Consider the following 52,073-nt stretch of genomic DNA (forward strand, 5'->3'; position numbering starts at 1 on the left):
CGCGCTGACTAAGACCTTGATATTGCCCGACCTGGATCGTGGCGCGTTCTTCGACGCTGAGTTCTGTATAGGACATGGCGGCACCTTACCGGAGGGTGAGGTGTTGCACTCAGTTTTTGCGGCCGCCAAGTCTATTGAAAGATTGGCTAAGGAAGCGGGGCTCCTTGAGAAGCTAGTGACTGATGCCGCAGGGGACGTGTCCGGACCATTGACCCTGATATTCGCGATTCAACTCAAGCTTGCACCTCTGATCGGAGCAAAGATCGGGGTGGCCTGCACGAAGGGACATCTGGGACGGTGGGAGTTCGTGGATATGCCCAACTTAAACGAGCAGTTTTCGACCGTGCGCGAGATCGCCGTAGGGGCGATCGGAACCCTTGATCGGGACTCAATGGAGCGTTTCGGGTACCGAGTGACGGACGTATTCAAGCAGGTTGTCGCCACCGGCGAAGACCAGCACCAAGCAAATGCCCGGGTTTATGCTGAGAAGGTAGGCTTGCATCAAGCTGGTGAGGCTCCTGAACGAGAACAACCTGCAGCTCCGAGCGCCCCGACAGCTATCGACCTGACGGAGGCCTGCGCAGTCCTTCAAGCCGATTTTGCTCGTGACGGGCTCGATGTCCATAGCCAAGATCTCATGAAGATCTTCTTGGATGAAGTGCGGGCCCTTAACTTGGGCAGTCAGGTTGCAACCCTTCCAGATGGCCACATCTACTGCGACCTGTCACTGCTGTATCTCGCGCATGCCAAATGGGTAGGAATAATTGCACAGACTTTGGAACTGGCATTGTCCGAGGACCTTGAGTCAATCACGGTCGCACCAGCTGCGACGCAGACCCTAAAAAGCCTCAAGGGCCTTGGGTATTTGCGAATCCGGGTGATGGAGGCTGAGACCTCAAATAAACGAGGCTTTGGCGTACTGGAGCCTATATTTGAGTCAGCTCGAACAGGTGAGTCGATGGAGCAGGCGAGGGTCAGGCTGCACCACCAGAGCCTGGGTCTTCGTCCGGTGAAGTAGCACCGCTCAGACCCAGGGCAAAAAAAGTGAAGTTTTTGTTAGGCCAGTTTGAGGTGCATGAATCAGGTTTGAAACATAAGCTCGGCGTTCAATTTCCCTTTGCGTGCCGGCTAATGACTACCGCAGCGGTCGGGCTCCTCGCCCAAACTACCAAATCGCGACGCACATGCCTGTGGCTTGTGCTCGCAACGCTGGGCACAACTGTTGCCAGCTCACTGATCAGCGATTTCGAAGACAGCATCATGCTCGGGATAGCTGCAACCGTCCTGCTGTTGGTCGTGAACTGTCTACCCTGGAGCTTCAAAATCCACGGAGACACACCCGTTGAACTTCTGTACCTGTCCGACTATTTCAAGCCCGTGTTGATAGCACTTACCGTAGTGGTAGCTCTTGCATCTATGGGGGGAGGTAGTGACACCTGGAGCGCCATCTCATCGCTTCTGATGGTGAGCACCGCACTGTTACCTTTGCGCAAAAAGCTTCTACGAGCCTGAACGCTAACCCTGGGCCGGCATTCAGCTGAGTTTTGAGCGCCAGGCCGGCCCCGCTTCGGCAAGTTTGGCCGCCTCATCAAGGCTCCCGCTGCAACCCCACCAGGTAGATCTGTCCCACGCTCCGCCATCAAGGCATCTGACGTCATAACGAACACCATCCGGGAATTCAGCAAACCAGCGAAGTTTTTCCGCCTGGATCTTGGCCTCAAGCTCATCATCGGAAATAACGTAGTCGTTTGCCTGCTCGCGATGCTGGGCCTGAATGGATTTGATGATCTCAACGCAGGATTCCCAGTCACGGGAGATGATGAAGGGCAGGTCCCACCAATGCTCCGTCTCAAGCGACTCGCGGTCCTCATTTGGAGTTTGGTCAAAGCACCGACGCAATGTGGGATTTAGGGGAAACCGCCCTGCGACCAGTTCTTGTTTTTCGGGCCAATGTACTGGCTGGTATGTGTCGACCTCGACAAATTCATCTAGGAAGAGGATTTTCCGGGTACGTTCGGCCGGCTTGGTCATTGTAGGGCCTCTGATTGGGGATGCGTTGAGGATAGCTATCCTAATGATAACCCCGCGGTGTGCCACCAGAACGAGCTCACCGCCTGGCAGTTTCTTGGCGAATGGTTAGCTCGGTCTGAATTTCGACCCCACACTATGGGGTGCACCGTCACAAATCCGTCGGTAGGATCTCGTTAGTTGCCTTACTTCGGCTTGGCTTCTGCTTTGAGCTTATCGCCTGGATACAAGCGCATGAACTCCATGGACTGCTCTGGGGTGGCGCGTAGCCAGTCGTTGATCAGCCCGTTAGGAAGGATGACAACGCTTCGTTTCTCATCGTCGGGTTTGTGGTACTGGTTCATGAAGTGATTTTGTGCGTTCACCGTCAGCATTGTGAAGCTGAGTAGCCGGCCTTCAGGGCTGTGCCATTCATCCCATAAGCCGGCGATCGCCATGACCCCTTCATCTGAGCGGGTAATTCGGGTGGGCACTGCTTTGCCGCTTCTCCAATCGGGTTCGTAGATCCCCGAGGCAAGGATCACGCAGTGTTGCCCTTTCTTCCAGGCATCACGGAAGGAAGGTTTGCTGCTGACCGTTTCAGATCTGGCGTTGTAAGTTCGTCGTCCAAGATTCCGGTCTTTAGACCAAAAGGGGAGGAGACCAAACTGGCCAACTTGGGCTTCGAGTTCGGACTGATCATCATCGGTTGCTTCGCTGCCACGAAGTCGGATGAAGGGACCAAGGTAAGTAGGCCATAGGTCATGTTGGTATGGTTCTGTAGGGGCGACCCCGAAGCCTGCAAGAAGGCGGTCTTCAGTTGGGGCTTCGTAGTGTGAGCACATAGTCAGTCTCCAAAGAGTTGCGTCACAGGATAGACCGCAAGCGACATGTTCTGTCGCGGAGTGTTGGTAGGGCCACACAGGGATCGGCCAACTGAACACCGGAAATGGGACTTGAATTTCCCGGCCGGATACATAGTTCATCTGATAGCCGCTCGTCCAAAAGGTGTGACCCACCCACTCTGGATAGGGTCAGCAGATGTAGATCCGATTTTTGCAAGGAGTACAGATGACCGCGCCAATGACCATTCTGGCCGCCGCGTTGGACAAGGTTCAACACGATCCAGCTGCATGTTCGCTGCCGGCACGCGCACAGGCAGAACGCGCGGCGATTCTGGTAATAGCCCAGTCTATTGAGGTGGCGGGGGAGCCAGCACATCACGCCTCGAGTGGCTTGCTTCCCTACGTTGGGGAAGTTACAAAAGCCAAAGAAGGTTTGCGGGTCGCGCTAGAGGAACTCGACGTCGACGCGCCGCCTGACAGGCGAGCAGTGCTTGTTGCCAATTTCGAGCGGGCACAGGACGTGTATTACCAGGCAACTGCAAGTGTTGCGGAGATCATCGGCCGAATCGTCAATGCTCCACCAGAACGAAGGGGAGAGTGTGTTGACTCTGATTGGTCTGCGGGATATGTTTGAAGCCAGGCCGCGAGAGACGGCCTTTATGGGCCCTGCCCCGCGACCCTTTGGGTGGCACCGTAGGAACTAGCCAAGAAGCCTCTGCTTCTCTCACCCATACCAAAAGCCCGCATTCAATGCGGGCTTTTTGGTTCTTGGCTTCCGCAGTCAAGCCTTCCGGACGTCCAGATCCCCCGGCATGGACGCCCCAAGATCAATTCCAAGTAACAGAGCGCCGCGAAGAATCGCTTGCTCAGCATGGCAAGCATCAGACATATGGACTGGTCGCTCATCACCTTCAAGGGGAAATCCTGCAGCCTTCCGAATCATTTTTATGGCGAAACGAAAGGCCTCGGCACTTGGCTCAAGATTCTCCAAGGGGACAGTTAGTTGCTTTGTTGGTGCGTGGTATCTCATGAGTGCTTGTCCTGGGCCTAATCGAATTTTCGACAACTGCGGTGTTTTATCCTTTGGAGGCCCAGGTCTGAGCGAGGCTGAACAGAGCAAGTATGGGGCCGATACCAATCGCTGCTCCGATTCCTGCGCCCAGGCTGGTCAGCTGCTCACTCGTCGTCAACTGCTTCAAGTTTTCCGAAAAGCGCGATTTCGCCCAGATGCGTCTGATCGGGCAGCATGTGTTCTAGCTCGCGTAGGATTTTTTGAGCCAGGCCCAGCGCTTCGTCTCTCGGGATAATCAAACGAACAAGGTCCGGGTAATGGGACTTCTCGTCCAATACTTCTTGGCCCTTCCCGATTGTGAATTCTTGATCGTTGCAGCGCATAGTGCGGATTCCTTTAATGCCTGTTGAACATGTCTGCTTGGGTATTGGCCGTATCTGCCTTTGGTGCGTTCAGCGGGTGGCCCAGCTGACGGCGAATCTCACCAAGCCAGGCCTTGTAGGGGGTGTTTGCTCGCTCCCCCCAGGGGTAGGCATCAGTTAAAGCCCTTCGTAGCGCTTTCATATCACTGCGGCCTACATTGCGAATTACTGCCGCTACCACCGGCGCAGCTGCATCTGCCCACGACATTGTATTTAGCTCCTGGTGATCAACTTCAACGGCGGTACCAGTTTAGCTTGAAGCATCTGGCATCCGCGGGGATCTGGTCCGGCACCCAGCGTAGGCAGTCTAAGTACATACGTTCAGGCTTGCTTGGACTCGGCCGAGTTGCTTGAACCAGATAGGCCGATCCACCAGAAGTCACAATGTAGTCGCCGGCGCTCAAACCTTCCGCACCGTCAATGTACAAATTGCAAGGGGTAAATGGCTGACGGCGGCTCGCCATAGTTGGATTACCTATTGATCTCAATGCTTTTTTGAGTTGGGAATGCTTATGCGCTCGATCGAGACCCTTCCAAGCTCGGCTTTGAATTGAAGGTCGTTATCAGCTTCGTGCGCAAGGCAGATCAAGGCCCGCGCCATGCAGCTTGCAGCACCTTCGGCCCCGAGAAGCTGAACTGCTGCGGCTATTTGCTCTGAGAACAGTCGATTATCCATCGTGGGCCATTCCTTGCTGTTGCGGACAGTGCCCGCGCGGTCATATCCATAGTCGAGCATAGCAATGAGTGCCACAAGCCATAACAACGCTGCAAAAATCACCGCCTGCCTTGCCACCCTTTTGGCACTCCTGTTTTGGCTAGATCCTTTGATGAGCGGCGGTAAGATATAGGCATTCATTTCGCGAAAGGATGCTTAGCGTGATCAACGCCATTTCCCCAGGTTACCCGCCCATCGATCAAGCTCGTTACTCATGGTGGCGGCGTTGTTTGATTGGTATCACGGCTCTATTTCTTGCCCTGGCAATACAGACCTGGATATTCACGGTCGTCGGGAAGGAAGAATGGAATTCTCTTTGGCTGATGCTTGCACATGGCGCAACAGCCGTAGCACTTCTGTTTCTGGCCGCGGTACAACTCAGAGACTCAGGTGGGCTCCGAGCGCTTTTAGGCCATGGCCTTGGGCGAACCTTAAAGGTCTATCTTCCGATCGTAATCGTTATCTATGTTGTCTGCACAAGCCTGGACGTGGGGCTAGGTTACGGCCGCGAGACTTTCATGATTTCGTTCTTGGGTGGCCTCTCAGCCTTGGAAAAGTTGCTTTGTCTGGTGATGCTGCTGGCGCTCCCCCCTATCAGTGAAGAGCTTTTATACCGCCACTTTTTGATGAGATTGTTCCCTATGAACAGTCGTTTCTGGCAGTGGACTGCAATCCTGATCACCAGCACGTTGTTCATGTTGATGCATAGCCAATACGCGCATTGGCCGTCTTTTGCCTTGATTGGGTCTTTGGCTGTGCTTTTTGCCTACGCACGCGTGCGCACTGGTGGCATTTTGGTTCCGGTTCTCTTACATAGTTTTGCAGAGATATGCGGCATGCTGAGCGACACAGTTCTGAGCCAGTTGGTATAGGGAAGACATTAAGTGGAAGCCGTCATTTTCGATGCCTTTGGCACAATCCTTCGCATCTGCGAAGGCAAGCACCCATACCGTCAGCTCATGAAGGCCGGGATCAAGCAGGGACGCAGGCCCAGGCCGGAGGATGCGTCCCTACTCATGTCAGGTGGCTATGGCTTGGCAGAGGCGGCAGAGCTGCTCGGGATTGAAGTAAGGCCTCAGGAAATGGCTCGCCTTGAGGCGGTGCTGAGGGCAGAGGTGGCAAGCATTGAGCCATATGCAGATGCAGTGCTGTGCATCAAGGCCATCAAGGCGGCAGGGATCAAGGTTGGGATCTGCTCTAACCTGGCGATGCCCTACGGTGCTGCGGTGACCCGGCACTTTCCCGACCTGGATGCTTACGGGTTCAGCTTTGATGTAGGGGTTCTAAAGCCCGATCGACGCATTTATGAGGCTGTACTGCGAGATATGGGCGTTGCTGCGGAAGATACCTGGATGGTGGGTGATTCCCAGCGGTGCGATAAGTACGGCCCCGAAGCGCTTGGAATTAAAGGGCACTTTCTGCAGCGGGCCGGCGGTGAGCTGCCTGACCTGTTGGAGTTTCGCAACATCGTCATCCGTGCACCCGATCTGTGATTACTTGTTCAGCATACGCTCCTGCTCAGCCACCAAAATGGCCCGACCGTAGAGGTTTGTGGAGATGTGGGACAACACCAAGCTCCCGATACTGCAGCCGATAAGATTTTGGAATGGAACCCAAGCGTCAGTGCCATACAAGCGAGACAAGATTGAGGTTATTTCCAGAGCATTCAGCCCCCACGTGAAGAAACTAAGCAGGGCCCCGAGGGACATGACGAATGACATGAACCAAAAGAATCGAGCTGCAAATTTACCGACAGTGCTTGCAACCATAGCTATCTCCAGATGGGTTAGTGATTTGAATGCATTGTGCCCTTGCCCTCAAACGAGTGGAAGCCAAAGGCCGTCTAGCAAATTCTCGATGTCTGGTCGCAGGAATTAACAATCAGTCACCTTCAGCCAACCCGCGGTAAAGCATGGATCTTTTTGGATTTGGCAATCTGAACGGTCACGTTAATCTGTCTAAAGGCTAGTAAATTCGGGAGGGCAGAGCTTTGAGGTTTTGGACAACAGCTGAAGAGAAGGTACTCAAGGAACTCTACGGGGACACTCCGATGGCGGAGTTGACGTCCATCCTAAATCGAGAAGTAGGGTCGATTCATGGTAAGGCTAGGACCTTAGGCATTAAACGCAGCGACACTTTCCGAAATGGCCAGCACGGCGGCCGTTTCAGCTCAGGAAGCAATTCCGGAGAGTCCACCCGTTTCAAGAAAGGGAGGAACCCCCACGCGAATACGCGGGGAAGGGATTCTGGGCAGTCGCTTGAGTAGGGATCCCTCTTTAGGGCAGGGATCACACCAGCCGAACAAATGTGCTAATCATTCTGAGCTTTGAGCATTTCCAGATGTGCTTCTTCTTCAACTGTCGATTTTCCGTTCGCACTCCGCCAGGCAATTCTCAGTTCGTAGAGCGAAATCAGCCCCGCGTGAGTCGGTCGGAAATACACACCTGAGTCATCAGAACGGATTTTCTCTAGCAGCCCGCGTTCATGAAGGTCGTTCACGATCTCATCGAGGTCGCTGAACCGGTCAGCTTCCTTCGGCGAAACGTGCAAACCCTCAGGCTTGTTGGCCAGCCAAAGCACCTTTTCAGGATTGAAAAGGTTTTTCGTGCCGGGTCTTCCTGATTGCTGGGTTACAGGCCTTGTTGTGGGAAGAGTTGCCTGAATCACTGGCTGCGATGGTTGTGGAGCTTTGATCATCAGTCCTTGGCTACGAGCCCAACCAATGACCTCTTCCTCAAGCCAGTCTGGCATCACCAGTTCGTCGGCGATCTTGCCCCACTCAGCGTGCGTCGCTCGAGCCAAAAATGCAGAGCAGGAAAACGCCTGCGGCATCCGTGGAAAATGGAACTGTTCATCGCAATGGGTGGCTAGAAACGCCGCCAGCCCATCACCACCCTCTGGAATCTCTACATTGGCAACGAGCACGCGGGCGTGTGATACGGCAACTGACATGAACGCTCCGTAGATGTCGTGTACCTCAACGCCAGCCTCCCAATGAAGATGTGGTTCGAACATGTACCACTGTGACAATGAGCGATTCAGATACTGGGAGATATTACGGATTAATCGTGGCCCGGCCGGCCGCGTAGTGTTATCAGCGTCGTTCATTATTCGATTTCCAGCGTTCCGTTGGCGGCTACTTCTTTACCCTTGGCCGTGATGCGAGCCAAGCCATTACCGATCACTTCGAAGAGCCCTAGCTTGAAGCCTTTAGCGATTGCGTCAGCGGTCAGTGAGGGTACTGCGTACTCAACCATGCCGGAAGTGGTTCTGGCTGCGCGCGCAAGCGTTTCTGGAAGATGGTCGGTTGGTTTAGCATCTGGGTCATACTCGCAATCGAAAGCGACCTCAGAGAGCAGAACGCGTCCGACAAACTCCCCCACCGGGTTGGCCCGGGCAAAGGAAGTGCCATCCAGTATCAAGGTGTCCTCGCCCTCAATGCGCTTCCACCAGATCCCAGCTGATGTTTTCTGAAAACCGTAGTAGTCCGGCGTCATGTCGAAGCGGCCGCACTCAGACATTGTGGGGTCCTGGATGTCATCACCCTCAAATTCGAAGCGAACCTGATCGCAGTTGAAGCTCGCAATGTTAAGGGCACTGATGTCAATAATGGACGGTTTGTTCGATAGCAGCGGGGCTTGGGTATTCCACAGATCCTCGCTGAGCTCCTGTGCGTTTCCGATATCTATCACCCCATTCTGGAACAGCCCAAGGTGCAGAGTGCGATCACGTAAGAACACTACAGAGACGGGCGAGACGATAATGGCCAGATCTGTCCGACCTGCCAGTTTGTTGTCGTAGGCTTCTGCAGCGGTCTGGAACGCTGGGAGGTTAGTCAATTGCATTCGGGCTCTGCCTGTAGTGATGTTCGATGAGGGTAATGATCAGGCCGATCTAGACGTGCCAGAACCTCTTACTGTGATTACCCAGTAGAAAGCCCATGCTCTACACAGCAGTTTCAAGAGTCGAATAGGACTCCAAGGAGAACTAGGTGAGCCCCAGCATCTTGAGTTCCCGCCCCAGGTGCTGAACCGATTGGACTGGGATAGTGCTCGGGCTATGGCAGCGGGGCGTTTGAGCCGGGCACTTGACCCAGAATCCAAGTGAGGATTTCATCTGCCCCATCGATCAGTCCGATTGAAGCCTCTGGCCATGTGTGAGCGTCAGCGGGCGTCTCACCGTCGTCGTTATCGCAGACCACCAGCATGAGGCCATCGGGCAAGTACAGGTGCCATGCGACCCCCGTACCACCTGTGCCGTCGAGCGAGAACCCGTAGTAGGTTGGTTCGCACGGCGTCACGCCGTCCGGCATCCGAAACGGGTTTCGAATTTCAAAACCTTCATGGTGGAATGCCAAGAGGGTTGGATCGTAGACACGTGGAGGGATCTCATCTGCCAATGCTTTCGGTGCTTGGCTTGAAGGTTGGGGTTCCAGGGCCTGCGCGCGGCGTGCAAGGAGGATGCTCAGGTATTGCGCGTCATTGCTCACGTCGGTTGGCTCGCAGCTCAGCGCGGTCTTGAGGGCGCTTTTAAGCCATTCGCTAGCCGTTGGTGATTTCAAGACTTCGGTGATGTGCTGTTCGATGGTCATGGCACTGCCCATAGCTGGGATTGAAGGAGAGTGGTCGAGTAGGGCAGAGGGGAGTTGTCCAGCCCCTTTTTGATCGCTATGCCGTTTGTGGGTGATTGAGGTGGATCCGACGGGCATAAGAGCCATTCACGTCTTTCTCCAATGCTTCGACGTAGAGGGTCACAGCATCAGTCAGGCTTTCATCAGTCATGGCTGGATCGAAGCGCTTCATGTTGGCGCTAAGGATGTTGCGACCCTCGCTGTCATAATTGCTGACCAGCATCAGGCTTTCCGACCATGGCTCGAGAGAAATTGTCGCGGTCTTATCGCCAACCACAGTCTCATAGTCCATTCGGGCAATCAGGCAGCTAATTTCCATGTCTCGGGCAGGGGCGACCTTCCAACCAAGGGTGGTAAGTACCGCCGCGATGCGGGATTTAACAGCGGTGTATTCGGTAGTGAAAGTGGTCATTGTTATGGGCCTGATCAAAGAGTGTGTTGTTTCGATGGGCTTATGATCAGGGCGTTTAGCCTGTGCCAGAACCACCAACTCACAAACTTTCTCAGGCCCTGTCGCAGACATCTCTAGGGCTGTAGTTTCCTAGGCTTGGGCTTGAATCGTCGTTGGCGGTGTGAAACTCACAACCTCCCATTCTTCCAAGGAACCGTGATCGACCAGTTCCTCGATGACCGTTGGACCCGGGACATCAATCCATTCTGCCGCCCTCAGCCAGGCAAGGAATTCAATCTCGGTTTGGTTGGATCGAGCCTGCAGGCTCGCCAAGCCATCCTCCAGTTCAACCACCAGATCAACGCCCCAGTATTCGGGGTCACGATATTCCCGGGCCTGATTCCTGATGACCTGCGAAAGATGGCCACCGTAATAGCTCAAATCGCTTGTTTCGCGCCAGCCAGGTTGGAGCAGCAATGCTCGCGCCATACTGGTCGAAATTGAAAAGTAGTCAGGGCCGCCCACGCTTCTCTCTGACACGAATTCCCAGTACAGGGGGCCAAGCGTTGGATGGGCGGCAGAAACAACCACTCCAGTGCGGGTTCGGCGTTCGTCGTCGCGTTCGATGTGCACGGTTTACAGCTCCTGAAATTGTTCAATGAACCAATGTTATGGTGATTATTTCGTGCCAGAAGCCGGCAGCAAAATGCCCCCGGCTTTCCTTTGATGATACTTAGGTCAGGTTGGCAGCCCACTCTGGGATTTCATGAGATGTGATAAGTCCAAAACCCACTGGGTCATTGAACAAGTCGGCGTTTGCATCAAGGAGCGACTCCTCCAGGTCGGCCATCTCGTGGCGGCAGGCTTCGGAATAGGAGGAGTCCATAGAGCGCATGCGTTGAATCTGAGCAAATACAAGCTTCTGGCTTTCGGCATCGATAACGATCCGAGTCATCCGTTCGTGCTCGTCTGCTTCGAAGATGTGGCCCCAGGTGCCGCTGATGAACTTTGACATGGATATTCCCTTGAATCGTCGCTGTTGATTGTTGCGAGATGGCGTCCGCCTTTGAGATTTATGCCTGTAAGCGCTGCCAGATCGGAAAGTCCTGCAATTGAGGGGAAACAAAGGACTGAGGAAAGTCGAGTGCTGCTCCGGGGGCTTCTACATCCAGCCATGCGGCCGAGGTTAGCCAGGCGGTGAATGCGTCGACATCCTGCCCACTACGTCGCTGCAGCGACTTGAGAACGCCTCCAAGGGTAGTGGTGGTCGACCAAGTGCAGGCTTTGGTTTCGTCGATGTCGTGCTCTTGCTGAAACTGCTCACTGTCGAGCATCAGCTTTGTCATGTGGTCGCGATGACTCCACGCCATGATTCCTTCTCGCCAGCCTTTGCGCAGCGTCATTGCGTCCTCAAGGTTGGTCGTTAGCGTGTAGCAGTCAGGGGCGTTATGGTCCGAGCCATCGACAAAGCACCAGTAGACTGGGCCCAAGGTTGGATGGCTGGCGCTGATCACGACGGTTGCCTGCACACACTGGGCAACAACAGTCAGTGAAGGGAATGCATTGATCGACATGGGTGACTCCTCAAGATTTGATGATTCATCTTGTGGCCGATATCGGTGTGCCAGAAGCCCATCATGAAGGTTCTGTCAGGCATAAAAAAGGCACCGCGAAAAGAGGTGCCTTGGTGTGTTTGGAGTGGCGATCAGCTTGGATCGCGGCACTCTTTAAGCACCTTGTCGGCTGTCTCACGGGAATTCAGACCTTTACCCCACGCCTGCTGGACGTAGAAAGGCTGACCCTCAACGATGCCCGCGGCGTCGGAGTGCGAGATATCCAGGTCATCGGCAACGAACTGGGTTACCTCACCCTCCCACACGCTGTAGGTCTGAGTGTTGCTCTGATCGGGAATAGTCATGGCTGTGTTCCAAGTGGCTTCAAGATGGAACCATGTTCAAGCCATATTAGGAGTGCCAGAAGCACCTAACGTTGCGGTGGGGTGCAAAAAGCTAACCGGTCACCTGCCAGGGTGTACAGAGACTTGCCGTCCGTAACAGCCTCGGTTCTGTGAAGCTTCATGTATTTCTGCAGGCGCCTTTGCTCGATCTCGTTCAGCTCCGCCCCGGGAACATGAATACCCACAAAGCTAAGCCACTCAACCGGATCAGCAGAGGGGATGCGATCCATAGGGATTGGGCGCAGCTCAAGCTTTTGACCCGCAGTCGCATTGATAATCAAAGGCTCGATTAATGTCCGATGTACGGGAATGGACAGGCACTGGCCGATCGCCGCCTCTGAATAGATTAGTTTCCCGTCCTTGAGTTGCACGACGAAGTTGACGCCATCTTGGTCGACCATGCCCAAAGGCGAGCCAAGCTCGATAAGTGCTGCCAGCCGCCGTTGGCCAGTGAGTACGCTGATTCCGTGTGCGCGGAGGAGAAGGGATACGTTCACAGTCATTTCTTGTTTCACCTTAAATTTCGGATACTTCAGCCTTGAACCACCAGATCCAATGCAACCCAAGCCTGAACCGTCGCTCTGTCCGTGCTCAGCAGATTACCGGAGAAGGGTGGTTCAGCAGATACGACGCCCGCTATAAGCCTATCAAGCTGCTGCCGGCCGCACGATATTGTCAGGCTCAGGGTGGAATTTATCGCAGAAGGATTTTCGCCGGTCCTTATCGATCCAGCGCTCGTACTTGCCCGGGTTTCCGTCAGCCAGGACGTTGATGGCACTGTAGTGATCACCGACGAAGGCCAGATCTTTGCCTTTGGCCGGGTCGCGGGCTACACACTGCACCCAGCCATCAGCGACATAAGTTATCTCTTGCCAGATGGAGCAGCATGCGAACCGAACAAACCAACCAGGTTGGACACCGAGTTGCTTGAGGTCAGTATCCGAGGTGCAGCGGGTGATGGTGACTGTCGTGGTCTGAGTCATGGATAAAGCTCCTAGTCGATGAGCCCAGTATCAGGGTGGGGGAGGTGTGCCAGAACCTTCCCCAGAGGAATCAGCTACAGCCAGAATGAAAGCTGCTCGAGGCTCGTTGGTGAGGCTGGGAGGACTGCCGGCGCTGGTTCCGTGTCGAATTTGGACTGGAGAGCCTTCAGAAGGGCGTGCGGGTCATGCAGCACGTCTTTTATCCCATGAACAAAGATCTGGTTACTCATTTTGGCCATACGATTCCATTCCCCAAGCCCGCCCTTGTAAAGGGTGGCCGTACCTAGCCCTACGAAGTAGTCGACCACCAACATGGGGTTATCCAGCGGTGCTATGCGATTAAGGGCATAGTCGAGATCGAAGCCCATAAACAATTCTGCACCTTCCTCGTCGATCTCGAACTCATCTCCGACGTTGGCACTTTGAACAATCGTCCCGTCAGCCAGGGTGTTCGTAGCTTCCCAGTCGACCATCGCATGGGCGAGGTTGCGGAATCCGCGCCAGGCGCTGTGATACTCAGCGTCGGCAAATGGAGCTTCAGCTCGGAATGCGACATCCTTCTCAGTGAATTTGGGAATCGAATCCAAAGAAGGAATTTCAAATCGCATCCCGCGCTCATAGATGTCTTTGTACGCCCTCAAAGCCGAGAAGCTATTTTGATACCCATATCGCGCGCTGATAAAGTCAATTGCAATGATTTGACGCTCGTCCAGAATAGTGAATCGTGGAGCAATCCCTAGGCGACCGGATTCAATTTCTTCACGGATTTGGACGGTCAGCATGATACGCAACAGGTCGAGACAATGTTGTGGGCTGTACGAGTTAGGGACGATCTTGATAGTGCCTGTTTCTTCGTTAACAGTGCGAGCAAGCCAGCAACGAGCGGACGGGTCGAAGTGCTTTGCCAGCATGAAGGCACGGAGGTCACGAAGAGGTGCCATCCAAGAATAAACCCCACCCTCAGTTGCGATAATGTTGTCTGCGCTAGTGTCTTTGGAGATTTTGCCGCAGGTCCAGCATCCAGTGCGAGCCCCGCATGCTGGCCGCGCTTGCTCGGTGCCGCTCAAGTACATATTGACCATGCACTCGCCACCGTTCGCTTCGCGATATATCTCCACTAGCTCATCAAAGTTGTCGTAGGTTGAGAACTTGCCAGAACGAACATAGCCGATGTATGTGAAGACATCGAAGGTATCCCAATTGGCAATGGGGCTAAGGATCATCTGGCCGTTGCCCATAGCGTCTACCGCTTCGGTAGCGCTCTCGCCGCGCTCCTTCATCTTGGAGGCCCGAGCGCTGCTCTCATCAAAGCGGGTGCCGATGAGAGTGACTAGGTTAGCATCCTTGGCTTTGACCCCATCTTTCTCAGCAATGTAGGCCTTCACTTGTCGCTTGATTTTATCAAGTGGTGCTGCCTTGGCCATCTGCTGGCATTTGGAACTTGCGCCCACACTCATGATCGATCGCCCGGACAGAATTGCCACCAGATAATCGTTGCTCAAGTTGGGTGAGGCTACCCATACCCGAGTAGGAATGCCTTCGGTCTTCGCGAAGGATTCGATAGATTTAATCTGTCCCTTGGTATATTGGTCAATTCTTGGGTTTTCCATCCTGGTGTTAGAATTGACAACATGGAGGGTAGGTGTTTCTAAACCTTCAGACTTCAGTTCGGAAAGTGCGGTATAAGCAAGGCTTAAAGTTACGCTACTGTCCTTGCCTCCACTGTAGGCCACAGACAAGTTAGCGCCGTTGATTACTTGCTGTTTGATCGCGTCGATCGCGCTTCGTACTTTCTCATCGAAACTCTGGCTTACAATCGGCCCACGTGGAGACTCAACCTTGATCTCTTCGAAGAGGCCTACTTGCTTAACGTTAATCAGGTTTGCGTGGGCGGAGGTCATGATTGCTTCACTGTGTTCAATTCGGTATGAGCACAGTTTCAGGGCGAATCATGTGTGCCAGAACCGCCCAGGTAGAAAATCGTTGATACGAAGTCGCCGGGTGGAAAGCCATTGGCAAGTAGCCCACCTCTAAACCTTCAGGCTGATCATCTATCAAAAAGCAGTTACTCGCTGTCCCTGCTGGTGGCACGTCAACATTGAGTGGATTATGACTATCCCCGGCATCCGTAGCTGCCTCACATTAGACACCCACTCAGGAAACGATCGTATGAATCACTGGCTCAAGACCCTTCTGCCAAAGAATCCATCTGCTGTTGAACTGTCGCAGAAAATCGACGATGCAGATGAACGTGTTCAGAATTTGAAGGAGCAAATCATTGCGGTACAGGCTCGGCGCTCTGAGCTTGAGCGTGAGGCGAGAGATCTTGCTTCCCAAAGTTTGGGAGAGGCTCAGCTTGCCTCCGTAACGAGTGATGAAGCTGCTTTGCTCAATAGCTGCAAAGTGAGCGCTTCGATTCTTCAAGGTGAGCTACGGCGCCTGTTTGTAGAGTCCTCTCCGTTTTTGAGCGAGCTTGCTCAATCAGAAATGGACAAAAGCACCTCCATCCATGACAACCTAGGCCGTTGGCATTCCCGCTTTTAGATTCAGCTGTGGTTCCTAGGAAGCAAATTGTCATGAAGATGGAAGAACCAGACGACGTTTACGAGATCCTCCGCGAAGCTAAGACGCTAGCCAGGCGCTACTACCATTTGACTGGCAAGCCCCTGGGCGTCACCGGCGAGGTGGCGGAATACGAGGCATCTCGAATCCTCGGTCTGGAGTTGGAACAAGCCAGAACGGCTGGCTTTGACGCCATTGAGACCAAGGATGGAGTAGAGATCAAGATCCAGATCAAGGGCCGGTACTTCCCGAACCCCCGCATGCGAGGGGGTAGGCTCGGATCGATCGACCTGAAACAACCTTTCGACATTGTGATGCTGGTTCTGCTTGATGGCGACTACAACGCCTTCCAGATCTACGAAGCCAAAAGGCCAGACGTCGAGGCGTTGCTGACCAGGCCAGGCTCGAAGAGTAGGAATGAGCGTGGTTCATTGGGTATTAGCCAGTTCAAAGCGATCAGCGTCCTCAGATGGGAAAGGGTCGAGATCAGTCAGCCGGCATGATGCATCTGCTATGGGCGACCCCTGCCGAGGCGTTATCCTAACCAGCTACATGCAAGCACCATGAGGTCAATTCAGTGCCACAGTCACTATTCGATCGGCTAGCCCAGTTCGACGCTTCGATGCTTGCGTCTGGACGGCCCCCTGTTCCTGGAGAAGAGCGCCGGGCGATACAGCTTACCAATGCCGTGAATCCAGAGGCTGGGCGGGGTTTCGACTGGCTTGTCCCCGAAGCTGCCAGCACCGCCAAAATCATCCACCACGAACAGTCTGCCGATTTCATGCTGTTCGCGTTCGATGATCGGAGTCTGCTGGTATTGCTGCAGACAGGTTTTGTGTTCTCGGTGGCGAGCTGCAACGCCGACAGTCTTGGCAAAGTCAAAGCCTGGCTCAAAAGCCACAACATTGCTTCAGGTGCCCCGGGTGGGCCTGCTGCCAACCAGCCCTTTGATGTTTCGGGCTAATTTTTGGTTTATCGCCTCCCTGAGAAGCCGGCCTTTGGGGCCGCAGAGTGGCGGGACTACAGTTTTCGTTTATGGTAATTGAGTGCCCAAGATGGACATCGAAAGGGTCATCCTTGCAGCAAAGCTAGGCCGTGCACGCAAAGACGCTCAAGTTGATACCTGCTCGGTTTTTGCAGCAGCTTTGTACGATCTCCTATCTGAGAGAGGCATTCACAGAACAATTGTCACTGCTGTGAAGAAGGGATTCCAAGCCTGGGCTCACTCGGTCATTGAGGTAGAGGGGCGCTACTACGACTCCCTGGGTGAATTTTCTGCCGCTATCTATCGCGATCGGGCACGCATCCATCCGTCCGTGAGCCTAGATATCGCGTACGTCCCCGATTCGCGTGATGACTGCTACGAAGAGGAATTCGTTGAGATGTACAACTTCTATCTGAAAATGCTGACAAAGGCCGCCGTTTAGGAGCCCGCGTGGACATCAATGGCCAATGAAAAGCTTATCGCGCGCATCACTGATATCGCAAGGTCGCTGAACAAGCGCCAGCAGGCATACCTCGTTGTGGCCTATGAGCTTGATCAATCCGCCGAGGACGCGAACTCGGGGCCTGGTGCCAGGGCGGCGTCAGATTGGCGGTGGATTGAGTACGGTCCCGATGGGAGGGTTCGCAAGCTCACTTATGACGGCCCTCTGCGGGTGGCTTTGGAGTCTATGGAGCTCGTCGGTCACGGCACAGGGTCCACATGGGGCTCATTAGAGAAACGTGGGCTGATCCTCACTGAGCACCGGCTGATCGGCCTCGGCAGTCTGCAGAGCCTGTTCGTTCGAATGACTACCGAAGGTCGCCGCGTTGCCCGGGCAGTCCAAGGTGTAGAGATTGTGAAGCCTCGCCCTGAAGTAACTGACAAGCCATTATCAATCACCGCGCTGCGGATCCTGCACCTTTGCCAGCAGAGCCCTCATGAGTCATTAGACTCATTCGAGCCCTGGATTGGACGGCCCTATTACCCAGATCCAATGATAGTTCTCGGCATCGCGCGGGGGCTGGTCAAAAAGGGTCTACTGCAGGTGGGTAGTCACAAGGCGCTATTCAAAATAACGCCGGCCGGGCAAGCCATTGACATTGAGTCGCAGGAAAACTGGAAGCCATTCAAACGACCAGCTTAGGTGAGTCAGGGCGAGTGAACCTCTTCCTAGGTTGACGGTTTCCATTCCTTACTTGCGGTACTGAAAGCCAACACGGTCAGTAACCCCATGCTGACGACCATCCTGTTCGAAAATACCCATGTGACCCGCAAGCCAGGCCCGATGAAATACGGTCTTGCTGATGATCTTGCGCACAATGCGCGGCAACAGGCGGGCAGCGTAACCAATCATGTAGCAGCGGAAGGCGATGGATTCCATGTGGACACTCACAATCGAAGAGTCTTAAGTTGAGGTAATGCTCACCTGGAGAGGGGCGTGCCGCCACCATCATGGAAGGCAGAGCTCCCGATCAGATCCACGAGGTCAGAGTCTTCCACCAACCCTTGTCCTTCTTGTGCCGGATATGAGTGCGCGCGGCCAGCTTGTCCTGGTATTTACGGCAGGTTCCATTCAGCGACTTTCCAGCTGCAGTCTTAACGATTACTCGATCGCCGAGTTTGTGGTTAACACAGGCAGCGAATGCTGCCGGGGTAGGTGATGGGCCGCGGTCACGCGCAGCCTGGCTGGCGCTAGCCGGTGAGGTGAGAATGACCGAAATGCTGCCCGCGATGAGGGCACAGAGGATGAGTTGACTGGGGGAAAGGCGTTTCATGGAGGTCTAGCACCTAGGCAGTTCTTGATCTGCCAAGCGTGCGGATCATGCCACGTCGATGCAACTCATAAGCATGGCCCCAAATTTAAACCGCCGGCGGGGACGCAACCCCAAAAGGAAAACGGACATCCTCACTCGAGAATTGTCCGTTTGGCATTTGTTTGCGATCAATCTGGGGTTTGTGCAGATGTCTTGATTGGATGCGGTTCCCAGCTCTTACGCTTGTGCATATGTCGGGTGGTAAAGTGAGCAGGCCATCCAAGCTGTTTCAAGATCCACCGACACAAGCTGCTGGCGCTATAGGTCCACCGATCAATCAGCTTAAGCTCGGCCAGGCTCTTAACACCGCACTCACGCTCATCGCGCAGATCGGACTCAAATCCGAACCAGGGCTTCAAGCGGCTTTGGTAGCGATCAGGCACGAGCAGATCCCCCACGCACTCTGCAGTGAAGCTCCCGCCAATGACTTCAATACCTGTCTTGCTCTGATCGTGATTGGAAAGAACGAAGCCGAAAGCCATGTAGAACCGATTGCGCTGCTCGCGTGCTTTTTCAGTGCTGGCGTCGATATCGGCAAGGGAACCGGGTTCAATTGTGTAGCCGGCAACATCCTGCTTGGTAAGCCACTCGATTACGTTGGACATGAGTGCTGGGCCCAGGCCTACACCTTTCTTGTGCATTATCAATTGACCAGTAGGCCCGAACTTCACGCATTGGGTTTGATGGCAAATTACGACCGACACCTGATTGTTCCAGGTATGGAATGAGGATCCGCTGGCTGCCGGGTGGACTGCGCGCGCCCTGTAAAACTCGTAGTGGCCCATGTGCCGTGATTCTGGGGATGTACGGGTGTACTCAGTGATGACCGGATAGACCTCCCGACGATCTCCAGCGGGAACCTCGTATACGAACAGATCCTTGACGGTACAGAGCTGCTCGAGCTCGTTGGAAATACGCTTCAGTGACACAACTTGTCCTTAGCCATTTAGGGGCAGTATTACCGGGTGCCAGTATAGTGAGACAGTAAATTTAGGGGCAGGGGCAGGGGCAGGACCTAGGTTCCCGCGCAAGCTGAAGAAATCAGCGCAGAAATCGGTATGTTTTGCTCCTTGAGTCCACCGATGTAGCCCTCGCAGGCGGCCTTCCTTGAGCGAGGGTCAAGCTTTTCAAGCTCAGCGGCTGTAAGTTCATCTCGTTGGCGGTTTTCCGCGTTGAGTTGATCTTGATGTGCAGCATTTGCGGCCGCATGCTTTGCAGCGAAATATGGCTCAAGGATCAGCGCCTTACCAGCCAGGCCGATAGCGATGCCAATCGTTGCGCCGCAGACAGCATAAATCAGTGTTTTTCGATTGCTCATATTTTACCTAGTTGCCAGTGGCGTCTTGGGCAGGAGAAGACTTCGCGTTGTAAAGGTACCAAACTCTAACGCCAGTGAAGCCGGATGATACTGCAACTCCGGTCATCTCATACCTATAAATAGTTTCTACATTGATCAATGCTACTCCTGTACGGCCGAGCCATTGATTAACATCGTCCATCAAATCTTCAGTTGAAGACTCTTTAATACCCAGTATTCCCGTTTTCGTCTTGTTAAAATCTTTGAAGTAAAGTTTCCTAACCACGTCCATAGCAGTTTCACCGCTCGCTTAGTTTTGATGGAATGACTATTTCCAACGTATCGATTTCTTCATAACACTATAACTTGACGTGGGGTTAGTCTGTAATCAGGTTGAGGTGGTGTGCCTAGTGTCGGGGTTCAGTAGCTAAGATCCGCAGGCGCTCCGGATAAGCTCGCGGGCGTGACCGGCATCAGAAGCGTGACCTTCGCTAACCAGCCAATCGCACGTGGAGGCAACGCCCGCAGTATTAACCGCGGCTTTTATCGTGCCTACCAGGCGCGGTTTCAGCCCGCCTGGTTGGACTAATTTCGACTTGCCGGGGCTCGCGTCTCCATTACGCGCGACAGAATTGAAAAGCTCGTAGGTTGCCTGACCAAGAGTCGTAAATGTCATCTGATCCCTGTTCTGATCGTCGACCCCTAAGACCACGAGACCTTTTCGCTCCAGGCCCTGAGCCGCACGCTTCTCTCCAGGCTCAACCGGCAGAACCGTTCCTGCTTGCGGGTCAGGGTATATGTGCTCGATGATGGAAGCGATCAGCGCTTCTTCGCCTGGCGAGAGCTTAACTGCAGTCATGGTAGTGAGTCCGATTCTGTATGCTGAATTATATTGTCCGGGCAATGCAGGCTACGACCTTTTGAAGTCCATCAGCTAAGACTTCCCGGGTGTCTGTCAAACCGTAGGGAATTATTGAGACCATCTTCGTATCGGGCGCGATCCAGTACACAGTGGTTCGAGCGCCATCTGCGTCGGATCCAGGATCTTAAATGATCACTGTGTCGCCGGCGTTCAGGTCCTCGATACAGATGCCATGATCAAACCCCAAGCTCAGATTTGATTCGCTAATGTCGAGTTATGCATCGCAACTACGTATGCCGACAGGGCAGCGTCGCCTTGGAAATGACCGATGCGCAAGGTGCCATTCTCGGACTCTCCCGCCACAAAAATCTCACCGGCGCAGTTGGTTTCCCAGGGCACCTTTACCTCATCTGACAAGGCGTTCAGTAGGGCGGTGCGCTCTTCTGGTGTCATTGACGGTTAACCTTTCACTTTGCTGCGTGTTTAGGGGTAAAGCCAACATTACACACGATTAGCCGTCCAGCTGCTTGGATCCGTACTCAGTTTCCATGTCCGACTTGAAGCGTTCTGCCTTGAGCCTGCTAGCGAAGTGATAGATGACCGGATCTTGAGCGGGGTCTGCATGGGTGTCTTCGACGAGCCAAGGCTTCTTAGAGCTGCCCTCGTTCTTGCGCAGCGTGAATCGAACCTGATCCGAAGGTTTGACCCATTGTTCTTGTTCGGAACTCCACACCACTGAATTGCCAGCTTCACAGCTGTTCCAGCAGCGACCGTTGAGGTACTCGCCAGCCTCGTTCTGATGCTCGGTGGCTACCAGGCCAGTGTCTTCACAGATGGCGCAGCAGAAGTGCTTGAAGAGTGGTGTGGTGCTGACGACAGCGCCGGCGATGGCAGCGACAGTCTGAAGTGTCTCGGCTTGCGTGTTCATAGTTTTGCTCCTGGGTTAACGATGGAGCAATTCTCTGGCCCTTTAACCCGTGCCAGAACCACCCAGAGTCATCATTTCTAGCCTAGGTAGCTTTAGCCCAAAGTGTGCCCTTGCTGCCGGCAGTTAGGGTCGCCTGGGCTGTTTAACGGGATGGATTGACACCGGGCTACTCAGGCCTACGCTGAAATAGAGATCACACCGGCATCTAATGGTGTTCACCATTCATTCGAGGTCTGCGATGAATAAGGCAGAACTGAGCAAACTGTTGGAAGAAAAGGTTTCTGACAAGTTGAAGGATGGGTACGAAATTCTCAACTATGCGATGGATGCGGCGAGTCGGGACAAGCTCAAGCGGGATTTGAAGGTCCATGGCCGCAACGTACCGCATGAGGATGGTAAGGAAGATGAGTGGCGCAATTACCTATGGCAAGTGGAGCGTGGCATCTACCAGGGTGATGCTCGGACCAAACAGTTTCAGATTGAAGCTGTTCAGACCTTACAGCCAGAAAGCGCCGGAGAGACAACCTCATCCAGCGCAGGATTGTGGAAGGCGAGGCGCCATTAAGGAGTTGGAAGCATTTCAGCGCTAGCGTCTTCGTGCGCTTCGACCTGCCGCCAGAAATGGGTGACTGCGTCACGAGCCAGATTACCGCGGTATACGTCGCCGGCATATTCATTCTCGTGCCCGAGGTATGGGCTATTGATCACGAGGGTGCCACTCTCTTTGCTTTGTGCCGCATGGGCACTGTCCATGACCAGGACCTCGGCCGGGCGATCGGTAAAGATGAAGGTGTGAGCGCCACCATCCATCCCCATGGCAACGCGTACAGGTTTCAGCAGCGCCAGCAGTCCATTGCATACGGACTGGGCCGCCAGCATGCTCTCCGACGTCATGAGCTGATAGGGCTCGTCCGGAAACCCATCTTCATACCCGACGACGCGCCAGGCCTCACCGGCGAAGCGGGCCATACTCACCTCGGAGTGTGGATCCTGCCCTGCATCAGCCCTGAGGTATACGTCGCCGTCACAGTGGTCGATCATGGCCATCTGAGCACCTCCAGGCTGCTGGGACAGGATCAGAGACAGGTTAGGGTGTTCGGCCAGGCTCACTTCGTTGCGAACTGGTTCCAGTACACCTTCCACTTGGCGCGGGTCGATTGGAATGTATTGAGATTCGATGCCGTACATGACACGAATGCAGCGCTGAACCTCGAACTTGATGAACACTGGTTGGCCTGGTTCGTTGATATGCTGGGTAGGGATCATATGGGCAGTTCCGTGAGTGAATTGATGGGTTAATCATCACGTTGGCCTAGGTGTGCCAGAACCCCCTAGGGTTTAAACTGGCCTGCCTCTTCTATGGATGACTGACAATGCACCAGAATCGGTTTTCGTCGCCTGCAGTTAGCAGATTCGGCTTCACTCTCGTTTCCGCAGCTGGGGCATTAATCTTGGTGGGTTGCACCGCAAGCCCGGCTAGCGTTGAGTCCTCTGCATACGATACGGCGATGGCCCAACAAAACACCGCTGTCAGATCGGTTCAGGTTTACAAGTCAATTCCAGAGGGCGCCATTGGGGTTCGCTCTGTCATGGCGGCCGCTTGTGGTAGCGATGCAAATGACTTAGGGCCAGATGAGAACTACATCCTGACGGGCTTGAAGATGAAGGCTTACAAGAGCGGGGCTAATGGCCTGTCGATGGTCGACATCCAAAAAATGCCAGACCCCAAAGGTCACTGCGATGCTGGATTCTCGGTGGGTGGCAGTGCCAAGGCCTTCACCGTCCAGCAGTAGGTCTGAATTAGCTGGCGCTGGGGATCTGCTGCATCAGTTGATGGACCTTCGCGACAATATCATCCACTTTTGCGCTTGCCGGCAGATCCAGCATATTGCGAAGGGTAAGGATCGCATTAGAAGCAGAGCTGGCCGCTTCCCGGTTCGATTGGGCCATTACTGTAGAGTTTGCCAGTTGATCCAGGCTCCAGCAGGTGTCTTTGATATCCATCGTGGTCTCCAGTGTTTTGATGGTTTCCAGTGTCGGTCCGCTCTGGATGTGCCACCAGCTGCAGGCTTCACTTGGAATGAATTCCGTTGCGGGGGTTTGAGTTGCCAGGCGGATAACCTTTGGCATCATGGCGGTCTGCCTGAGTTCAGGCTCGGCTAGCCCGATCTTGCGTCCAAAGAGAAAGCATCAACAGATCTAGAACATGAGGTTTTGCGGACATGAACACAGCTACCACGGCCACTGAAAGCCACATGAGTCACGAGATGCAGTTGGCTACATTGCTGGGAATCAAATCCTTGTTCAATGACGGTTTCAATGTCACTGCCATTGCTGGCATCCTCGAAGGGAAGGTCAAGGCCGCAGATGAGCGAGGCGGGTGGGAAAAAGCCAAAGCGAATGTAGATCAGGGCGCACCTTTCAACATTAGCTTGATCGGAACCGGCTTGTTCTCTCCTTCCGTCGAAAGGATCTTCGCGATCGTCGATCGGTCTGACAGAGCGATTGAAACGGCGATCGAGTTACTGAAAACAATCCGTTGAAGATACTCTAATCATCAGCATCGTGGTGATGATCGCACTCAGATGACATGGGTGGCATATAGAGACCAATTGAGGCGGCATGATGCGGCCACGGTGGTTGATAAATCTAGATGCTGCCCTGGTCTCCTATTGCGATGCCAATCTCAAGGGGTCAGCACATAGACCGTTGCCATCACCTCCCGCGGCTTTGCATTAAACGATCTTGCCGACCCACATGGCAGTGGTGACATCTCGGCTGCGCTGAAATTTGACCCAGACAAAATTGGGGTCAATCTGAGGGTAGCCAGGGAAACCGACCGGCGCCGTTGTCATCAACGCCCATAGCTCAGTGAATCCCGAACCACCCTCGGCCTGGCTAACCAGCACGTATCCACGATTTTGCTCTTTGATGATCTTGAGGATCTCGCCGAGAACCAGAACAGGGAACGCTTGAGGCTCATCGATCACCACGGGGAGGTGTGGGTCTTTGCTCACCTGGTACCAGAACCAGTTTGCGTTCGAGCAATCCGACGTGCGTCCATTCAAGTAAACTGCGTTGGGCAGTGCGGCTTGAAGGAAAGTGGTTTTGCCGCTGGCAGCTTTACCGGTTAACAGCACGGCTTTGCGTTCCTCAAGCCATTGCTGAACGGTCGAAGCCGTCAACTCACGCGCTGCATCACCGGCGGTTTGATGCACCAGATTAACGAGCGCCAACCGATCAGCCTTTGTCAGAAGCTTCGCCTTGATGCCGAGCAGACCTGGAGCTTCAATGGATATCTTATCGCGGTGCGAAATGCTGTTCCGCGGGTAAAGGCCAACCTTGAGCTTACCGGCGAGCATGGCTGTCTTGATGTCTTCGTAGAACATGGTTCATTCCATCAGATCGGATTTCAGGCGAATCATCGCGCCAAGTGGGGTTGAGTATATCGACAGGTAGAAATGCAACCACAGACGAACTCATCAAAATTTATTTTGATGCTTCTGGCACTGGCTGGGCAGGGCAAAATAGTGACATCAACTTGAGACACTAAACGCACAGTTCCGGAGTACCCATGAACGACCTCCCCGAAGCTACACCTGCTCAAATCGCCGCCCTCAAGCTGCAAGTGCCTGGCATCGTTAATCACATCAATGACTTCCAGATGAGTACGCTTGCGGCAAATATGACCTTTGAGCTCGCGCCATCGGTGACCGTAGGCTTCCACCTCAACCAGCTGGTACAAGATGGACTGGTGACTGAGGAAAACCTTGTCGATGTGGTCCGGGCTATTCGCATTTCCTTGCTTGGGCCAAGCATGGCCGCGGAGATCGATGGGGCGATCGGCGCTCAAGGCTATGCAGTGAAACCAGTATTCGGAGGCGACGATTCTCCATCGTTTGCCTATTCAGTCGGCCTGACTGGCACCGTTGGGTTTGAGCTAATCTCGATGGCCGGGATGGATCATCAGCTGAATGCCTATATGGTCAACGTATACGCTGAATTGGCAAAGGCTGGCGAGGTGATTGAGCAAGAGCGCACCGACCTCGTCGAATTGTCATCAGTGCCCGGGCAGGGCCTGCGTACGAAGTGCGTGCCAGTTGACGCATCAGCGGCCATGGAGACGCATGTTTGCGATGTACGTGGTGAGGTCGAGCGGGTCTATCAGGTTTTGGTTGCAGACAAACACAACCTGTTCCCAGATGAAGAAGGCTACGAGCAGGCATTTCTGCAGCCGCGCTTCCCTGCACCTAAAAAACCTGCCTCGCATTGATTCAGCCCTGCAGGTGGCCCTCAAATTGGGCTGCCTGTCTCCTCTTAAGACGAGTAGTACCCGTCGCAGGGCCCATCGTATCGACTCAGCTCATCCATGCGCTCTTCAAAATTTCGCGGCCCAGTCAGCCACATTGAATCGGCTGAAGCTCTCGATTCGTACTGCCAGCGCTCCTGCCCTTCGAAATGCACGTCCGTGGTTACGATTACCGGTAGTTCTGTGCTCGATGCGTTAGGTGGCTCCGGAATATCGGGCTTACCGCCTACGTACCAATCCCAGGCAGCTTTTGCGGTTTCAAAAAGGGGGCGAAAGGCATAGCAAACGGTGCAGTCATAAATGAGGTAAAGCTTACGGCCATCCTCAAATTCAACCATTGCCAATGATCTCGACATTTTATTCCGACTCGATATTAGGATTAAAAGTACCTGACTGTTAAGGCTTAGTGCTGACTCAGCGGACTCTAGGTTTTAGATAGGGCCGGGCTCGCTCAATCGTTCTGTCGCAATCCTCGATGAGGTCCTTAAGAGCTCTTTGCATAGCCTCCTCTGGATTGCATGGTTTTGTGAAGTATTTAGCTGACTCAGCTAAGAAAAACCTTTCCTTTTCAGTTAAGAATTTAGCTTTCAGGTTGATAAGTTTAGAACCTTTAAGGCTAGTGACCACTATCGAATTATCAGCATCATCGATATTTATCGCCAGCTCCCCGGCTTCAAACGCTTTCAACAAACTCTTGTAAAACATGACACTCTCCTTGGGAAAATTATGGGTGTCTAAAAGTTGTCAACTTGTGATTGGCGATGACAGGCTTTTTCATGGGTTATAACTAAGTTTAGGTTTTGATCAGTCATTAACAGGCCCTTTGACTGTAGATCAGCTTAGCATGGTCATTGACGGGGAGTCATTGATCCAGACTAAATCGGGCCTCTCCATCATTGTTCTGCCGCTTGCTTGTTCGGTTCAGGGTCGCCACCACACGAAATCGCTATTAGGCAGGTTAACAACAGAATAGGGCCTAGGGCGGGAAGGATGGTAACTAAACCCACCGCAGTCCTGATGGCGAATGGTTGAGTGGAGATGAAGTCCCGTGTCCATTCTCCGCACACTGACATCATCGCGTAATACGACGGAATCACGCCCAGTAGAATTGAGCTTAATGTCAGCACTCCAAAGGGAATGCACCATAGGGAATGTTGTATACCCAGTTTCAATGCGATGCACAGCGACCAGGCCGCGACTAGGAAGGTTACCCATTGAATGTAGGCCGCGGGCATCAAGCTAGTGCCGCCGTCGGTGATGATTCCCGACACGTGCTCCCACATTTGGGCTCGCCATTGCTCGATAGCGGGCACTACAGCTATGAGCCCGGACAGCATAGCAATACATAGAACACCGACCCCTAAGTTAAGGGTGCAGGACAAAACTGTATTTCTCACCAAGTTTTCTTGATTGCTCATAATCATCCAATTTTGATTACATGCTCATGGTTCGCCCAGGACAGGCAGGGCTATCCCAGAGTCAGTTGTTGTCAGCTTGTGCTGATATCGGTTCATGGGTGGGCTCGTCCGTAGTGCAAGAACATCCACACTCAGGACAGTCTGCGAAGTAACCAATGACGGTCACCTCGGGTTTGAATCCGTTCCAGGGGCAACGCGAACATGCGAAGGTCCACCGCGCTGTAGTTTTGGCGTCTATCGCATCCGTAATCGAGTCCATCAATGCTCCTTTCACCGATCAGGGTGAGCTCCAGGCAGAGGGCTGAATGCTGGTTTGGTTTTCTGCTTTTCACGTATCCTCGCCATCACATCTGGGCTGCTGATTCGATCGAGCTCTACTTCGCCGGACTGGTGCATAGCCAGACTGTTGGCGTAGCAGAGAGCAGCCAGTGTCACCATAACGCCGCCCACCTCTTGCGACTGCTCGCCAACATCCCGTCCAAATACGTAGTCGACCAACTGGTGAGCCTCGTCTGAGGTCAAGGAGCATGCTTGAACCAACTCAAGGGCTTCTTCAAGAAACCGTTGGTTGCGCTCTTGTGTGTCTTGGGCGATCGCATGTCCAAAGCACTCGACCAGCCAGGGTGCCACGCGCGATTGGAATGAGGCTCTTTGCAGCGAGGGCCATACATAGACCGGCCCTTGTTCGTTAAGCCAACCTTGAACGTCACTACCGGACCACATTTTCCGAAGCATGGTCGGAAACGCCAACTGGGCCAGGCCCTCACCGCGGAAACGAGGCGACGGCTGACTGGTGTACAGGCATACCTCTGTTCCGGCGGGGAGGGCATCAAACTGCCGGGCAAACTCGGGGCTGAAGGTCACCATAGGTTCGTCAACTTCATTGCCTCGGTGCACAACAATCAGCTTCACCGATACCGGTTCATTCTGAAGGGCCTGAAGTTGAGCGAGTGCAGCATCACGTTCTGCCTCTGCTCGAGCGATAGTGTCGTTAAGGATGCCCCGGATCTGCTCGGAACCTGGGCGCTCAGTCTCGAGGGCCTCTTGGAAGTGATCAGCCGTTTCTTGGAATAGGGTAGCTACGCCCGGTCGGCGAACTTCGTGTTTGTGTAGCGCCTGGCGCACGCGATCCCGGTAGGACGGCGTCATGGACACACTGTAAATCCCTGCATCGTCGCGGGCCAGTGACTCCCGTAGTAAGGAAAGCAATTCATCGTTTGCTGCCTGAAGCTTTTCGCGGGCCTTACCGGTGTTGAGAACCATGTCGTTAAGTCGAGCTACCTGGCGCTGGAGGGATTCAGTGCGTGGATCCTGGGGCGACTCAGGTGCAGCATTGCATGCCGCCTCCCAGGCATCAGCCATTTCAACGTCATCAATGCAGCGCCGCTTGGAGTACCAGGCCTCTGCAAATGCCACTTCCATGTCAACGGTGAGCGGTAAAGGCACGGTGATCCAGCGTTGGATGTCAGTCATGATGCACCTCGTGAGTGTGGGTTGTAGGGGAGGCTACGGGCAGTCGGTTAGATGCCATTGATGTGTCTCTTGAACTCGATGCACCAAACCCAGGGGTTTGCCTCCCAGCTGCCGGGGCCGTGCTTCTCTTCCCACAGGTCGATGAAGGCTTCGCGGGCGGTCAGCCATGGGGTCATTAACCGTCGGGGGCCTTCACGGCCAACCCAGCACCCGCTGCCATCACGCGCCTGACGCACGCCCTCGCCGATGATCTCTTGATCACTGATGTCGTGTAGGCGTTGAATTTTGAGCCCGGTTATCTCGAGGGTCAGTCGGCTTGCTTTCCGCGGCATGCAACGACTGGAGCGCCACCTGAAAGGTACGTGCTCATCATGCTCTGGACTGTAGATGCCTCGGACTCCGTCCTTTTCATCTATCTCATAGCTGCGATCGTCATCCGCGCGATACCAAGTGGTGGTGAAAGGGTAATGGTTAGCGAAGTCCTGGCTCCAGGCTTCGCGCACCCAAAGCAGATCCCCAGCTTGGCCAAAGGGGCAGAGCTCATCAGCGTGGCTCGCAACCCATGCTGGGGATTGGTCGATCAGCCACTGTCGTGCAGCGCCTTTAACGATCAGTCTAGTGACGTTGCTGGCACCGTTCTGGAATGCACGAACCTTCTGGCCCGTAAATTCGATTGCGCGCTCTCGCCGCTTAGCCGGCGCTGCGTTCATTTGTAAACCGCCGGCTGGACGGGGGCGTGTTTACGGCTCACTGCATTCCAATTCACGGGCAGAGCTTGTTCAGTGAACGCTTGGACAGATTTGTTGCAGCCCGGGCAGCGAACTGCGAATGCTGCCATATCGGCACCGCAACGTTCACGGCCTAGTGGTCCTGGGTGTCCACAGTTACAGGGGGAAAACTCACCGGGTGGTTGAGGGTGCTCATCGGTGGGACTCAACCGAGTGTTCTCGTACAAATGAATGGGGCGCATGGCATGTTCCAGAGCGAATTCGGGACGTTCATACTGCGGGGCATATTGGTGTGCCAGAAGCATCGACCCCAACTTGATGGTTAATAAACTAACGCGGGAACATCAGAGAACAGAGTCAAAACCGGTGTGCGGAATCCGATGCCTTGGCTTGATCACCACCAGCAACTGGTAACGGCGGAGCAATCTCAAGGAGCAGTGCAGCTGCCGCGGCGTTCAGCGTGCATAGCGTTGGGCATAGGCTAGAGCAGCTTTACGGGTGCCGTGGCCACCGTCGTTCCATACGTGGCCATCTACGAACTGAACGGTTACACGCCAGTCGCGCATACGAGTCCGCTTGCCAGTACGAAAATCCCGAGCGCAGGCATAAGCCTCGATTTTTTTCACTTCTTTCTCGTTGATGACCATCTGATGCCCCTTTCTGCTGTGGCGTCCATTATCGTGGTCAATAGGTGTGTCAGAAGCCCACGGGGCCCCGATCCAGCAGCGGATTGTCCAGCAGCGCGATTCTGTAAGCTGGGATATCCTTGAACCAATTCAAATCCCTCGTTTCTGAATCAGAGGTAACAGCAGTGGACGCAAAGAAGCTCAGCCAGATTGCAGATTTTGTTCGTGATGAGCGCCGTCTAGACGCGGCATTCGTCAATGTCCTGGAAGGCATTGAGAGTGGTGCCATCGCTGCTAGTGACTTGCCGATCTCGGCAGCGCCTGTGCAGCGAGTAACGTTCGGGCAGGGTGATGCTGAATATGCTGCCGGCATGGTAGAGAAGGTTTCAGGTGTGGCCCTGAATGATTCTCAGCGCACTGCTCTGTTGAGAGTTGTCCAGGACATGCCTTCAGGCGGCACCTTCTCTGCTCTAGTGGCTGAAGTGGCCAAAATTGTGTCCCTTTCTGCCCTCGCTGAGGGATTGAAAGAGGTTCTGACAGCTGGGATTTACGACAGCATCTTCACTCAAACAGCTAGCTAATCCCGAAACGTCAGCCCTTTGTCCCTTAAGGGGTCAGCCTGAAGGCGCTCCGATGCTCCCTGCGTATCCATGTCGGTTGAACAGATTTTCAGCCCCGCTTTATGGCTTCAGGCACGCCAGACTAGGCGGTATTGTGTTTTCTCTATCAGCGCCGTCCTCTTGGTGCTGAACCACAACTGACTGGAATCAACCGATGGCATGGATCACTGCAAAAGACCGACTTCCAGCACCAGGCACGACCGTCCTGTGCAAGCTTCGCCACTGGAATACCAAGGCAACCGTTGAAGAGAAGCTCACCAGGGTAGATGAGGGTGACTGCACCTGGCGTACCGCTGGCGATGGCTGCGAGATCAGTTACGACTGGGATGTGATCGAATGGGAGGAATAAGCGAAAAGCCTATCGAGTACGCCGTGATGTATCGTGAACACTTCACCATTAGGTGCTTCTGGCACGCGGCGTACTCAGTTTTACTGTCACCATCAAAATGGACATATGGGCGGGATGAGGTATGAGTTTGCCAGAGTGGGTCAAAGTGAAGTGCAGGGCGGTTATTCGCCAGCCAGTGAATTGTATGAGCGACAGGGTAGACAGCGTTCGTGCTGAGGCCTACAAGCACGGTTACCTTTGGGACCACCTTGCTCGGGAGTTCGTCTACGTCGGTGATACACCGCCTCAACCAACTCCATTGCCTGCCAGTAACTTCAATTTATAGGTAAAGAGTATGAAATCAGCACTGGAACTCTGCATTGACGCGAAAGCGGATCGCTTCCTTGTACAGGATGATGGCGTTGTGTTTTTGCAGACATATGGCGGAGCGACTGTTGAACTGGTTGGCACAGATGCAACACCTTACCTCAAGGTCGCTAAAAATATGCGTACTGGGGACCGCAAAAAGACGAATGAACTCGTTCCGATCAGTTTGCGTTCGGATTGGAAATTGAGCGTCCAACGGCAGGATGGGTACACAGTCTGGACTGTGTATAGCCAGATACTTCCGAGTATTTCTGCCGAATTCCTTGCCTCGATTGAGGCTCAAACCAACACGCCAGGCTAGCACTGAAAAGAATGCTCCACGAGCAGGGTGGTGGCACGTGTAAAGCGCAGTAAAATATTACCATCTCAACAACGGCTGGATTGGGGAGTGGCCTGGAGTACCGATTGACCGGGATAGCCTGACCTTCATCGGGAAATCAAACGTCATGCCAGGCCGCTCCCCAATACAGCCCTAACTACAGGAATCGACCGATGGATAATTCGACCGCTGCCAAAAATGCACGCGCTTTTCCACCAGAGCTGGTTGCCAAACTTGGGCTCATTCCAGATTCTGTTATCGCGAAGCTGGCTGAGGCGCTCCCGCTGCATGGTCATAACTTCGCAATGCTTAAGCCTGCGGAACTGGAGGTGTTCGACTTCTTCCGCAAGCAAGGCCGCAAGTATGGTGTCGTCGCCTCAATCGTCAGCGATGCTGACCCTGTTGAGTTAGCTAAGGCCTCCTCGCAGAAGCAACAGGACGAAGTCATGCGCCGTACTAACAGTTCTGTTTCAATCGTCCTGAGCTAAAGAGTCAAGTCAAGATGAAGCCTGCCCAGCGTAGAGCAGCTAATGCAGCGTCCGCTAAGGTCACAAACGAGATCGCTCGTCTAGATCGGGCTCTCCAACGGTTCACGCTCGGCACTCTCCCTCATGGCAAGCTCAGTCGTGAGTTGGAGAGCCTACGCAAGCAGGGCATGTGAGCATTTACCCTTCGTCCACCTCTGGTTCGAAACTACGGTCGAATTCCTAGCTGAGTTTCTAACCATCTACCCCGACACAATTAGCGATAGCAATAGACTATTTGTGTGCCGCTCCCGGAATAATACCAATTTCCGCCACTGTAGCTGAGCGACTTGGCGTTACCGCTTCCATAGTTCAGAGTGCACATTTTCCATGCGCCCAGATTTGATCCGGTCACAGCGTACGGCCCTTCAAGACCTCCGTTACCAGCCCATTGTCCGTTCTGGCAAGATAGGGTCATACCGGTAGCATCCCTCGCCAGCGCGCCATTTTCGGGGCAAGGTGTCTTGGCTGTAACAATCTTTGTTAGAACTACAGAGTCATTGAATACTGCTTTTTTCATAAACTGAGACTCGCCTTCTGCGGTCAGCAGCCCATGTAACAGGGTCGCATCCTTTACCGAGAGATTTCCGCTGAAAACCCCCGATACAGCAGCTATCTCATTTACTTCAGAAATATCATTTCCGCCGAGAAGTAATTCGGTTCTCATACGGTTGAGTTCGGCGTTTCCAGTCGCAATCCTGGAAAGCTTGGAATCAAGGGCAGGCTCGGTGCCAGGGATGCCGATTGTAGTGCGAATGAGCGATTTTGACGTGTCGACCTCCTTTGTCGATGGCAAAAGATTGGCAACAACTCCTGACCAGTCCTTGATGATGGTTTGATCAATGCTGAATGTATATTGAGTGCAGGACGGCGTAACCAGAGAGTTAAATCTGTTTTTATCTGGTGCCCCAGTGAGAAATGGAGGTACTGTATTTTGAAGAACCAAAAATGCATCTGCGCAAGTCGCGTTTCCTGGCCATTTCCCTTCTCGAATTCTGTAAGTGCGGGCTGCATCGATCAGCGTTTGTGTCTCCTGAGCTGTGATGTTCGCACGTTTCTCATTCAGATCTTCGATCAAGTTAGGCGTGGTGTAGATAACAATAATTGCCATTATTGCTAGGCCAATTGACAGTTCAAGCATCGTGAAACCTGCTTGATTCTTAATTTGAGTCGATTCATGCCGGGAGATATGTTGCCTTGACTGTACCTCTGCATGGCCAGGGCCAAGGTCTAGCTTAGGTCGCATTAGAAAGATATCCAATTGATTGAACCGTGAAAATACTGGATCCAATTAATATGTCATCCCAAAAGACCTACGTTAATTTCTAACATTTTTTAACATATTAACTTTTCGCATGACGCCGCGCGCTTAAATTACCAACTGGTTATAATGTGGTGTTCTCAACGAACTTTAGGAAATGGCTTTCCAGGAATAGAATCCTCGGTTTCGGGCTGAACACGAACATACGCTTGCCGTTTAAGGCTTGATACTCAGCATCATCTACGGAGTTGGCTACCTCTACCCTGAGTGTGACCGGATTGATTGTTATCAGGTGCGCATCGAACAGGCGGTGTAGATCTACCCGCAACAGCAGCCCGTTTCTTACATCATCCGTTTGATCTCCGCGATAGGGAATGATGTGGGCAGCTTCCAGCAGGGTATCCACTCTGCAGCCAGAGATGCAGCACTCCCCTCCGTACCTGGCAAACATGGTCCCCCGAAAATTGGCTTGCCCTGGGCGAATAACTGAAACCTGCGTGCGCACTGTTCGCCGGTCGACCTTGAGCATGGCCAGCTCGACTGATGGCGACGGCGCAGATGCTTCGCTTTCGCTTGGAAGCGAATCCCCAAGCTCCTGTATCAGTTCGTGATCCATCATCAATCGATAGCTGGACTTCTCCAGCTGAGCCGAGTTGAGCGATCGGAGGATGGCCAGTGTTTCTGCAGCAGCCTCAAGTGACGCGAAGCTATCCGGCCTGTTTGCCCAAGCGGACTTAAGCTGCTCCGTGCTGAGGTCTCGAATGTCGCCCAGGCTGAGCAGTGGTACTTCCACAGCCTCTGGCAGGGTATCGATCACCGGGCCCTGCACGTGTGCCGCTTCCAGATCGACCAACACTTTCTGAATTGTCGCTTCTGCCTCGGCGATCGGGGTGAAGATGGCCAATACGTCTGGGTGGTAAAGGTAGGTGGTTGCGCCGGCATAAAACTCATCGTCCCCGATCAACACCCTGTAGAGGGCAAACATCTCGGCCGCAGCTTCTTGTGAGCCACAAGAGTGGGCACGGCTCTCCCAGGCCTGCACGACGTCATCACCCGTAAAGTCGGCTATGTCTTCAACGTCCAGGGCGTACAGGTGCGTAGGAAGCGTTGATAAATCCTCCTCGATGACGGTGTCGGGCCGGGAAGTGATGAGGCTGGAGAAGTTGATTGTCGAGGTGAGGGTTTGAGCGTCGTGGTGAAACGCACGCGAGCCCAGTACGCCCCCGTCGAACCACTGAGCGTATTCTGAGTGGTCTGCTGTACTGGTGCTTTCATCCAGATAGAGAACGTAAGCCACTTTGAATTGAAGCCATGCCTCGTAACCAGCGTATTGGGCGCGGCTCAACCGTCCCGTTGGTTTCTTTGGCTTGGCTTTGGAAGTCGGGGTGGTTTTGCGCCCCCGGGCCAGCGTGGTCATGGGTGATCCGTCACTCGTTAGATGCGCGCTACAAGTGCTGTAGGGCAGATGGCCACGAGTATCGGTGATAACCCTGGGATTGGATAGCCGGCGACAGAGCCCCGGCCATACCAGCCCGGGGTGCATATCAAGTGAGGAAGTGGCTTAGAACGATTGACCGGCAAATGATCCCAGGCGGATCTCGTAGGAGTCCGGTCCATAGTGCTCATCCATCAACGCTTTCAATTGAATAACGTTGTCGTCTTCAATGAAGCGCTGGTACTCCTTCTTGAGCGCTTCGAAATCCCCGTTGCGGACTTTGAAGTCTGCCCAGCGGTCCCCGGCAGGCAGATTACCTGTGCCTGTCATCTCCTGCCCGAACCACCCGCTGGCACAACCGTATGCATAACGACTCGTATTTTCATCTTCCGCTTGAAAGAAGCGTCCAGCCAACGTCTCATCAATTGGTTCGACCAGGTCGTAAAGGCTGGAAGTTTGCTTGCCCTCAACCGTTTGTGGCTCTACGCAGAAGTAGAAGCCGAACGTTACAGAAATTTCCCCAGCCAAGATGCCCCCTCATAATTCAGAATTGGGTGCCACTGCATCCAGTTGATCCAGCGGCACCGGAGATAGCCAGCATGACGCCGGCGCGACGAATGCCCAGTTTAAGCCGCCGCGCTCCGTTGCGCGGATTTCTTGAGCTCGGTGAAGTAGTGGTCAACCACGATTTTCTCGCCGCCAGTAGAGTCTTGCAGCCACATAGCCACTGGCTGGCCATTGGTGGCGGTGTAGCCTTCCCGGACCTGCTCCTCGTCCAGGTCGTCACGGTGATGGCTGATGAATGCCACTTCCGCCGGTCGCTCGGCATAGATGCCGTGCAGTGCGCCACCAGTGACATCTGCCACAAGGCGGACTGGGGCAGTTGCTGCCTCAACCAAGGATTCGAATGCTTCCAGCACCTGACGCACGCTCGCCTCACAGGTCCCGACGTTGAGTTGAATGGCTTCGTCCGGGGTATCAGACAGGAAGCCCACCACGCGCCATACGACACCGGCGTAATGACCAGTTGATAGCATGTGCTCAAGATCGTTGGGGTCGCTGGCCAGCGCGTACAGGGGGCTGTCCAGGGTATCCAGCACGATACTGATGGTCTCGTTAAGTTCGCAGTGAATGAGCGCCAGGCGGGCGGCGTCTTCATCAGTCAGCCTGGTCGCATTGGCAACCAGGGCAAGGATCTCTTCGCGCTGGCGGGCGTCCAAGGGCATGTAGTGCTCGCCGCTGTCGTAGATAACGTGCAGGCAACGCTCCATGGCGAACTTCGTGAATCGCAGACCCGCTGCGGGAATAGTTCGTGGGGTGTTCATCTAGTGGCCCTCTTGTGAGCTCGGTTATGAGTTCTCATCGTGAGGGCAACTATCATGTGCCAGAAGCACGTACACCGCGAGGAGGTGCCGGCAGTCAGCTACTGCTAACCTTGCCCAAGGTGAGGACCACGTTCTGCAGTGCACGGTCGAATGCTTCATCAGCAGCGTCTTCGAGAAGGCTGATGTTTTCAGTGCGATTGAAAGCTACCGGTGCGCCCCCGCTCGCCGAGTAGCGCCAGCGCAGATCATCGCCGTAGACGACTTGCGTGACGGAAGGGTGAATGCTTGCGACGTGGGCCAGGGCCTGTTCGACCAATCCCAAGGTGCGGAATGGATGGTCATCGCCGATGTGCTGCCCAGCACTCGCTGCTACGAACAAGGGGTTCTGCTGCTCAAACCAGTGCCAGACATCGGCGACGTCGTCTCCCTTGTCGAAGTGCAGAAAGGAATTGTCCAGTTCAGCACCATCATCAGTCAGGCATACGGCGCTGAGCACATTCCACAAGGTGCAGAGTTCAGCCAGCGTTCGGAAACCGTTGGTGGCTTTAGTGGCAATTGGGAAAGGGGAAGGGCGGTAGCTGATGTTACCTTGCATGATGACCTCGATGGTGTCCGCTGGATGATGGACACATTGTGAGGTCGCTCTGAGTGTGCCAGAACCTACGGCACACTCTGTATTTCCAGCGCTCCCTAAGACCAATCCGGATGGTCGGGATCGATCAGAGCACGTCCCGGCACAATCATTTCTTTTCCGGTGTCGATGCGGGCAACAACCCAGTTGCCACGTCCGCCGTAGTCAGTGGGTGATTTGGTGCGGACAAGGTTGCCGCTCTTAGTGAACCGATACGTTGTTTCGGGTTGAATTTGCATTGGGTTCTCCTCAGTACGCGTTAAGTGGATTCTAGCCCGGTACCGCGCTCGACATCTCGGAATTCGACGATAACAATAGTTGCCGAATACCGGCGCTGGTGGGCCAGCGGTCAGAGTTTCAACTTGGGGCGGTGGAGCGCTCTGCTGCCTTGGCGAAGAAGGCCTGCATCTCCTCTGTTGCATTGTCGCGGTGATGCCAGATCGCCGCAGTCTTGCCGGCATTGTCCTTGAACCACTGTGCCTGTTCGCTGACACTTCCATTGCTTTCATCCTCGTGGTCGAAGCACACAACGATGGCCTCGACAGGTTGTTGGCTATGTATGCCCACCAAGCCGCCATCGGAGAGTTCCACTACCACACGAGTTGGGGAGGGTGCAGGTGCTGGCGAAAGAAGCGACTGGAAAGCGCCCAGGGCTGCCCGCACGCCTGCTTCGTCATTACCGCTGTTCAGCTGCAAGGCATCGCCAGGACGGTTGGAGAGGTAGCCCACAACGCGCCACACGACGCCTCCATACGAACCTTCTGAGAAGATGTGCGAGTAATCGTCGGATTCTGCATTGGCAGCCCGCTGGTAGAGCTCCCCATCGATGGTGTCCATAGCCGCGTAGGAAGCGCCACCAATTTCAATGGTGATGAGATTCAAACGCTGGTGGTCTCCGATGCTCAACGATCCATCCAGGGCAATCGGCGCTAGAATGTCTTCACACTGCCGAGGGTCAATCGGCAGGCAATGTTCGCCGTCCTCAGTCACGATACGAATGCAGCGCTCGATGTCGAACTTGACGAAGCGCAGGCCTGCGGCCGAAGTCAGGGTGGATTTCATTGGTTGTACTCATGAGTCATTGGACTAGATGATCACATGCTGATGCCATTTTCGTTGTGGCAGAACCTCAGGCTTTCACCGCAAATGAACTAAATTGTTGGGCTCGGATTTATCCTTGCAGTTATTGGATTGCCTGGGTCAAAAACGCCGTGCTACAAGGCTGTTCGATTCAGAAGGTAGATTTGAGTGAGCAATCTTTTAGAAAGTAGATCCATGTACGAAATCGGGCTTGATGGTTCACCAGAAGGCTCGGCTTCAAACACCAGGCGCGGGAATCGTAGTGGCCGTATAGCTCCGACCAATGCTGAGGTCTTCGACTTTGAATCATGTGAGATTGTGAGTGAAACCGCTTTGCGTCATGCCTTGATGACGCGCAGTTCAGTAGCTTTGGATTACATCGCAGATGTGGTGCCGGATCTAGCAACCCATGCGGAGGTCTGCTCCCACGTCATCAACACGTTACCCCGCGCTCCAGATGCGATCACCTTTCTTACTGAAATCAAGCGCCGCTGCCTGATAAAAAATGTCTATACCCATTCGATATTCATGCAGGCCGCTTTTCTGCATGGGTCTGTAAGGGTCAGAGTCAAAGACTCGACGGAGAAAGGGGCCAAACAAGCAGCTCATATTGCATTTGTGAAGCAGCTTTGCGAGAGAGTGTTGGCCGGTGATGAGTTTCAAACGCCCGGGAAAAGTCCCGTCCAGCATCCAATTGAACAGTCGTGCCCAACGGCATTTATCTAATCTTCATCTGAGTATTCGCAAGCTTGAGTTCCCCCGAACATCCCTGATGTCTGGGGTGGGCCTGAATAAACTCGCCCGTCTCTACCAATCCCTCAGCTTAGGGCGAATTCCTCACTGAGGATTTAAAGGCGAGTCCAAGTGCAGGTCACAAAAAGCCCGGACAGTGCCGGGCTCACTCATTTGAAGCAACGCTTGCAGCGCTTTGACGTTTTTACCAACTCAGGATCCCGATCTATCCCTGGAACAGCTACGCTGCCGCACTTTGAGCTGTAAATATGCGATTCCTGTCCCGTCCCGCCTGAAAGCACCTCGTGGAAGAAACGGTGAATCAGATAGCTATTGCCGGATGAAGCCATGGCCACGGTGTATTCGCGTTGCTGTGTCGTAATCATAAACTCACTCAGGGTCTGTGATGAGCATCCGGCCTGGCACCGCTGGCGCGGTTTGAATTTCGGCCAGACCTTTGGCAGTTCTGAATCCGATCTCGGTCACTGAGACCGGGTATTTAATTCCGCCATCCGGATTCAACACCACGAGGCCAAACTTGCGGAGCTCGCTGAGCGTTGCTTGATCCAGGTCGGACGCGCCGTTGATCAGGTCTTGCAGTTTCTCGCTCGCTACCGCACCCAGTTCAACCGCCCACTCACGGCCGTCGCGGCTGTAGTGGAAAGCGAATGACTCGGGCCTGGCTTCGATTGCGAGGAGCTTCAAACCTGGGCGTTCAGTGGTTGCGGGATTGTTCACGAATACACTCCGAAGTTTATGCGCGGTGGCCATGATCGGCATTGTAACTGGCCACCGCACGATCGACCTGAATTCAGCCTGCCAGGAAACTCAATTGCTCCATGGGTGCTTGCTGCGGGGTAGGCTTTGCCGCGGGCTTGGCGTCGATGACCCAAGTCGTGTTTGCGGCAGGGAACTGGGTGAGGGAGTAGATCTCGTCCTGACCTTGCGGCATAGCGAAGTGGATTTCTTTACCAACAGAGCTGTGTTCAACCTTCGCCAACAAGCGCTCAATGGTCCGCTGCTTGTAGTCTTAGACCTTCACGGTCGTGTCGACGATAACCCTTACGCCGGTGGCAGGCATCGGCTCTGCGTTTTCCACCGAGGCTCGGAGTGCCTGAATGCGTTTGCGGTAGCTGCCTGGCTCCTTAACCTCTGCTTCCCAAAGCGAGGCTACGAACTGGGCAACGATGCTGTATGCCCAGCCCTCACAGCGCCACTGTCCGTCACTGCCCATCATCAGGACGTTGTCATTGTCCCGGACCTGCATGCAGCGCGGCGATGTAACGTCGTATGCCTTGGCCTTCTGAGGCTTGTAGCCCAGGCTTTCGTCACGCGGGTTGCTCAGTGGGATGTTGTAGCTCTGAATAACCCGGTGTGCGCCTAGAGTCATGCCGTCATACAAGGTGCCCAAGAGGTTGCTGTCCGCGTACAGGGAAAGCTCTACGGATTCGCCGGCCTCAAGCGCCGCGACCTGTGTCCCATAGCCCTGTGCTTGCATCGCGGGCTTGGAGTCGTTGAACGCGCTCATGGTCAGCGGAGAATTCCACTCTTTTCCAGCTTTAAGGATGATGTCCAGGTTGGCCATCGCGACAGGGTTGGCCATCTCTGCTAGCCAGCCCGCGATATAGCTCTCAGGCGTGATTGTCCGTCCGCCAGCACCTACCAGCGATTGGCCTTCGCAGGCCGAGGCAGAACGAAAGATCGCGCGAATCATCTGCGATGACGATCCAATTGCCCGGGCGCTCCAGCGAGGGGTGTGGGGGTAGCAGTTCGATTCGTAGGTTTGCTCAAACATGACATAGCAAGGCTGGCCGTCTTGACCGCGGAATGCGCCAATCAGTTTGCCGGTGGTAACGGTTGAACTCATGTTTGATACTCCTGAATGTGTTTAGAACCTGTGTTTCGATAGGGTCAGTATCAGGGTGCTTTGCGTGTGCCAGAACCGCCCAAGCAGCGACGTTCGGGTTCAACAGCACTACTTGGAACCTGCTCTGAGGAGTCGAATGCACCTGCTCGTGCCGGACAACAAAAAGCCCGGCATATGCCGGGCCTTGTGAAGGACTCTGTGTGTTAAAGCCCCATGAGTCGGAGGCGAAAGTCTCCCCACACTGTCCATCGAGTAAGGAACGAAGCGATCGCACCTAGTGCAACGATGATAAGTGCGCTGATCACAAAGTTAGTAGAAATGCCCTGAGGCGGGGTGGGAGCTGGGGATTCGATCCCTGAATGCACAAGACGTAGCCCAGCCCATAAACGACTACCAGCGCGGCACAAAAGGCTCGATCTGCTGCTTTGCGGTAGTACAGCTCATAAACAAGCCCGCCCGAGCATTGGAAAACCCATACGAGCAGGGTCATCCCCAGGAGATATTGACCAATTGTTTCTGGCAGGACATGCACGAGAGTAACCATGCCTCCGATCAAATACATGTTAAAGCCAGTGAAGGCTGCCACGATGAGCTGGCGTCGTGGAGGAGGCTTCGGGGTACCAAGCGTAGGTGAATATTCAGTCATGTCTCTTCCAGATATTGCCCAGGACAAGCTATCAATTTACCTCAGAACAACGGGTCCTCATTGAAAACCCCCTTGCGGGTTTTTATGGGTATATGCCTTATGGCATGACAACGTCTGTGCTTGGGTACGCCGCTTCCGGTGCCACACTCAATTCAACTGGCACACTGACCCAGTCCCCGAACTTTGTGACAACGACGGCACGGCAAAGCGCTACGAGTTCATTGCGCGCAGGCTCAGTGGTGTATTGTTCGCCGCCGCTGTAGTAGATGTTTGCAATCCAGCGCTCGGAGTTCTCAGTGCCTTCGGCCCCGTAGTGAGCCTCTGGATTGAGCGCCACCTGGTATTCGCGCAGCAACGGGCCGGCATGAGCCCAGTCTGCGCTCGGCTTGAACAGGCTCAAGCCCCGCGAGGTAACGCGATAGGCTCGTGTGAGGTTCTGGTATTGGGGGCACTCTATCTGAACCTTGATCCCGGCCGCTTGAGCAACCGCCCAGTCCAGGGCTGGACCGTCCAGTTCCTCAAGATAGATTCGTACGAAACCCGAAAGTGCTTGGGACTGGTCGGGCAGGATGGGAGCGTGGGCGGTCATTTCGGTGTCCTCGGCTGGAATCAATACCTCTATGCTGCCTTGATTGGCGGTGTGCCAGAAGCCGAAACATCGCCGACATTTCCATCGTTCCAGGTTTAGGGTTCGCCCGGTTAGTTGGGGTCGACGACTTTCTTGGCTTGTTCCAGCAGCTCACGCACGCGCTGAATTTCTTTGGCGCTATGCGGCGTGCCGCCCGCGTTCAAGTCGAGGTATTGCGTTAGCAGTTGCTCGCGGCTGGTGAAGTCATAGACAGCGACCTTCACGTAGAACTTCCGTGCGCTGTACGCCGTGCCCATCAACTCCTTAGCAGTGAACCCGAATGGCTTCACGTTGCCTTTGACGAACTCGGTGATTGCAGTAAAGCGTTGCAGTCCGTCAACGCATTGCAGTCCAGGCGGGAGATCGGTATCTGCTTTGGCGATTTCGTTCCAGCTAGCGCTATTGAACTGGATCAGCAAACCGCTGACAGGTACAACGCCGCGCAGACAGTTTTCGATGTAGTGGGCTTGCTGATCGTGTGTCCAAACATGCCCGCGCTGGAAGTCCGGGATCATCTCCAATCCACCATAATCTTCACCGAGACCACTCAATGCGCGCTCCAAGCCATCCCAGCGGTAGTCCGCTGACCAGCGTGCGGTGCGCAGTGGATTGATGAGTTTATTCAGTTGCTGCTCGAATTCGCTGATCTGACGTGCCATTGCTGTAATCCGTATTCAGGGACAACCAGTGTCCGTACTTTTGTGGGGCCAGTATGTCGGTGGTAGCCAGGCTTACACCATCTCAACCTGTACGCGGAAGGTCCGGTCTTTGTCATGCAGATCCAGTCGGGATTTGATCACGCCAGATTCCAGGCTGGTCTTGTGCGCAAACGCGGTTGTCGCATCGAAGAAGTAGGCTTCTTCTACCTCAAGAAGCTCCCGCCCATCGAATGACGTCTGCACCACGCAGAAGACGAATTGACTATCGATCGGGGCGTCCGGGTAGAACTTGAAGAGATCGATGCTCGAGCTGTGCGCCTTGCCGTCTTTGCAGACAGTGAATTCGATCTGCTCTTTCGTAAAGCGGGCGTCTTGGTGGTAGCCGGTTACAGACACAAGGTAGGGCTGGTCGTTCATGTATCCCATAAACAAAGTCTGGCCAACGGATGGGCGATAGTCCGGGATGTGGGCGCTCATGGATATTTCCTTTCTGAAGGGTCGCATTTGATTGGCCTCATATTCGTAGAGGATTCGGTGTGCCAGAAGCCCCCATCTCGTTGAAAATGACGGATTGGCATGGCCCGAATCCCAGCTATGAGCTATGAGCTATGAGCTATGAGCTGAGAACTGGGTATTCGGTTTCGCAAATTGGGTCTGACGAACTGAATCGCTAGCCACCGGTGTTAGGCCGCAAGCCCCAGGTCTTCACACTCCTCACGCCATCCCGCCCAGAGATCTGCTTCAATCGACGCATAGGTGTCGTGAATGTCCTGGCAGTACGCGCGGTGGGCTTCCTCCTCCAACATTTCCTGGTTGCACTCGTAGGCATCAATGCATTCCTCTGCCGTGTCGACCGGCGACTCTCCATGTGACCATTGGTGCATCACTGTGCGGTAATGCCCTTGGCGAATGTGTGCAACCGTACCGACACGAGCGTCCATGAGTTGAGCGATAGCCATATCGACCGCAGCAAGCCAGCTTGTGTAAGAGAAGTGTTCATGTGGCTCAGGTTGCAACCAACTGGCTGAGAGCCTGCCAATCGATCCGCTCTTAACGTTGGTTTCATGCAGTTCTGTATAGAGCTCGTGAGCAAGGCTGTATTGGTCTGCCAGCTCAGGGATGTCTTGAAGCAAGACTGGCACGCAGGGGCCATAGTGGCGGTAGGTCAGAACATCATTCGACGCAAGATCGTGCACCGCGTTGTAGGCAGCCTCCAAGGCGGCTTCGGTTTGAGCCTCGCACCCTTCGATGCCAGCAAAAGCAGCGACATTGATCCAGAGCAAGCGGGCGGCGAGGGCTTCTTGAAATGCTGGGTTCATGGTTGAGGCTCCGAGTCTGTTTGGACAGTGGAACCATCATCAGGGCGTACTAAGTGTGCCAGAACCTCCCAAGGGGGAAATAAGGCTGCCGCCCCAACGTTTGGAATGCACGCCTAATCGAACCTCCAATACCTCAGGTGGGGTACCAATGCGGTCGTTATCCAGCCCAGGGAATGGTGTGCTGGGGTCGCTTGATCCTTGGTCGATCTGTATCGTCATCGCCCATTGACACTGATTCGCCGGAGCAAGTACCAATGCACGAGTACATAGACGCTTTCAAGGTAGCCATGGTGCGGACCGATGCGATTGCAGGTGGATTGTCGAACTACCCGCTGAGGATCACTCCAGGGTTGAAGATCGACATACCTCAGATTGTTGATGCGATCGCTCGTGACTTCTCGGAGTTTCTCCCGCATACCGACGTGCTGCCAGGGAAATGCTTCAGAGTCGCCCGTGAGCTGTCATACATCCTGCTTGAGTTGGGTGTCCGGCATACCGTCACTGTTGGAGACATCGAGCTGGTTGATGGCCTCTATGTGGGCCTTGACCTAGAGCAGCTGCAGCGCGACGTCGCCGGGGGCTATGGGTTGGACTTTCAGGATGGGCGTCCTGTAGGCCGGCCGATAAATGCTCATGCCTGGATCACCTTGGAAAATGGGTGTGTCATTGACACCACTATCCTTCCTTCTCAGCATCGCAAAAGCCAAAACCCATCTGAGCTTCTGAGTTTTGCTGAGTCGGTCTATTTTTCCGGCAAGCAGCACACTCCAGTAGTCCGGCACATGCCGATGATGACCGGGCTTGTGTATCACCAGTTGGTGCTGATAGGGGAGGGTGACGGTGACGCACAGAACTACTGCCAGTGGTCAGAGGATTACGCGAGGTTGATGGGGAGGCTGGACTTGGTCAGGTTGGTGCCGGCACTCAGACCTAACTGATTTCAAAGAACTCAACCCGGGTCTCATTGGCACCGGGTTGGAATTTGATGAGATGGCTCAATTGATAGGCGTAGAAGGCAGCATAGGTGCTTCAAAAAACGGGTGAAGCTCCGTAAAACCCGCATCTCGATAACACTGCCACCAAGCATCTACCTGGTCCTTCACACTCTCGGTCAGCTCCTTGATTCCATTGCGCAGATCTATCGCTAAGAACGCGCATGCCTTGTAAGCGTCTACGGCCTCAAGGTCATCGCGGGAGACTACTGCGCAGGCAGTCAGATGACGTGAACGTACATAGTGAAAAGCACCGGCAGGTATGTCGCCGGCCATGTACTCACTGTGCGCAGCGGCTAGGTTCGCATCGAGGACCGGCATAACACCGATCAAGTTGCTTTTGAGAGATTGAATACTCATGGTCTGACCAGGGTTCATGATTTGAATCCTTGAGACCCAGGCGAGCCCGGGCGTGAGGGTGGGGTGATCAGGCTCAGGCGGCTTGCGGCGGAAGGTCGCTACGTTTGTTTGCGATCCCGATGTTGGATTTGAAGTAATCCATGCACGCTTCAAAGCCTTGCGAGATAAGCGATGCGTAGGCTGCACGGTGATCACCATTGAGGATGTAGAACCCATCCATTTGATCACGCACTAGCGCAGTGGTGTCGCAGCCATAGATCCACATGTCGTGGTCGTTGAAGCTGACGTAGAACCCTTTACCGTTGATGGTCGAGTTGTACTGCACGACAGGCACCGCCAGTCCCGAAGCGAGTGTGATGGTGTGGGCGGTAGCCATATTGAATTCCTTGCATGAGATGAATTTGATATGGCCATCTTGTTGCCACTTACCCTGTGCCAGAACCCTCATTACGAAAAAAGAGCCGCATGGGCCCCTTTTTTGTTGGACGGCAACTAACTCCGTTGGCCAGCCCGATCATCTGCGCCTCGTGACCAACCGCGGGCGTACAATCGGTCTTCCCAGGTCGAATCCGGATTGGGGAAGGCTGGCCCCGGGTCTCCCTTCTGGCCTGCTTCACGTCCACGCTGATACGGCGTCTTCTCGTCCGCGGGGCCCAAAAGCGCTGCTAACTTACTCATAATTCCTACCTTGAATAGCCGGGGCCGGCCAGTACAGCCAGTTGGTTGGGATTCAGAGTGGGGATTTCAGCTGCTCAACCCGAGCCTTTTGTTCCAGGTCCATGCACTGGCGGACCTGCTTGGCCGTCGCCTTGCCCTGAGCCCACCAGTTTCGCAGTGATTTCATTGTTCTTTCTTCAGCCTTGCTCATGATCTCTCCACACTCTTGGAAGTTAATGAGGGCAATATTGAGGCGTTCGCAAGCGTGCCAGAAGCATGCTTATGGAGGATCCACGAACCCGGCCGGGGGTATTGTGAATTGCAGGCACAAAAAAAGCCGCCCGTCAGGGCAGCTCTTTGGAAATCAATGATGCTTGTCAGCCAGCGAGGCGGCCAACGGGCTCGAAATCACGGCCTTTGGACATTGCTACGTCCAGAAAACGGCTGGCTTTCACGGAACGATTAGCAAGGACCGCACGAGCTTCTGCTTGGAAGCGTGCTGCCATCATTGGTTTCGGTTCGTGCTTTGGCTTCTGCATAGACACCTCTCGGGTATCGGGATTTAGGTGGATAGTATTACTGCTCAATAGAGATGACAAGCCGGTCCGTCGGATCGAAGGCGAACCCCAGGCTCTCATAGACCGGGATAGCACCTGCTGCAGGCTCCTGGACCTCGATCTCCGTACAACCGATCATAAGGGCGTAGTTCTCGATTGCGGTCAGCGCCAGCGCAGCCACGGCTCCTCGTAGGGGGTGCGACTTGTCTGGCTTGCCCTCGAGAATCACGATCTTGATGCAGATCTTGCTCTTTCGAGGTGTGGCGTAGCAGAGCCCACAGAGCTCCTGACCAAACCATAGCGAAAGATCGAAGCCGCGCGTGTCGTCCTGCTTCCAATGATGCACATCGTACCAAGGATAGAGGGTAGCCTCATCACCCCAAAGATCCGAGGCTTCGATCTCCACTGGCGTGATGCTATCGAAGCGGATTTGAGTAGTGTCTATTCCCCGGGCCTTAAGGTTCTCGTTTGAGTGCGCCAGCGCCTGGGCTGCCTTGCGTGCTTCAGACCTCAGGATCTGGTAGCGGTATTCGTTGCCACGATTCTTGGACATTGGTAACCAGCAGCGGGATTCGGATCGTGGCTAGGATAACGGCTTTTCTATACTTTCACAGGGGTTGCGCTACGTGCCTGACTGGGGATGTGGCGGGAAACGGACATTTCCTGCTGGTGGATGTCCGTTTTCCTCCCTAAGTCCGCCCCCAGCTATTCAGCCGCTCACATAGGAATTGAACCGGGGTTAGCCGGCGACACCGACTTAAGAATGGTCGGTGCAATCGCAACGTAAGTGGTGGTCTTCTTGCTGGCGGACATCTTCAATATCCCGGGCAACCTCATGCATGAACTCTTCGAGCTCGATTTCACCCAGCCCTGCGATATGGCGCTTGTAAGACTCATGGATCTTTACAGCTGCAACAGTTGGCAGGTCCTGGTTTCTCCATGAATGGAAAAAGTCCTCATCAAAAGAAAACGTAGCAACCGCGGCTTCGGCACAGGTCATTTGCATCAGGTCGGCAATCGCGCGAGTAACTGCGGCCATCCATTGGGAATAGGGAAGATCCAGCGGTTTGACTGGTGGTAGCCAGTGCGACTGCATCACCTCGATAGATCCGTCGTGATAGTTCTTGTAGTAGAGCTCTGAATACATCTCGTACGCGAGATTGTAATGGTCCTCCAGCAAGGGAACATCCTGCAGCAGGAGAGGGGCAACAGGGCCGTAGTGGCGGTGGGAAAGCACGTCGTTCGAGGCGAGCTCATCTACTGCGTTGCAAGCGGTCTGGTACGCGGTATCGGTCTGAGGTTCAGATGCGCCAATGGCTTCGAGAACGAGGTAGTCCGTCCACAGGAAGCGGGCGGCGAGGGCTTCACGGAATGCTGCGTTCATAATTTGGCTCCAGAGACTTGAGTTGTTCAATGGAGCAATCATGGGTGGCCTTTGGGTGTGCCAGAAGCAGGCGCCACTTCTGGATCGCTAGGGGATCTACAAGGCTGCGCTCTTCGAAACCGCAGATGGGGTATCGTTTGCTATGTGGTGGCGCAGGCCAATCAACCCCAATGCTGGGACCCATATGCCTACGAAGTCGGAAAGCAGCTGTGCCCACTGGATGTATCCCCGAGGAGGACCTTCATAAACATATTCGTGAGGCTGGATCCCCACCTCCCATGTGAGTGACCAAATCCACATCATTCCTGCACTCATGAGCGCTGCTTGCGTCGGCCGGGTAAGTGAAGGCCAGTCCTTCACATACTGCCGCAACATGACTGAGCCTATGAGGTAGAAAGGGATGACGATGGTGCAGATGAACTTTCGCAAGCCATGCTCCATCTGGAAAGGCATCCAAGCGGGCCATGACAGGAACAGAGGGAATCCACACAGGCCCGTCAATGCGACCATAAGGTTGGCGCGACGGCCTCGTTGCGTGGAAAACGACCGGATCAAAGCCCACCCTACCAGGGTGCAGCCTGCGAACCCCACGCAGTGTGCAAGCTCCCTCGGACCAAAGCCCCAGGCGGGGTTTGAACCGACGAAATACATCGTTGCGAAGGGGCGGGTTACTGCAATATCAAAGCCGAGGGCAATCAGAATCACGCCGAAACATCCCACAGCCAATATCTTTCCTGAATTCATTTGCTCGAATAGCCCTTGTGCTGTGCACGTCCGAGGATCTTGCCTGAGCGGGGGGATTAAATTCCTGACTAAGGATTCTGACTCTCTTGAATTCGCTCAATGATTACCTGGTGGCGGGAGAAGTTTCGGATCATGTAGTTGACCGTCAGCAGAGTTGCCGTGTACCCAAGACTAACGCCGATCGTGCCTGCAATAAGCAAGGGCCAGTCGTAGGGGGCTTGAGAAAAGAGTGTCAGCGCGGCGAGCAAGCTACCCAGCGTTAAGCTGGCCCCTAGATGTACCGCATTTCGCGGGCGGCTTACCCAAGGCCACTTTATCCGCAGCATAATCATAGCGAAAACTGTGAGGAAGTAGAGCAGGATTAGGGGTGTCAACCGGTGTGCCTCAAGAAAGCTCTGACTCACACTCCAAACTAGCAGCAACGCCATCACCCCAATAGGCACCAGGTGATATTTGGCTCCTTTGGTGTCCCAGAGAGATGTGAGTATCGAGGATACTGTGGCCACGATCCCAGCCATGCTGAGCGCGACTAACAGCATCTGAGCGCCCCCTGTAAACCCGCTAGTCTGGAAGGCAATGCCACCCACTGCGGTGAGTCCCCCACCGATGAGTGCGATGGATCGAGTAATCACCCGATTCAGACGCTGTGGGTCTCTGAGGGTTGTGCATGACTGCCGCGCCCGTTTTATTGTGGGACTGGATGTCCGATCAACATAGTCGATGGAGAAATTGGTTTCCGAATCTGTGTGCCGAGCCGCTTCAATAATGCTCTTGATTCCGTCTAGGCCTGCGTCCAGGCACGGCTGCGCAACATTGGCGCCTGCGCCGATCGCAGTCGGGTGGGCAGTGACGTCGCTGATATCGACGGGTTTTCCGGGGAACACCTTGAGGCGCCAGCAGTGACTTTCAGTCAGGATTAGAAACGATGCGTCCTGATTATGGATTCCAAGAATAGCCGTTGCGTGGGCCGCGAGATCGGCCTCCAGCGGAGTTAAAGGCCTAGTGGTACCAGCAGGCAGGTTCCGGTCAAGCAGGTAGTCAACAATCAAGTTGCTTACTAGAACGTTTCCGGATGCGCCCACGGCGACGATAGGCGAGTGCTCAAACGTGAGGGGTTTAACTGGGACCCAAAGCTTGGATTTCAGTGACCAATCCCGTTGGGCGATGAAGCCGGTCTGCACCATCGCTGCGCTGTCACTCACCAGAGTGTCGGCGCTGAGGGTTTTCAGATCCCATGTGATCGTTGTCAAAAAGCACCTGCGATGAAGTTGATGGGAGGGTTGACACCGTCACAGAGGTGCCAGGTAGGGGCTGCTGCGGCTGGCCTGTTATTCAGCCGGGAAATATTCCAGGGTTTCTGTATCAAAGCGAGTGTTGATAGAGTTCATTACCGCCTCTTCAAAGCTTTGGCCCTTCGCTTCGCACCAGCCGAAGCCTTCCACGTGCCAAACGGCACGGTGTTGTTTGTAGGTGTGGTCGCGGTTGAAGTCGATTTGAACGGAAGCGAATCGACTGCGCTCATGCAGCCACTCCCAGCATTTTTGCATATTGTTGGCCATGATCTGTCCAGTCCGCGGCTGCTATGCGATGACCAATCATCATGATGACCATCAGTGAGTTGGTCATTCGAAAGACAAGAGCCAATCGCGGACTACTGACTTAACATCTGCGCCGTCGGCCAGCAGGGCTGCGGCTAGGCTGTCCTCATCGATGGACTCGATACGCTCAAACCAAAGCGTTCCATCCCAATCGTCACCTTGGTCAGTGCTCTGGAGGGCGATCTCGGCCGCGGCTTGGTCGGCGAGGGTGAGGATGCGTGCATAGCCGACACACACCAGCGATTCGTCAGTGCGCTCCTGGTTCGCTTCAACGTAGCGGATGAGGGCATGGTTTAGAACTGCGACGTCTTCGATATCTTTGCTGCGGTCATTTGTGGAGATCATGTTCGAGCCCTTACGGTTTGCCGAGGGTTGGTTACCTCTTGATATGGCAAATACTGAGGGTGAACGGCGCGTGCCAGAAGCGGCTACACAATAGAATTGGATCCCGTCATAAGGGTTTGAAGCAATGCGGATGCGGGGCGAGAAATTGAAATGACAAAGCCCCGACTGGCAGGGATTTGGGGTGGGGGAGCGCAGCGGCTGGTTACTGCGGCGACGTATCCCGAAGTTGTGTGGTGCGGAACATAGTTGCAGATGCGAGGTGTGCCCAGTCACGAGGTGTGACCTCGAGACAGTCGCTTTCAAACAGCTGGTTGATGGTGTCGATTAGTGCGGAAAGAGCCTCCTCTGTTGGTGCGCTCTCTACGGCCTCAAGGGCCTCATCGAAGTCACAAAATGTCAGGGTGGCCATTCCTTTTCCTTGTAGGCTGTTTGACTGGTTTCTTTTTGGTTCACACCCGCCGAACGATGTCGTTTATGCATTCGACATTCGAATAGAGGCGCCCGCTGCGATGCCAGCTTTCAGCGATCGCCGCACTATCCTCACCATAGAAGCCGTTGCAGTCGAAGCTGTGGCGCTGGGTTGCACGAACTACCGTGACGCGTTCGCCGCCCCGAGTGATGTACGCACCTGGTTCGGTGATGACTGCCGGAAGGGTTACGAGGGGCCAAAGGTAGACGGACATTGCGAGCACTCCATAAGCTGATGTGCCTATGTTGTAGGCGACTGCTGTGTGCCAGAAGCTACCAATGACGATATTTTCCATTCCCGCTGTGAGGGTGCGGCGATTTACGCCCGGTCCATTATCTTTGATCTGTCCTGATGAGATGAGATCCACCAACCGAACAGTCAGCTTTGGGGCGTCTGATGGTGGTGCAGCGCTACCGCAAGCCTGTCAGGGCAATATTTGATATTTCCCCAACAGGCGGTTCCGTTATGACTTACTGGAGCTGCGGGTAAGCCAGGTAGCCATAGAGATATCCTCAAGGGCGTATTCACCGCGGTTTGCCTTCCAGACCAGCTCTTTGTCCCGCAGCACGTCTAATGCCTTCTGTACGTTAGGGGTTGAGGCATTGGCATCGACTTGAGCGTGTTCAAGTTTTCGGTTCACGTCCTGAAATGTTTGATCTGAAAAGGGCACGAATGGCTGTTTGCTGATCGCCCGCTCGGCCATGACCTCAAGAACCGCTTGTTGGATAGGGGAAAGCCCGTTAAAGGCGCTCTCGTAGTCACTCCACACTCCTGCTTGGTGGTTCAGCGCGCCTGTGCGCAGTAACTCACCCAGGTTGCTGGCCTCGCCTAAACCGACGCTTACCTCAGTGAGGAGCTGATTCAACATCTCAGGCCGGTGTCCAACAAGGTCGAATGCGTCAGCCAAATCCTCAACGCTAAACTGATTGCTGGATGCGAGGCGGGCATTCCAGATTTCCGTTGCGAACGCGACAAAGTCTTTTCCCAGCAATGGGAATGGAGTGATGTTGGCACCGTAGAAGGGCTGCTTGCTCTTGAGCACCAGGTTGGCCAACTTGTCTCTACTCGAGCCGGTGAAGACTAGGCGCAGCCCGTCGTCCCCCACGCCGCTGTTGAGGTGATCACGTGCTGCCTTGAGGGCGAACATGGTGTTCAATCCACTCTCGCTGTTTAGGGCATGCTGAGCTTCATCAATAATGAGTACGATCAATTGGCCTGAGACCTTGTGAAGTACGTCCAGCG

The 52,073-nt window shown here is 54.3% G+C and carries 77 protein-coding genes (1 of these 77 running past the window's edge); 20 read left to right on the forward strand and 57 right to left on the reverse strand.

What is annotated here, in order from left to right; all coding sequences use genetic code 11:
• On the forward strand, positions 1-1,018 hold a 1,018-nt coding region (locus tag HBO10_RS29390; protein WP_169922242.1), incomplete at its 5' end, for a hypothetical protein.
• A 26-nt stretch (positions 1,019-1,044) separates the two neighbouring features.
• Entirely contained in the window at positions 1,045-1,512 is a 468-nt protein-coding gene (locus tag HBO10_RS29395) for a hypothetical protein (RefSeq protein ID WP_011923104.1), read from the forward strand.
• 21 nt (positions 1,513-1,533) lie between these two features.
• Here the strand turns inward: HBO10_RS29395 and HBO10_RS29400 are convergent, their stop codons facing one another.
• Positions 1,534-2,031, reverse strand: coding sequence for a hypothetical protein (locus HBO10_RS29400; protein WP_169904080.1), 498 nt, complete (start codon positions 2,029-2,031; stop codon positions 1,534-1,536).
• A gap of 182 nt (positions 2,032-2,213) precedes the next feature.
• Complete coding sequence (locus HBO10_RS29405; protein WP_011923102.1) at positions 2,214-2,852, reverse strand: SOS response-associated peptidase; 639 nt, start codon at positions 2,850-2,852, stop codon at positions 2,214-2,216.
• 226 nt (positions 2,853-3,078) lie between these two features.
• Here HBO10_RS29405 and HBO10_RS29410 point away from each other — a divergent pair, with 226 nt between their 5' ends.
• Positions 3,079-3,486, forward strand: a complete 408-nt coding sequence (locus HBO10_RS29410; protein WP_169904079.1) for a hypothetical protein — start codon at positions 3,079-3,081, stop codon at positions 3,484-3,486.
• Positions 3,487-4,028: 542 nt separating this feature from the next.
• On the opposite strand, the gene HBO10_RS29415 is transcribed toward HBO10_RS29410, so the two are convergent.
• Positions 4,029-4,247, reverse strand: coding sequence for a hypothetical protein (locus HBO10_RS29415; protein ID WP_169904078.1), 219 nt, complete (start codon positions 4,245-4,247; stop codon positions 4,029-4,031).
• Positions 4,248-4,770: 523 nt separating this feature from the next.
• Positions 4,771-5,142, reverse strand: a complete 372-nt coding sequence (locus tag HBO10_RS29420) for a hypothetical protein (RefSeq protein ID WP_169904077.1) — start codon at positions 5,140-5,142, stop codon at positions 4,771-4,773.
• A gap of 20 nt (positions 5,143-5,162) precedes the next feature.
• Here HBO10_RS29420 and HBO10_RS31700 point away from each other — a divergent pair, with 20 nt between their 5' ends.
• Both HBO10_RS31700 and HBO10_RS29430 read left to right on the forward strand, forming a co-directional pair.
• Positions 5,163-5,873, forward strand: a complete 711-nt coding sequence (locus HBO10_RS31700) for a type II CAAX endopeptidase family protein (protein ID WP_169904076.1) — start codon at positions 5,163-5,165, stop codon at positions 5,871-5,873.
• A 12-nt stretch (positions 5,874-5,885) separates the two neighbouring features.
• On the forward strand, positions 5,886-6,494 hold the full coding sequence (locus HBO10_RS29430) for an HAD family hydrolase (protein ID WP_338135685.1): 609 nt from the start codon (positions 5,886-5,888) through the stop codon (positions 6,492-6,494).
• Positions 6,495-7,311: 817 nt separating this feature from the next.
• Here HBO10_RS29430 and HBO10_RS31580 read toward each other — a convergent pair.
• The 11 genes from HBO10_RS31580 to HBO10_RS29485 form a co-directional block, all read right to left on the reverse strand.
• Positions 7,312-8,109, reverse strand: a complete 798-nt coding sequence (locus HBO10_RS31580; protein WP_228759031.1) for a hypothetical protein — start codon at positions 8,107-8,109, stop codon at positions 7,312-7,314.
• Entirely contained in the window at positions 8,109-8,846 is a 738-nt protein-coding gene (locus HBO10_RS29440) for a hypothetical protein (RefSeq protein WP_169904075.1), read from the reverse strand. The genes HBO10_RS31580 and HBO10_RS29440 overlap by 1 nt, the downstream gene beginning before the upstream one ends.
• A gap of 212 nt (positions 8,847-9,058) precedes the next feature.
• Entirely contained in the window at positions 9,059-9,592 is a 534-nt protein-coding gene (locus tag HBO10_RS29445; protein ID WP_169904007.1) for a hypothetical protein, read from the reverse strand.
• A 76-nt stretch (positions 9,593-9,668) separates the two neighbouring features.
• Complete coding sequence (locus HBO10_RS29450; RefSeq protein WP_169904074.1) at positions 9,669-10,043, reverse strand: hypothetical protein; 375 nt, start codon at positions 10,041-10,043, stop codon at positions 9,669-9,671.
• Positions 10,044-10,172: 129 nt separating this feature from the next.
• Positions 10,173-10,655, reverse strand: a complete 483-nt coding sequence (locus HBO10_RS29455) for a hypothetical protein (protein ID WP_169904073.1) — start codon at positions 10,653-10,655, stop codon at positions 10,173-10,175.
• Positions 10,656-10,755: 100 nt separating this feature from the next.
• Positions 10,756-11,037 (reverse strand): hypothetical protein, encoded by a 282-nt coding sequence (locus HBO10_RS29460; RefSeq protein ID WP_169904072.1) that lies wholly within the window; start codon positions 11,035-11,037, stop codon positions 10,756-10,758.
• Between the two features lie 58 nt (positions 11,038-11,095).
• Positions 11,096-11,596: a hypothetical protein gene (locus HBO10_RS29465; protein ID WP_169904071.1), complete on the reverse strand. Its 501-nt coding sequence runs from the start codon at positions 11,594-11,596 to the stop codon at positions 11,096-11,098.
• A gap of 131 nt (positions 11,597-11,727) precedes the next feature.
• Positions 11,728-11,940, reverse strand: a complete 213-nt coding sequence (locus HBO10_RS29470) for a hypothetical protein (protein WP_169904070.1) — start codon at positions 11,938-11,940, stop codon at positions 11,728-11,730.
• Positions 11,941-12,005: 65 nt separating this feature from the next.
• Positions 12,006-12,482 (reverse strand): hypothetical protein, encoded by a 477-nt coding sequence (locus HBO10_RS29475; RefSeq protein WP_169904069.1) that lies wholly within the window; start codon positions 12,480-12,482, stop codon positions 12,006-12,008.
• Positions 12,483-12,626: 144 nt separating this feature from the next.
• Entirely contained in the window at positions 12,627-12,962 is a 336-nt protein-coding gene (locus HBO10_RS29480) for a hypothetical protein (RefSeq protein WP_169904068.1), read from the reverse strand.
• Between the two features lie 74 nt (positions 12,963-13,036).
• Complete coding sequence (locus tag HBO10_RS29485; protein WP_169904067.1) at positions 13,037-14,863, reverse strand: phosphoadenosine phosphosulfate reductase family protein; 1,827 nt, start codon at positions 14,861-14,863, stop codon at positions 13,037-13,039.
• 268 nt (positions 14,864-15,131) lie between these two features.
• Between HBO10_RS29485 and HBO10_RS29490 the strand changes: the two genes are divergently transcribed.
• From HBO10_RS29490 to HBO10_RS29510, 5 genes are all read left to right on the forward strand, one after another.
• A complete protein-coding gene (locus HBO10_RS29490) occupies positions 15,132-15,506 on the forward strand; it encodes a hypothetical protein (protein ID WP_169904066.1) in 375 nt (124 codons plus the stop codon).
• 32 nt (positions 15,507-15,538) lie between these two features.
• Positions 15,539-16,027, forward strand: a complete 489-nt coding sequence (locus HBO10_RS29495) for a hypothetical protein (protein WP_169904065.1) — start codon at positions 15,539-15,541, stop codon at positions 16,025-16,027.
• 119 nt (positions 16,028-16,146) lie between these two features.
• Positions 16,147-16,488, forward strand: coding sequence for a hypothetical protein (locus HBO10_RS29500; RefSeq protein WP_169922243.1), 342 nt, complete (start codon positions 16,147-16,149; stop codon positions 16,486-16,488).
• Positions 16,489-16,579: 91 nt separating this feature from the next.
• A complete protein-coding gene (locus tag HBO10_RS29505) occupies positions 16,580-16,951 on the forward strand; it encodes a hypothetical protein (RefSeq protein WP_169904063.1) in 372 nt (123 codons plus the stop codon).
• An 18-nt stretch (positions 16,952-16,969) separates the two neighbouring features.
• Positions 16,970-17,653, forward strand: coding sequence for a hypothetical protein (locus HBO10_RS29510; RefSeq protein ID WP_169904062.1), 684 nt, complete (start codon positions 16,970-16,972; stop codon positions 17,651-17,653).
• A gap of 48 nt (positions 17,654-17,701) precedes the next feature.
• Here the strand turns inward: HBO10_RS29510 and HBO10_RS29515 are convergent, their stop codons facing one another.
• The 7 genes from HBO10_RS29515 to HBO10_RS29545 form a co-directional block, all read right to left on the reverse strand.
• A complete protein-coding gene (locus tag HBO10_RS29515; RefSeq protein WP_169904061.1) occupies positions 17,702-17,890 on the reverse strand; it encodes a hypothetical protein in 189 nt (62 codons plus the stop codon).
• A 91-nt stretch (positions 17,891-17,981) separates the two neighbouring features.
• On the reverse strand, positions 17,982-18,284 hold the full coding sequence (locus HBO10_RS29520; protein ID WP_169904060.1) for a hypothetical protein: 303 nt from the start codon (positions 18,282-18,284) through the stop codon (positions 17,982-17,984).
• A 167-nt stretch (positions 18,285-18,451) separates the two neighbouring features.
• The gene (locus tag HBO10_RS29525; protein WP_169904059.1) at positions 18,452-19,252 is read right to left on the reverse strand and encodes a hypothetical protein; all 801 of its coding nucleotides are present in this window, start codon (positions 19,250-19,252) and stop codon (positions 18,452-18,454) included.
• A gap of 86 nt (positions 19,253-19,338) precedes the next feature.
• Entirely contained in the window at positions 19,339-19,641 is a 303-nt protein-coding gene (locus HBO10_RS29530) for a hypothetical protein (protein ID WP_169904058.1), read from the reverse strand.
• A gap of 406 nt (positions 19,642-20,047) precedes the next feature.
• Positions 20,048-20,479 (reverse strand): hypothetical protein, encoded by a 432-nt coding sequence (locus HBO10_RS29535; RefSeq protein ID WP_169904057.1) that lies wholly within the window; start codon positions 20,477-20,479, stop codon positions 20,048-20,050.
• A 252-nt stretch (positions 20,480-20,731) separates the two neighbouring features.
• Positions 20,732-20,935, reverse strand: coding sequence for a hypothetical protein (locus tag HBO10_RS29540; protein WP_169904056.1), 204 nt, complete (start codon positions 20,933-20,935; stop codon positions 20,732-20,734).
• A 58-nt stretch (positions 20,936-20,993) separates the two neighbouring features.
• Positions 20,994-21,410 carry a hypothetical protein gene (locus HBO10_RS29545; protein ID WP_169904055.1) on the reverse strand — a complete coding sequence of 139 codons (417 nt, stop codon included), beginning with the start codon at positions 21,408-21,410 and terminating at the stop codon, positions 20,994-20,996.
• A 238-nt stretch (positions 21,411-21,648) separates the two neighbouring features.
• Here HBO10_RS29545 and HBO10_RS29550 point away from each other — a divergent pair, with 238 nt between their 5' ends.
• Complete coding sequence (locus HBO10_RS29550) at positions 21,649-21,975, forward strand: hypothetical protein (RefSeq protein ID WP_169904054.1); 327 nt, start codon at positions 21,649-21,651, stop codon at positions 21,973-21,975.
• On the opposite strand, the gene HBO10_RS29555 is transcribed toward HBO10_RS29550, so the two are convergent.
• On the reverse strand, positions 21,972-22,676 hold the full coding sequence (locus HBO10_RS29555; protein ID WP_169904053.1) for a hypothetical protein: 705 nt from the start codon (positions 22,674-22,676) through the stop codon (positions 21,972-21,974). The two genes, HBO10_RS29550 and HBO10_RS29555, sit on opposite strands and share 4 nt — an antisense overlap.
• 242 nt (positions 22,677-22,918) lie before the next feature.
• Here HBO10_RS29555 and HBO10_RS29560 point away from each other — a divergent pair, with 242 nt between their 5' ends.
• The gene (locus HBO10_RS29560) at positions 22,919-23,203 is read left to right on the forward strand and encodes a hypothetical protein (protein WP_169904052.1); all 285 of its coding nucleotides are present in this window, start codon (positions 22,919-22,921) and stop codon (positions 23,201-23,203) included.
• Between the two features lie 7 nt (positions 23,204-23,210).
• Here the strand turns inward: HBO10_RS29560 and HBO10_RS29565 are convergent, their stop codons facing one another.
• On the reverse strand, positions 23,211-23,543 hold the full coding sequence (locus HBO10_RS29565; protein WP_169904051.1) for a hypothetical protein: 333 nt from the start codon (positions 23,541-23,543) through the stop codon (positions 23,211-23,213).
• Between the two features lie 89 nt (positions 23,544-23,632).
• Here HBO10_RS29565 and HBO10_RS29570 point away from each other — a divergent pair, with 89 nt between their 5' ends.
• Positions 23,633-23,953, forward strand: a complete 321-nt coding sequence (locus HBO10_RS29570; protein ID WP_169904050.1) for a hypothetical protein — start codon at positions 23,633-23,635, stop codon at positions 23,951-23,953.
• Positions 23,954-24,145: 192 nt separating this feature from the next.
• Here the strand turns inward: HBO10_RS29570 and HBO10_RS29575 are convergent, their stop codons facing one another.
• Positions 24,146-24,799 (reverse strand): hypothetical protein, encoded by a 654-nt coding sequence (locus tag HBO10_RS29575; RefSeq protein WP_169904049.1) that lies wholly within the window; start codon positions 24,797-24,799, stop codon positions 24,146-24,148.
• A 185-nt stretch (positions 24,800-24,984) separates the two neighbouring features.
• Between HBO10_RS29575 and HBO10_RS29580 the strand changes: the two genes are divergently transcribed.
• Positions 24,985-25,683 (forward strand): DUF4262 domain-containing protein, encoded by a 699-nt coding sequence (locus HBO10_RS29580; protein WP_169904048.1) that lies wholly within the window; start codon positions 24,985-24,987, stop codon positions 25,681-25,683.
• A gap of 450 nt (positions 25,684-26,133) precedes the next feature.
• Here the strand turns inward: HBO10_RS29580 and HBO10_RS29585 are convergent, their stop codons facing one another.
• The 5 genes from HBO10_RS29585 to HBO10_RS29605 all read right to left on the reverse strand — a co-directional run bounded on the left by HBO10_RS29585 (position 26,134) and on the right by HBO10_RS29605 (position 29,985).
• Positions 26,134-26,424: a hypothetical protein gene (locus tag HBO10_RS29585; protein ID WP_011923066.1), complete on the reverse strand. Its 291-nt coding sequence runs from the start codon at positions 26,422-26,424 to the stop codon at positions 26,134-26,136.
• A gap of 188 nt (positions 26,425-26,612) precedes the next feature.
• Positions 26,613-27,137, reverse strand: coding sequence for a hypothetical protein (locus HBO10_RS29590; protein WP_169904047.1), 525 nt, complete (start codon positions 27,135-27,137; stop codon positions 26,613-26,615).
• Positions 27,138-27,407: 270 nt separating this feature from the next.
• Positions 27,408-28,610, reverse strand: coding sequence for a hypothetical protein (locus HBO10_RS31150; protein WP_222937100.1), 1,203 nt, complete (start codon positions 28,608-28,610; stop codon positions 27,408-27,410).
• Positions 28,611-28,657: 47 nt separating this feature from the next.
• Positions 28,658-29,320 (reverse strand): hypothetical protein, encoded by a 663-nt coding sequence (locus HBO10_RS29600; protein WP_169904046.1) that lies wholly within the window; start codon positions 29,318-29,320, stop codon positions 28,658-28,660.
• 473 nt (positions 29,321-29,793) lie between these two features.
• Complete coding sequence (locus HBO10_RS29605) at positions 29,794-29,985, reverse strand: hypothetical protein (RefSeq protein ID WP_169904045.1); 192 nt, start codon at positions 29,983-29,985, stop codon at positions 29,794-29,796.
• A 119-nt stretch (positions 29,986-30,104) separates the two neighbouring features.
• Here HBO10_RS29605 and HBO10_RS29610 point away from each other — a divergent pair, with 119 nt between their 5' ends.
• The 4 genes from HBO10_RS29610 (at position 30,105) to HBO10_RS29625 (ending at position 32,106) form a co-directional block, all read left to right on the forward strand.
• Positions 30,105-30,545, forward strand: coding sequence for a hypothetical protein (locus HBO10_RS29610; RefSeq protein WP_169904044.1), 441 nt, complete (start codon positions 30,105-30,107; stop codon positions 30,543-30,545).
• A 193-nt stretch (positions 30,546-30,738) separates the two neighbouring features.
• Positions 30,739-30,933: a hypothetical protein gene (locus HBO10_RS29615; protein WP_116827127.1), complete on the forward strand. Its 195-nt coding sequence runs from the start codon at positions 30,739-30,741 to the stop codon at positions 30,931-30,933.
• Between the two features lie 334 nt (positions 30,934-31,267).
• Entirely contained in the window at positions 31,268-31,600 is a 333-nt protein-coding gene (locus tag HBO10_RS29620; RefSeq protein WP_169904043.1) for a hypothetical protein, read from the forward strand.
• A gap of 191 nt (positions 31,601-31,791) precedes the next feature.
• Entirely contained in the window at positions 31,792-32,106 is a 315-nt protein-coding gene (locus tag HBO10_RS29625) for a hypothetical protein (RefSeq protein ID WP_169904042.1), read from the forward strand.
• 253 nt (positions 32,107-32,359) lie between these two features.
• Here HBO10_RS29625 and HBO10_RS29630 read toward each other — a convergent pair whose 3' ends face one another.
• From HBO10_RS29630 to HBO10_RS29660, 7 genes are all read right to left on the reverse strand, one after another.
• Positions 32,360-33,388 (reverse strand): prepilin-type N-terminal cleavage/methylation domain-containing protein, encoded by a 1,029-nt coding sequence (locus HBO10_RS29630; RefSeq protein WP_262378143.1) that lies wholly within the window; start codon positions 33,386-33,388, stop codon positions 32,360-32,362.
• 139 nt (positions 33,389-33,527) lie between these two features.
• Positions 33,528-34,820 carry an HNH endonuclease gene (locus HBO10_RS29635; RefSeq protein ID WP_169904040.1) on the reverse strand — a complete coding sequence of 431 codons (1,293 nt, stop codon included), beginning with the start codon at positions 34,818-34,820 and terminating at the stop codon, positions 33,528-33,530.
• A gap of 144 nt (positions 34,821-34,964) precedes the next feature.
• The gene (locus HBO10_RS29640) at positions 34,965-35,366 is read right to left on the reverse strand and encodes a hypothetical protein (RefSeq protein WP_169904039.1); all 402 of its coding nucleotides are present in this window, start codon (positions 35,364-35,366) and stop codon (positions 34,965-34,967) included.
• A gap of 98 nt (positions 35,367-35,464) precedes the next feature.
• Positions 35,465-36,163, reverse strand: coding sequence for a hypothetical protein (locus HBO10_RS29645; protein WP_169904038.1), 699 nt, complete (start codon positions 36,161-36,163; stop codon positions 35,465-35,467).
• 94 nt (positions 36,164-36,257) lie between these two features.
• Positions 36,258-36,758, reverse strand: coding sequence for a hypothetical protein (locus tag HBO10_RS29650; RefSeq protein ID WP_169904037.1), 501 nt, complete (start codon positions 36,756-36,758; stop codon positions 36,258-36,260).
• Between the two features lie 95 nt (positions 36,759-36,853).
• Complete coding sequence (locus HBO10_RS29655; protein WP_116827117.1) at positions 36,854-37,033, reverse strand: hypothetical protein; 180 nt, start codon at positions 37,031-37,033, stop codon at positions 36,854-36,856.
• A gap of 118 nt (positions 37,034-37,151) precedes the next feature.
• Entirely contained in the window at positions 37,152-37,856 is a 705-nt protein-coding gene (locus HBO10_RS29660; RefSeq protein WP_169904036.1) for a hypothetical protein, read from the reverse strand.
• Positions 37,857-38,042: 186 nt separating this feature from the next.
• Here HBO10_RS29660 and HBO10_RS29665 point away from each other — a divergent pair, with 186 nt between their 5' ends.
• Entirely contained in the window at positions 38,043-38,600 is a 558-nt protein-coding gene (locus tag HBO10_RS29665) for a hypothetical protein (RefSeq protein WP_169904035.1), read from the forward strand.
• A 396-nt stretch (positions 38,601-38,996) separates the two neighbouring features.
• Here HBO10_RS29665 and HBO10_RS29670 read toward each other — a convergent pair whose 3' ends face one another.
• The 8 genes from HBO10_RS29670 to HBO10_RS29705 form a co-directional block, all read right to left on the reverse strand.
• On the reverse strand, positions 38,997-39,344 hold the full coding sequence (locus tag HBO10_RS29670) for a hypothetical protein (RefSeq protein WP_169904034.1): 348 nt from the start codon (positions 39,342-39,344) through the stop codon (positions 38,997-38,999).
• 73 nt (positions 39,345-39,417) lie between these two features.
• On the reverse strand, positions 39,418-39,606 hold the full coding sequence (locus HBO10_RS29675) for a hypothetical protein (protein ID WP_169904033.1): 189 nt from the start codon (positions 39,604-39,606) through the stop codon (positions 39,418-39,420).
• A gap of 30 nt (positions 39,607-39,636) precedes the next feature.
• Entirely contained in the window at positions 39,637-40,473 is an 837-nt protein-coding gene (locus tag HBO10_RS29680; protein ID WP_169904032.1) for a hypothetical protein, read from the reverse strand.
• Positions 40,474-40,774: 301 nt separating this feature from the next.
• On the reverse strand, positions 40,775-41,119 hold the full coding sequence (locus tag HBO10_RS29685; protein ID WP_169904031.1) for a hypothetical protein: 345 nt from the start codon (positions 41,117-41,119) through the stop codon (positions 40,775-40,777).
• A 97-nt stretch (positions 41,120-41,216) separates the two neighbouring features.
• Positions 41,217-41,708, reverse strand: coding sequence for a phage protein NinX family protein (locus HBO10_RS29690; RefSeq protein WP_169904030.1), 492 nt, complete (start codon positions 41,706-41,708; stop codon positions 41,217-41,219).
• Between the two features lie 110 nt (positions 41,709-41,818).
• On the reverse strand, positions 41,819-42,406 hold the full coding sequence (locus HBO10_RS29695; RefSeq protein WP_169904029.1) for a DUF262 domain-containing protein: 588 nt from the start codon (positions 42,404-42,406) through the stop codon (positions 41,819-41,821).
• 72 nt (positions 42,407-42,478) lie between these two features.
• Complete coding sequence (locus HBO10_RS29700; RefSeq protein WP_169904028.1) at positions 42,479-42,883, reverse strand: hypothetical protein; 405 nt, start codon at positions 42,881-42,883, stop codon at positions 42,479-42,481.
• Positions 42,884-43,089: 206 nt separating this feature from the next.
• Entirely contained in the window at positions 43,090-43,725 is a 636-nt protein-coding gene (locus HBO10_RS29705; protein ID WP_169904027.1) for a hypothetical protein, read from the reverse strand.
• 254 nt (positions 43,726-43,979) lie between these two features.
• Between HBO10_RS29705 and HBO10_RS29710 the strand changes: the two genes are divergently transcribed.
• Positions 43,980-44,663 (forward strand): hypothetical protein, encoded by a 684-nt coding sequence (locus tag HBO10_RS29710; RefSeq protein WP_169904026.1) that lies wholly within the window; start codon positions 43,980-43,982, stop codon positions 44,661-44,663.
• Positions 44,664-44,720: 57 nt separating this feature from the next.
• Here the strand turns inward: HBO10_RS29710 and HBO10_RS29715 are convergent, their stop codons facing one another.
• From HBO10_RS29715 to HBO10_RS29770, 12 genes are all read right to left on the reverse strand, one after another.
• The gene (locus HBO10_RS29715; protein ID WP_169904025.1) at positions 44,721-45,095 is read right to left on the reverse strand and encodes a hypothetical protein; all 375 of its coding nucleotides are present in this window, start codon (positions 45,093-45,095) and stop codon (positions 44,721-44,723) included.
• 55 nt (positions 45,096-45,150) lie between these two features.
• Positions 45,151-45,453 (reverse strand): hypothetical protein, encoded by a 303-nt coding sequence (locus HBO10_RS29720; protein WP_169904024.1) that lies wholly within the window; start codon positions 45,451-45,453, stop codon positions 45,151-45,153.
• A 354-nt stretch (positions 45,454-45,807) separates the two neighbouring features.
• Positions 45,808-45,945, reverse strand: a complete 138-nt coding sequence (locus HBO10_RS29725) for a hypothetical protein (protein ID WP_169904023.1) — start codon at positions 45,943-45,945, stop codon at positions 45,808-45,810.
• A 365-nt stretch (positions 45,946-46,310) separates the two neighbouring features.
• Complete coding sequence (locus HBO10_RS29730) at positions 46,311-46,844, reverse strand: N-acetyltransferase (protein ID WP_011923042.1); 534 nt, start codon at positions 46,842-46,844, stop codon at positions 46,311-46,313.
• 204 nt (positions 46,845-47,048) lie between these two features.
• Positions 47,049-47,675 (reverse strand): hypothetical protein, encoded by a 627-nt coding sequence (locus HBO10_RS29735; RefSeq protein WP_169904022.1) that lies wholly within the window; start codon positions 47,673-47,675, stop codon positions 47,049-47,051.
• Positions 47,676-47,771: 96 nt separating this feature from the next.
• Complete coding sequence (locus tag HBO10_RS29740; RefSeq protein WP_169904021.1) at positions 47,772-48,380, reverse strand: hypothetical protein; 609 nt, start codon at positions 48,378-48,380, stop codon at positions 47,772-47,774.
• Between the two features lie 107 nt (positions 48,381-48,487).
• Positions 48,488-49,669 carry a hypothetical protein gene (locus HBO10_RS29745; RefSeq protein ID WP_169904020.1) on the reverse strand — a complete coding sequence of 394 codons (1,182 nt, stop codon included), beginning with the start codon at positions 49,667-49,669 and terminating at the stop codon, positions 48,488-48,490.
• Between the two features lie 78 nt (positions 49,670-49,747).
• Complete coding sequence (locus HBO10_RS29750) at positions 49,748-49,978, reverse strand: hypothetical protein (protein WP_169904019.1); 231 nt, start codon at positions 49,976-49,978, stop codon at positions 49,748-49,750.
• A 63-nt stretch (positions 49,979-50,041) separates the two neighbouring features.
• Positions 50,042-50,362, reverse strand: a complete 321-nt coding sequence (locus tag HBO10_RS29755) for a hypothetical protein (protein WP_169904018.1) — start codon at positions 50,360-50,362, stop codon at positions 50,042-50,044.
• 202 nt (positions 50,363-50,564) lie between these two features.
• On the reverse strand, positions 50,565-50,771 hold the full coding sequence (locus HBO10_RS29760; RefSeq protein WP_169904017.1) for a hypothetical protein: 207 nt from the start codon (positions 50,769-50,771) through the stop codon (positions 50,565-50,567).
• Positions 50,772-50,811: 40 nt separating this feature from the next.
• Positions 50,812-51,045: a hypothetical protein gene (locus HBO10_RS29765; protein WP_069553527.1), complete on the reverse strand. Its 234-nt coding sequence runs from the start codon at positions 51,043-51,045 to the stop codon at positions 50,812-50,814.
• 249 nt (positions 51,046-51,294) lie between these two features.
• On the reverse strand, positions 51,295-52,073 hold the 3' portion of the coding sequence (locus tag HBO10_RS29770; RefSeq protein ID WP_169904222.1) for a hypothetical protein. The gene runs 388 nt beyond the window's last position; only the last 779 of its 1,167 coding nucleotides appear in the window; the start codon falls outside the window, past its right edge; the stop codon is at positions 51,295-51,297.

Origin of the sequence: Pseudomonas sp. WS 5503 (genome assembly GCF_012985385.1) — a bacterium.
In the GTDB taxonomy this organism is placed as follows: Bacteria; Pseudomonadota; Gammaproteobacteria; order Pseudomonadales; family Pseudomonadaceae; genus Aquipseudomonas; species Aquipseudomonas paracarnis.

What these genes read in the sequence shown, in the direction of transcription:
- HBO10_RS29400 (WP_169904080.1), bottom strand. Translation starts at nt 2,031, where the DNA reads ATGACCAAGCCGGCCGAACGTACCCGGAAAATCCTCTTCCTAGATGAA.
- HBO10_RS29405 (WP_011923102.1), bottom strand. Translation starts at nt 2,852, where the DNA reads ATGTGCTCACACTACGAAGCCCCAACTGAAGACCGCCTTCTTGCAGGC.
- HBO10_RS29410 (WP_169904079.1), top strand. Translation starts at nt 3,079, where the DNA reads ATGACCGCGCCAATGACCATTCTGGCCGCCGCGTTGGACAAGGTTCAA.
- HBO10_RS29415 (WP_169904078.1), bottom strand. Translation starts at nt 4,247, where the DNA reads ATGCGCTGCAACGATCAAGAATTCACAATCGGGAAGGGCCAAGAAGTA.
- HBO10_RS29420 (WP_169904077.1), bottom strand. Translation starts at nt 5,142, where the DNA reads ATGAATGCCTATATCTTACCGCCGCTCATCAAAGGATCTAGCCAAAAC.
- HBO10_RS31580 (WP_228759031.1), bottom strand. Translation starts at nt 8,109, where the DNA reads ATGAACGACGCTGATAACACTACGCGGCCGGCCGGGCCACGATTAATC.
- HBO10_RS29440 (WP_169904075.1), bottom strand. Translation starts at nt 8,846, where the DNA reads ATGCAATTGACTAACCTCCCAGCGTTCCAGACCGCTGCAGAAGCCTAC.
- HBO10_RS29445 (WP_169904007.1), bottom strand. Translation starts at nt 9,592, where the DNA reads ATGACCATCGAACAGCACATCACCGAAGTCTTGAAATCACCAACGGCT.
- HBO10_RS29450 (WP_169904074.1), bottom strand. Translation starts at nt 10,043, where the DNA reads ATGACCACTTTCACTACCGAATACACCGCTGTTAAATCCCGCATCGCG.
- HBO10_RS29460 (WP_169904072.1), bottom strand. Translation starts at nt 11,037, where the DNA reads ATGTCAAAGTTCATCAGCGGCACCTGGGGCCACATCTTCGAAGCAGAC.
- HBO10_RS29465 (WP_169904071.1), bottom strand. Translation starts at nt 11,596, where the DNA reads ATGTCGATCAATGCATTCCCTTCACTGACTGTTGTTGCCCAGTGTGTG.
- HBO10_RS29470 (WP_169904070.1), bottom strand. Translation starts at nt 11,940, where the DNA reads ATGACTATTCCCGATCAGAGCAACACTCAGACCTACAGCGTGTGGGAG.
- HBO10_RS29475 (WP_169904069.1), bottom strand. Translation starts at nt 12,482, where the DNA reads ATGACTGTGAACGTATCCCTTCTCCTCCGCGCACACGGAATCAGCGTA.
- HBO10_RS29480 (WP_169904068.1), bottom strand. Translation starts at nt 12,962, where the DNA reads ATGACTCAGACCACGACAGTCACCATCACCCGCTGCACCTCGGATACT.
- HBO10_RS29485 (WP_169904067.1), bottom strand. Translation starts at nt 14,863, where the DNA reads ATGACCTCCGCCCACGCAAACCTGATTAACGTTAAGCAAGTAGGCCTC.
- HBO10_RS29490 (WP_169904066.1), top strand. Translation starts at nt 15,132, where the DNA reads ATGAATCACTGGCTCAAGACCCTTCTGCCAAAGAATCCATCTGCTGTT.
- HBO10_RS29495 (WP_169904065.1), top strand. Translation starts at nt 15,539, where the DNA reads ATGAAGATGGAAGAACCAGACGACGTTTACGAGATCCTCCGCGAAGCT.
- HBO10_RS29500 (WP_169922243.1), top strand. Translation starts at nt 16,147, where the DNA reads ATGCTTGCGTCTGGACGGCCCCCTGTTCCTGGAGAAGAGCGCCGGGCG.
- HBO10_RS29505 (WP_169904063.1), top strand. Translation starts at nt 16,580, where the DNA reads ATGGACATCGAAAGGGTCATCCTTGCAGCAAAGCTAGGCCGTGCACGC.
- HBO10_RS29510 (WP_169904062.1), top strand. Translation starts at nt 16,970, where the DNA reads ATGGCCAATGAAAAGCTTATCGCGCGCATCACTGATATCGCAAGGTCG.
- HBO10_RS29515 (WP_169904061.1), bottom strand. Translation starts at nt 17,890, where the DNA reads ATGGAATCCATCGCCTTCCGCTGCTACATGATTGGTTACGCTGCCCGC.
- HBO10_RS29520 (WP_169904060.1), bottom strand. Translation starts at nt 18,284, where the DNA reads ATGAAACGCCTTTCCCCCAGTCAACTCATCCTCTGTGCCCTCATCGCG.
- HBO10_RS29530 (WP_169904058.1), bottom strand. Translation starts at nt 19,641, where the DNA reads ATGAGCAATCGAAAAACACTGATTTATGCTGTCTGCGGCGCAACGATT.
- HBO10_RS29535 (WP_169904057.1), bottom strand. Translation starts at nt 20,479, where the DNA reads ATGACTGCAGTTAAGCTCTCGCCAGGCGAAGAAGCGCTGATCGCTTCC.
- HBO10_RS29540 (WP_169904056.1), bottom strand. Translation starts at nt 20,935, where the DNA reads ATGACACCAGAAGAGCGCACCGCCCTACTGAACGCCTTGTCAGATGAG.
- HBO10_RS29545 (WP_169904055.1), bottom strand. Translation starts at nt 21,410, where the DNA reads ATGAACACGCAAGCCGAGACACTTCAGACTGTCGCTGCCATCGCCGGC.
- HBO10_RS29550 (WP_169904054.1), top strand. Translation starts at nt 21,649, where the DNA reads ATGAATAAGGCAGAACTGAGCAAACTGTTGGAAGAAAAGGTTTCTGAC.
- HBO10_RS29555 (WP_169904053.1), bottom strand. Translation starts at nt 22,676, where the DNA reads ATGATCCCTACCCAGCATATCAACGAACCAGGCCAACCAGTGTTCATC.
- HBO10_RS29560 (WP_169904052.1), top strand. Translation starts at nt 22,919, where the DNA reads ATGGCCCAACAAAACACCGCTGTCAGATCGGTTCAGGTTTACAAGTCA.
- HBO10_RS29565 (WP_169904051.1), bottom strand. Translation starts at nt 23,543, where the DNA reads ATGATGCCAAAGGTTATCCGCCTGGCAACTCAAACCCCCGCAACGGAA.
- HBO10_RS29570 (WP_169904050.1), top strand. Translation starts at nt 23,633, where the DNA reads ATGAACACAGCTACCACGGCCACTGAAAGCCACATGAGTCACGAGATG.
- HBO10_RS29575 (WP_169904049.1), bottom strand. Translation starts at nt 24,799, where the DNA reads ATGTTCTACGAAGACATCAAGACAGCCATGCTCGCCGGTAAGCTCAAG.
- HBO10_RS29580 (WP_169904048.1), top strand. Translation starts at nt 24,985, where the DNA reads ATGAACGACCTCCCCGAAGCTACACCTGCTCAAATCGCCGCCCTCAAG.
- HBO10_RS29585 (WP_011923066.1), bottom strand. Translation starts at nt 26,424, where the DNA reads ATGTTTTACAAGAGTTTGTTGAAAGCGTTTGAAGCCGGGGAGCTGGCG.
- HBO10_RS29590 (WP_169904047.1), bottom strand. Translation starts at nt 27,137, where the DNA reads ATGAGCAATCAAGAAAACTTGGTGAGAAATACAGTTTTGTCCTGCACC.
- HBO10_RS31150 (WP_222937100.1), bottom strand. Translation starts at nt 28,610, where the DNA reads ATGACTGACATCCAACGCTGGATCACCGTGCCTTTACCGCTCACCGTT.
- HBO10_RS29600 (WP_169904046.1), bottom strand. Translation starts at nt 29,320, where the DNA reads ATGAACGCAGCGCCGGCTAAGCGGCGAGAGCGCGCAATCGAATTTACG.
- HBO10_RS29605 (WP_169904045.1), bottom strand. Translation starts at nt 29,985, where the DNA reads ATGGTCATCAACGAGAAAGAAGTGAAAAAAATCGAGGCTTATGCCTGC.
- HBO10_RS29615 (WP_116827127.1), top strand. Translation starts at nt 30,739, where the DNA reads ATGGCATGGATCACTGCAAAAGACCGACTTCCAGCACCAGGCACGACC.
- HBO10_RS29620 (WP_169904043.1), top strand. Translation starts at nt 31,268, where the DNA reads ATGAAATCAGCACTGGAACTCTGCATTGACGCGAAAGCGGATCGCTTC.
- HBO10_RS29625 (WP_169904042.1), top strand. Translation starts at nt 31,792, where the DNA reads ATGGATAATTCGACCGCTGCCAAAAATGCACGCGCTTTTCCACCAGAG.
- HBO10_RS29630 (WP_262378143.1), bottom strand. Translation starts at nt 33,388, where the DNA reads ATGCGACCTAAGCTAGACCTTGGCCCTGGCCATGCAGAGGTACAGTCA.
- HBO10_RS29635 (WP_169904040.1), bottom strand. Translation starts at nt 34,820, where the DNA reads ATGACCACGCTGGCCCGGGGGCGCAAAACCACCCCGACTTCCAAAGCC.
- HBO10_RS29645 (WP_169904038.1), bottom strand. Translation starts at nt 36,163, where the DNA reads ATGAACACCCCACGAACTATTCCCGCAGCGGGTCTGCGATTCACGAAG.
- HBO10_RS29650 (WP_169904037.1), bottom strand. Translation starts at nt 36,758, where the DNA reads ATGCAAGGTAACATCAGCTACCGCCCTTCCCCTTTCCCAATTGCCACT.
- HBO10_RS29655 (WP_116827117.1), bottom strand. Translation starts at nt 37,033, where the DNA reads ATGCAAATTCAACCCGAAACAACGTATCGGTTCACTAAGAGCGGCAAC.
- HBO10_RS29660 (WP_169904036.1), bottom strand. Translation starts at nt 37,856, where the DNA reads ATGAAATCCACCCTGACTTCGGCCGCAGGCCTGCGCTTCGTCAAGTTC.
- HBO10_RS29680 (WP_169904032.1), bottom strand. Translation starts at nt 40,473, where the DNA reads ATGAGTTCAACCGTTACCACCGGCAAACTGATTGGCGCATTCCGCGGT.
- HBO10_RS29685 (WP_169904031.1), bottom strand. Translation starts at nt 41,119, where the DNA reads ATGACTGAATATTCACCTACGCTTGGTACCCCGAAGCCTCCTCCACGA.
- HBO10_RS29690 (WP_169904030.1), bottom strand. Translation starts at nt 41,708, where the DNA reads ATGACCGCCCACGCTCCCATCCTGCCCGACCAGTCCCAAGCACTTTCG.
- HBO10_RS29695 (WP_169904029.1), bottom strand. Translation starts at nt 42,406, where the DNA reads ATGGCACGTCAGATCAGCGAATTCGAGCAGCAACTGAATAAACTCATC.
- HBO10_RS29700 (WP_169904028.1), bottom strand. Translation starts at nt 42,883, where the DNA reads ATGAGCGCCCACATCCCGGACTATCGCCCATCCGTTGGCCAGACTTTG.
- HBO10_RS29705 (WP_169904027.1), bottom strand. Translation starts at nt 43,725, where the DNA reads ATGAACCCAGCATTTCAAGAAGCCCTCGCCGCCCGCTTGCTCTGGATC.
- HBO10_RS29710 (WP_169904026.1), top strand. Translation starts at nt 43,980, where the DNA reads ATGCACGAGTACATAGACGCTTTCAAGGTAGCCATGGTGCGGACCGAT.
- HBO10_RS29715 (WP_169904025.1), bottom strand. Translation starts at nt 45,095, where the DNA reads ATGAACCCTGGTCAGACCATGAGTATTCAATCTCTCAAAAGCAACTTG.
- HBO10_RS29720 (WP_169904024.1), bottom strand. Translation starts at nt 45,453, where the DNA reads ATGGCTACCGCCCACACCATCACACTCGCTTCGGGACTGGCGGTGCCT.
- HBO10_RS29725 (WP_169904023.1), bottom strand. Translation starts at nt 45,945, where the DNA reads ATGAGCAAGGCTGAAGAAAGAACAATGAAATCACTGCGAAACTGGTGG.
- HBO10_RS29730 (WP_011923042.1), bottom strand. Translation starts at nt 46,844, where the DNA reads ATGTCCAAGAATCGTGGCAACGAATACCGCTACCAGATCCTGAGGTCT.
- HBO10_RS29735 (WP_169904022.1), bottom strand. Translation starts at nt 47,675, where the DNA reads ATGAACGCAGCATTCCGTGAAGCCCTCGCCGCCCGCTTCCTGTGGACG.
- HBO10_RS29750 (WP_169904019.1), bottom strand. Translation starts at nt 49,978, where the DNA reads ATGGCCAACAATATGCAAAAATGCTGGGAGTGGCTGCATGAGCGCAGT.
- HBO10_RS29755 (WP_169904018.1), bottom strand. Translation starts at nt 50,362, where the DNA reads ATGATCTCCACAAATGACCGCAGCAAAGATATCGAAGACGTCGCAGTT.
- HBO10_RS29760 (WP_169904017.1), bottom strand. Translation starts at nt 50,771, where the DNA reads ATGGCCACCCTGACATTTTGTGACTTCGATGAGGCCCTTGAGGCCGTA.
- HBO10_RS29765 (WP_069553527.1), bottom strand. Translation starts at nt 51,045, where the DNA reads ATGTCCGTCTACCTTTGGCCCCTCGTAACCCTTCCGGCAGTCATCACC.